The 56689-nt window shown below is 72.0% G+C and carries 52 protein-coding genes and 1 tRNA gene (2 of these 53 cut by a window edge); 25 read left to right on the top strand and 28 right to left on the bottom strand.

Features of this window, described 5'->3' with window-relative positions; genetic code table 11:
• From OHO83_RS28870 to OHO83_RS28855, 4 genes are all read right to left on the bottom strand, one after another.
• A protein-coding gene (locus OHO83_RS28870) for an LAETG motif-containing sortase-dependent surface protein (RefSeq protein WP_405636280.1) crosses the window boundary here: on the bottom strand, positions 1–1356 show its 5' portion. 60 nt of this gene lie to the left of the window's left edge; 1356 of the gene's 1416 nt are visible here — the first part of the coding sequence; its start codon is at positions 1354–1356; the stop codon falls past the left edge of the window.
• Between the two features lie 322 nt (positions 1357–1678).
• Positions 1679–2158 (bottom strand): single-stranded DNA-binding protein, encoded by a 480-nt coding sequence (locus OHO83_RS28865; protein ID WP_266670647.1) that lies wholly within the window; start codon positions 2156–2158, stop codon positions 1679–1681.
• A 195-nt stretch (positions 2159–2353) separates the two neighbouring features.
• On the bottom strand, positions 2354–4141 hold the full coding sequence (locus OHO83_RS28860; RefSeq protein ID WP_330279932.1) for a YfjP family GTPase: 1788 nt from the start codon (positions 4139–4141) through the stop codon (positions 2354–2356).
• 5 nt (positions 4142–4146) lie between these two features.
• Positions 4147–5760 carry a dynamin family protein gene (locus OHO83_RS28855; protein ID WP_266670649.1) on the bottom strand — a complete coding sequence of 538 codons (1614 nt, stop codon included), beginning with the start codon at positions 5758–5760 and terminating at the stop codon, positions 4147–4149.
• A 316-nt stretch (positions 5761–6076) separates the two neighbouring features.
• On the opposite strand from OHO83_RS28855, the gene OHO83_RS28850 reads away from it, so the two are divergent.
• From OHO83_RS28850 to OHO83_RS28820, 7 genes are all read left to right on the top strand, one after another.
• Positions 6077–6149: transfer RNA gene (locus OHO83_RS28850), tRNA-Arg, on the top strand.
• Positions 6150–6504: 355 nt separating this feature from the next.
• Complete coding sequence (locus tag OHO83_RS28845; RefSeq protein WP_329435166.1) at positions 6505–7221, top strand: MerR family transcriptional regulator; 717 nt, start codon at positions 6505–6507, stop codon at positions 7219–7221.
• A gap of 204 nt (positions 7222–7425) precedes the next feature.
• Entirely contained in the window at positions 7426–8562 is a 1137-nt protein-coding gene (locus tag OHO83_RS28840; protein ID WP_266670653.1) for a sensor histidine kinase, read from the top strand.
• Positions 8525–9229 carry a response regulator gene (locus OHO83_RS28835; RefSeq protein ID WP_266670655.1) on the top strand — a complete coding sequence of 235 codons (705 nt, stop codon included), beginning with the start codon at positions 8525–8527 and terminating at the stop codon, positions 9227–9229. Before OHO83_RS28840 ends, OHO83_RS28835 begins: the two co-directional genes overlap by 38 nt.
• Positions 9230–9445: 216 nt before the next feature.
• Positions 9446–10279 (top strand): UbiA family prenyltransferase, encoded by an 834-nt coding sequence (locus OHO83_RS28830; protein WP_329435161.1) that lies wholly within the window; start codon positions 9446–9448, stop codon positions 10277–10279.
• A 29-nt stretch (positions 10280–10308) separates the two neighbouring features.
• Positions 10309–11133: an AfsR/SARP family transcriptional regulator gene (locus OHO83_RS28825; protein WP_266670659.1), complete on the top strand. Its 825-nt coding sequence runs from the start codon at positions 10309–10311 to the stop codon at positions 11131–11133.
• Between the two features lie 239 nt (positions 11134–11372).
• Positions 11373–12017 (top strand): 4'-phosphopantetheinyl transferase family protein, encoded by a 645-nt coding sequence (locus OHO83_RS28820; RefSeq protein WP_266670661.1) that lies wholly within the window; start codon positions 11373–11375, stop codon positions 12015–12017.
• 154 nt (positions 12018–12171) lie between these two features.
• Here OHO83_RS28820 and OHO83_RS28815 read toward each other — a convergent pair whose 3' ends face one another.
• The 4 genes from OHO83_RS28815 to OHO83_RS28800 all read right to left on the bottom strand — a co-directional run bounded on the left by OHO83_RS28815 (position 12172) and on the right by OHO83_RS28800 (position 17954).
• Entirely contained in the window at positions 12172–13371 is a 1200-nt protein-coding gene (locus tag OHO83_RS28815) for a lactonase family protein (RefSeq protein ID WP_266670663.1), read from the bottom strand.
• A 583-nt stretch (positions 13372–13954) separates the two neighbouring features.
• Positions 13955–14974, bottom strand: a complete 1020-nt coding sequence (locus tag OHO83_RS28810; RefSeq protein ID WP_330279931.1) for a hypothetical protein — start codon at positions 14972–14974, stop codon at positions 13955–13957.
• Entirely contained in the window at positions 14971–17166 is a 2196-nt protein-coding gene (locus OHO83_RS28805; RefSeq protein ID WP_330279930.1) for an MMPL family transporter, read from the bottom strand. The genes OHO83_RS28810 and OHO83_RS28805 overlap by 4 nt, the downstream gene beginning before the upstream one ends.
• Before the next feature lie 155 nt (positions 17167–17321).
• On the bottom strand, positions 17322–17954 hold the full coding sequence (locus OHO83_RS28800; protein WP_227294738.1) for a DedA family protein: 633 nt from the start codon (positions 17952–17954) through the stop codon (positions 17322–17324).
• A gap of 164 nt (positions 17955–18118) precedes the next feature.
• On the opposite strand from OHO83_RS28800, the gene OHO83_RS28795 reads away from it, so the two are divergent.
• Entirely contained in the window at positions 18119–18766 is a 648-nt protein-coding gene (locus tag OHO83_RS28795) for a class I SAM-dependent methyltransferase (RefSeq protein WP_266670669.1), read from the top strand.
• Positions 18767–18777: 11 nt separating this feature from the next.
• On the opposite strand, the gene OHO83_RS28790 is transcribed toward OHO83_RS28795, so the two are convergent.
• Positions 18778–19422 (bottom strand): MerR family transcriptional regulator, encoded by a 645-nt coding sequence (locus OHO83_RS28790; protein WP_266670670.1) that lies wholly within the window; start codon positions 19420–19422, stop codon positions 18778–18780.
• A gap of 225 nt (positions 19423–19647) precedes the next feature.
• Between OHO83_RS28790 and OHO83_RS28785 the strand changes: the two genes are divergently transcribed.
• The 5 genes from OHO83_RS28785 to OHO83_RS28765 all read left to right on the top strand — a co-directional run bounded on the left by OHO83_RS28785 (position 19648) and on the right by OHO83_RS28765 (position 24026).
• Positions 19648–20640 carry an AfsA-related hotdog domain-containing protein gene (locus tag OHO83_RS28785; RefSeq protein ID WP_329435152.1) on the top strand — a complete coding sequence of 331 codons (993 nt, stop codon included), beginning with the start codon at positions 19648–19650 and terminating at the stop codon, positions 20638–20640.
• Positions 20637–21326 (top strand): HAD family hydrolase, encoded by a 690-nt coding sequence (locus tag OHO83_RS28780; RefSeq protein ID WP_266670672.1) that lies wholly within the window; start codon positions 20637–20639, stop codon positions 21324–21326. The genes OHO83_RS28785 and OHO83_RS28780 overlap by 4 nt, the downstream gene beginning before the upstream one ends.
• Positions 21327–21330: 4 nt before the next feature.
• Complete coding sequence (gene fabG, locus OHO83_RS28775) at positions 21331–22035, top strand: 3-oxoacyl-ACP reductase FabG (protein ID WP_266670673.1); 705 nt, start codon at positions 21331–21333, stop codon at positions 22033–22035.
• A gap of 51 nt (positions 22036–22086) precedes the next feature.
• A complete protein-coding gene (locus tag OHO83_RS28770; RefSeq protein WP_266670674.1) occupies positions 22087–22530 on the top strand; it encodes an ester cyclase in 444 nt (147 codons plus the stop codon).
• Positions 22531–22619: 89 nt separating this feature from the next.
• Positions 22620–24026: an MFS transporter gene (locus OHO83_RS28765; protein WP_329435151.1), complete on the top strand. Its 1407-nt coding sequence runs from the start codon at positions 22620–22622 to the stop codon at positions 24024–24026.
• Here the strand turns inward: OHO83_RS28765 and OHO83_RS28760 are convergent.
• The 5 genes from OHO83_RS28760 to OHO83_RS28740 all read right to left on the bottom strand — a co-directional run bounded on the left by OHO83_RS28760 (position 23929) and on the right by OHO83_RS28740 (position 27482).
• Positions 23929–24345, bottom strand: coding sequence for a MaoC/PaaZ C-terminal domain-containing protein (locus OHO83_RS28760; protein ID WP_329435149.1), 417 nt, complete (start codon positions 24343–24345; stop codon positions 23929–23931). The two genes, OHO83_RS28765 and OHO83_RS28760, sit on opposite strands and share 98 nt — an antisense overlap.
• Entirely contained in the window at positions 24342–24767 is a 426-nt protein-coding gene (locus OHO83_RS28755; protein ID WP_330279929.1) for an FAS1-like dehydratase domain-containing protein, read from the bottom strand. The genes OHO83_RS28760 and OHO83_RS28755 overlap by 4 nt, the downstream gene beginning before the upstream one ends.
• 87 nt (positions 24768–24854) lie before the next feature.
• Positions 24855–25964, bottom strand: a complete 1110-nt coding sequence (locus OHO83_RS28750) for a beta-ketoacyl synthase N-terminal-like domain-containing protein (RefSeq protein ID WP_266670678.1) — start codon at positions 25962–25964, stop codon at positions 24855–24857.
• The gene (locus OHO83_RS28745) at positions 25961–27199 is read right to left on the bottom strand and encodes a beta-ketoacyl-[acyl-carrier-protein] synthase family protein (protein ID WP_329435146.1); all 1239 of its coding nucleotides are present in this window, start codon (positions 27197–27199) and stop codon (positions 25961–25963) included. The genes OHO83_RS28750 and OHO83_RS28745 overlap by 4 nt, the downstream gene beginning before the upstream one ends.
• Positions 27192–27482: an acyl carrier protein gene (locus OHO83_RS28740; RefSeq protein WP_266670680.1), complete on the bottom strand. Its 291-nt coding sequence runs from the start codon at positions 27480–27482 to the stop codon at positions 27192–27194. Before OHO83_RS28740 ends, OHO83_RS28745 begins: the two co-directional genes overlap by 8 nt.
• A gap of 231 nt (positions 27483–27713) precedes the next feature.
• Between OHO83_RS28740 and OHO83_RS28735 the strand changes: the two genes are divergently transcribed.
• The 3 genes from OHO83_RS28735 to OHO83_RS28725 all read left to right on the top strand — a co-directional run bounded on the left by OHO83_RS28735 (position 27714) and on the right by OHO83_RS28725 (position 31004).
• Complete coding sequence (locus tag OHO83_RS28735) at positions 27714–28694, top strand: ACP S-malonyltransferase (RefSeq protein ID WP_329435144.1); 981 nt, start codon at positions 27714–27716, stop codon at positions 28692–28694.
• A complete protein-coding gene (locus OHO83_RS28730) occupies positions 28691–30349 on the top strand; it encodes a phytoene desaturase family protein (RefSeq protein ID WP_330279928.1) in 1659 nt (552 codons plus the stop codon). The genes OHO83_RS28735 and OHO83_RS28730 overlap by 4 nt, the downstream gene beginning before the upstream one ends.
• Before the next feature lie 127 nt (positions 30350–30476).
• Entirely contained in the window at positions 30477–31004 is a 528-nt protein-coding gene (locus OHO83_RS28725) for a TetR/AcrR family transcriptional regulator (protein ID WP_329435142.1), read from the top strand.
• On the opposite strand, the gene OHO83_RS28720 is transcribed toward OHO83_RS28725, so the two are convergent.
• Both OHO83_RS28720 and OHO83_RS28715 read right to left on the bottom strand, forming a co-directional pair.
• On the bottom strand, positions 30992–32932 hold the full coding sequence (locus tag OHO83_RS28720) for an AMP-dependent synthetase/ligase (RefSeq protein WP_330279927.1): 1941 nt from the start codon (positions 32930–32932) through the stop codon (positions 30992–30994). The genes OHO83_RS28725 and OHO83_RS28720 overlap by 13 nt on opposite strands.
• A 152-nt stretch (positions 32933–33084) precedes the next feature.
• A complete protein-coding gene (locus OHO83_RS28715) occupies positions 33085–33807 on the bottom strand; it encodes a TetR/AcrR family transcriptional regulator (protein ID WP_323186871.1) in 723 nt (240 codons plus the stop codon).
• A gap of 86 nt (positions 33808–33893) precedes the next feature.
• Between OHO83_RS28715 and OHO83_RS28710 the strand changes: the two genes are divergently transcribed.
• Complete coding sequence (locus OHO83_RS28710) at positions 33894–34373, top strand: SCP2 sterol-binding domain-containing protein (protein ID WP_266670685.1); 480 nt, start codon at positions 33894–33896, stop codon at positions 34371–34373.
• 22 nt (positions 34374–34395) lie between these two features.
• On the top strand, positions 34396–35370 hold the full coding sequence (locus tag OHO83_RS28705) for an aldo/keto reductase (RefSeq protein WP_329435140.1): 975 nt from the start codon (positions 34396–34398) through the stop codon (positions 35368–35370).
• On the opposite strand, the gene OHO83_RS28700 is transcribed toward OHO83_RS28705, so the two are convergent.
• From OHO83_RS28700 to OHO83_RS28680, 5 genes are all read right to left on the bottom strand, one after another.
• Positions 35367–37103 (bottom strand): ABC transporter ATP-binding protein, encoded by a 1737-nt coding sequence (locus tag OHO83_RS28700; RefSeq protein ID WP_329435138.1) that lies wholly within the window; start codon positions 37101–37103, stop codon positions 35367–35369. The two genes, OHO83_RS28705 and OHO83_RS28700, sit on opposite strands and share 4 nt — an antisense overlap.
• Positions 37104–37209: 106 nt before the next feature.
• Positions 37210–37350: a hypothetical protein gene (locus OHO83_RS28695; protein WP_266670688.1), complete on the bottom strand. Its 141-nt coding sequence runs from the start codon at positions 37348–37350 to the stop codon at positions 37210–37212.
• 278 nt (positions 37351–37628) lie between these two features.
• Positions 37629–39254, bottom strand: coding sequence for a vWA domain-containing protein (locus OHO83_RS28690; RefSeq protein ID WP_330279926.1), 1626 nt, complete (start codon positions 39252–39254; stop codon positions 37629–37631).
• Positions 39255–39404: 150 nt separating this feature from the next.
• Positions 39405–40268, bottom strand: coding sequence for an ABC transporter permease (locus tag OHO83_RS28685; protein WP_329435136.1), 864 nt, complete (start codon positions 40266–40268; stop codon positions 39405–39407).
• The gene (locus OHO83_RS28680) at positions 40265–43051 is read right to left on the bottom strand and encodes an alpha/beta fold hydrolase (protein WP_330279925.1); all 2787 of its coding nucleotides are present in this window, start codon (positions 43049–43051) and stop codon (positions 40265–40267) included. Before OHO83_RS28680 ends, OHO83_RS28685 begins: the two co-directional genes overlap by 4 nt.
• A gap of 115 nt (positions 43052–43166) precedes the next feature.
• Here OHO83_RS28680 and OHO83_RS28675 point away from each other — a divergent pair, with 115 nt between their 5' ends.
• The gene (locus OHO83_RS28675; RefSeq protein WP_330279924.1) at positions 43167–43586 is read left to right on the top strand and encodes a GNAT family N-acetyltransferase; all 420 of its coding nucleotides are present in this window, start codon (positions 43167–43169) and stop codon (positions 43584–43586) included.
• Positions 43587–43611: 25 nt separating this feature from the next.
• Here OHO83_RS28675 and OHO83_RS28670 read toward each other — a convergent pair whose 3' ends face one another.
• The 6 genes from OHO83_RS28670 to iolC all read right to left on the bottom strand — a co-directional run bounded on the left by OHO83_RS28670 (position 43612) and on the right by iolC (position 51674).
• Positions 43612–45021 carry an APC family permease gene (locus OHO83_RS28670; protein WP_330279923.1) on the bottom strand — a complete coding sequence of 470 codons (1410 nt, stop codon included), beginning with the start codon at positions 45019–45021 and terminating at the stop codon, positions 43612–43614.
• Between the two features lie 447 nt (positions 45022–45468).
• Positions 45469–46980 (bottom strand): CoA-acylating methylmalonate-semialdehyde dehydrogenase, encoded by a 1512-nt coding sequence (gene mmsA, locus OHO83_RS28665; RefSeq protein ID WP_266670694.1) that lies wholly within the window; start codon positions 46978–46980, stop codon positions 45469–45471.
• 52 nt (positions 46981–47032) lie between these two features.
• Complete coding sequence (gene iolD, locus OHO83_RS28660; protein WP_266670695.1) at positions 47033–48901, bottom strand: 3D-(3,5/4)-trihydroxycyclohexane-1,2-dione acylhydrolase (decyclizing); 1869 nt, start codon at positions 48899–48901, stop codon at positions 47033–47035.
• The gene (gene iolB, locus OHO83_RS28655; RefSeq protein WP_266676351.1) at positions 48898–49707 is read right to left on the bottom strand and encodes a 5-deoxy-glucuronate isomerase; all 810 of its coding nucleotides are present in this window, start codon (positions 49705–49707) and stop codon (positions 48898–48900) included. Before iolB ends, iolD begins: the two co-directional genes overlap by 4 nt.
• A 33-nt stretch (positions 49708–49740) precedes the next feature.
• Complete coding sequence (locus OHO83_RS28650; RefSeq protein ID WP_330279922.1) at positions 49741–50628, bottom strand: Cgl0159 family (beta/alpha)8-fold protein; 888 nt, start codon at positions 50626–50628, stop codon at positions 49741–49743.
• 62 nt (positions 50629–50690) lie between these two features.
• Positions 50691–51674 carry a 5-dehydro-2-deoxygluconokinase gene (iolC, locus tag OHO83_RS28645; protein WP_330279921.1) on the bottom strand — a complete coding sequence of 328 codons (984 nt, stop codon included), beginning with the start codon at positions 51672–51674 and terminating at the stop codon, positions 50691–50693.
• Positions 51675–51816: 142 nt separating this feature from the next.
• Here iolC and OHO83_RS28640 point away from each other — a divergent pair, with 142 nt between their 5' ends.
• The 3 genes from OHO83_RS28640 (at position 51817) to OHO83_RS28630 (ending at position 53890) form a co-directional block, all read left to right on the top strand.
• Positions 51817–52719, top strand: a complete 903-nt coding sequence (locus OHO83_RS28640) for a sugar phosphate isomerase/epimerase family protein (RefSeq protein ID WP_266670698.1) — start codon at positions 51817–51819, stop codon at positions 52717–52719.
• 277 nt (positions 52720–52996) lie between these two features.
• Positions 52997–53194, top strand: a complete 198-nt coding sequence (locus OHO83_RS28635) for a helix-turn-helix transcriptional regulator (protein WP_266670699.1) — start codon at positions 52997–52999, stop codon at positions 53192–53194.
• 105 nt (positions 53195–53299) lie between these two features.
• Positions 53300–53890, top strand: coding sequence for a GNAT family N-acetyltransferase (locus OHO83_RS28630; protein ID WP_330279920.1), 591 nt, complete (start codon positions 53300–53302; stop codon positions 53888–53890).
• Positions 53891–53964: 74 nt separating this feature from the next.
• On the opposite strand, the gene OHO83_RS28625 is transcribed toward OHO83_RS28630, so the two are convergent.
• Complete coding sequence (locus tag OHO83_RS28625) at positions 53965–54999, bottom strand: zinc-dependent alcohol dehydrogenase family protein (protein WP_330279919.1); 1035 nt, start codon at positions 54997–54999, stop codon at positions 53965–53967.
• A gap of 172 nt (positions 55000–55171) precedes the next feature.
• Here OHO83_RS28625 and OHO83_RS28620 point away from each other — a divergent pair, with 172 nt between their 5' ends.
• The 3 genes from OHO83_RS28620 to OHO83_RS28610 all read left to right on the top strand — a co-directional run.
• Positions 55172–56122 (top strand): PrsW family intramembrane metalloprotease, encoded by a 951-nt coding sequence (locus OHO83_RS28620; RefSeq protein ID WP_330279918.1) that lies wholly within the window; start codon positions 55172–55174, stop codon positions 56120–56122.
• Positions 56123–56239: 117 nt separating this feature from the next.
• Positions 56240–56557, top strand: coding sequence for a heavy-metal-associated domain-containing protein (locus tag OHO83_RS28615; protein WP_116513650.1), 318 nt, complete (start codon positions 56240–56242; stop codon positions 56555–56557).
• Positions 56558–56649: 92 nt separating this feature from the next.
• Positions 56650–56689, top strand: partial view of a heavy metal translocating P-type ATPase gene (locus OHO83_RS28610; protein WP_266670705.1) — the 5' portion only. Its footprint extends 2282 nt past the window's final position; the window shows 40 of its 2322 coding nt (coding positions 1–40); the start codon lies at positions 56650–56652; the stop codon falls past the right edge of the window.

Genomic DNA, 56689 nt, shown 5'->3' with positions numbered 1-56689 from the left:
CACGAGGGCGATGGCGATGCCCGCGATCATCGGGGTGGCGTTCGAGCTGCCGGTCTCGGCGAGGTCGCCGGCCTGGGTGCCGGTGCCGCCCACGGAGGCCGGGCTGGGCTGCGACGACGGCTGCTCACCGCCGCCCGTGGTGCTCTCGGTCTTGCAGTCGAGGACACCCTTGAAGCGCTTCTCGAAGCCGTTCGGACCCTTGATCGTGAAGTCGTACGCCTGGTCCTCCTGCAACGGGATCGTCACCGTCTGCGTGGCACCGGCAGCGATGGTGTGCTCGATGCCCATCAGCTTGAAGGTGAACGCCTCGTCGCCCTTGTTGGTCGCCGTGATGTCCACGCCGCCCTTGGCGCAGTTCTTCTGGGCCGACAGCGCGGGGGCCGCGCCCTTCTTCGCCCAGTTCGCCGTGGCGGTCGCGGAGACCGTGGACTCGCTGGAACCGGCGAGGATCTGCGTCTGGCTGCGGGTCTCGGAGGCGAAGGCCCGGCCGACCGGCACGGTCGTCGACGCCTGCACCGTCAGCGCGGCCGTGCCGTCGGCGGCGTCCGCGGGGACGTCGAAGAACAGCTGCCCGCCGTCGACGGCGGACGTCACGGGCTTGCCGTCCTTGTCGACGACCTTGACGCCGCTGGCGGCCGCGTCGGCGGGCGGCGTCACGCTCACGCTGTCGGCGTTCGTACGGACCGTGACGGGACCGAGCCGGTCACCGGCGCGGCCGGAGACGGCGGAGGGCTCCAGGTTCAGCGAGGCCTTCGGCTCGGCGAGGGGCTGGGCGCTCTTGTGCAGATAGTCGGCGAGCTTCTCGGCCGCGGGGCTGACCGCGTCCACGTCCGCGCCGTCCGAGTAGCGCCAGATGGCGACCTGGGTGCCGGCCGCGGCGTCCTTCTCGGTGAGGCTGCCGGCGCCGGCCTTGCGGGCCAGCTCGGCGAGGTCGTTGACCTGGGGGTAGGAGTTCTGCAGGATCCAGCGGATCTTGCCCGCGTCCGCGTTCCCGTTCAGCGACGTGCCGCTCCAGGGGGTCTCCTGGTACTTGGCGTCCCGCTGGGTCGGGTTGTGGATGTCGATGCAGTACGTCTGCAGCGTGCCGCCGTTGTCGACGGACATCTCGAAGAGTCCGGCGGAGACGGGCTGGTCCTGGCCGTGGTCGTGGATGACGGCCTGGCCGTAGGTCTTGAGCCCGCCGATCGTGGCGGTCGCGCCGCCCTGCTGCTGGGGGACCTCGTCCGCAGAGGCCGCACCAGCGCCGGATATCGCGGCCGTGGCCACGAGTCCGGACACCAGGGCCGCCGCGGCGAAGCGGGCGGCGCGCCGCCCGCTCGGGGTGACCGCCGACAACACAGATACCGCAGAGAACACAGAATTCCCCTTCAGGCGGGAGACATTGGCACGAGGGGGGTGACGTCCCGCCGACAGAACGATGTGTGAATCAGACGCTTGAGCAGACGTCCGAATCAATGGCCCCGTGGGCTACGCCCGGCATCCTAAGGAAGCCGCGCACCACAGTCCCCAGGTCAGAGGCGTACGAGAGCGATCCGACTCGGAATCGTTATCGCCGCTAAGGATTACGACCCTGGCTTATCGACAAATCAACGGCATGGAACCGGTGTTCATTCGCCGATAAGCCGCACTTCGGGCCGCATGCGTCACGCGCCCCGGCCCGAGGGCTCGGCGGCCTGTTTCAGCCGACGGCGGCCGGTTCTCGCTGTTCGCTCTGTTCACCCCGCTCCCTGGGTTCACCCTCCCCCTGCGGATCGATCTCGAACGATGGTTCGTCGCCGTCCGGTTGGCCTCCCGGCTGGCCCTGCCGGGCGCGCCGGAACGCGGTCGTCCCGCGCGACAGGTCGTGCCCGACGGCCGACGCCTGGATGTCCGCCGACGTCCAGTGCTGCCCGCCCCGCTCCTCGTCCCGCACCCTCAACCTCCCCTGGACGAGCACCGGTTCACCGATGGACAGCGAACCCTGCACATTCGTGCCGAGCGCGCCCCACGCCCACACCGTGAAGAAGTTCGTGTGCCCGTCCACCCACTCGTTGCGCACCCGGTCGAAGCGCCGGGCGGTCGCCGCGAGCCGGAACCGCGCCACCGGTCCCTTCGGCAGCTCCCGGTACACCGGCGTCGTCGCGACGTTCCCCACGATCGTCACCGTCGTCTCGCTCATGTCGGTCCACCCCTCCCCTGCGCACGGACGCGTGCGGGCCCGTCCCGCACGGCCTCGCCCGTACCGCGTTCCCGGTCGGTTCCGGGTTCGCGATCTCAGAGTGCCTGTGCCGGGACGAGCCCGCTGAAGCCTGTGTTCTACCGGCCGGTTGTGGAAAACCCCGTCACTCGGCCGGGGCCAGGTGGAAGCCGCCGCTCACCCCGTCACCTTCACGTACTGCTCCCTGACCTCCCGGTACCGCAGCAGCTCGGCGGCCACCGGATCGAGGACACGGGCCCGGCCGCACCCCGCCGCGGCCTCCCGCAGGCGCCGTTCCGCGTCGAGCCCGTAGCGCCGCGCCGGCCCCTTCGCCGCCATCCGGCACGACCACTCCACGCACGGTCCGCCGACGATGCCGCACAGCATCAACAGCACCGGCACCCCGAGGTTCGGGTCGAGTACGCCGACGATCTGCCCCAACAGCCATAGCCCGCCGATGACCTGAATGATCGTCATGGAGATCTGCGCGAGTACCGCGACCGGCCACCAGCCGGGCCTCGGCAGCCGAGGCGGCGGAGACCCCGCCGAGACCGCCAGGCCGTCGAGCGTCTCCGGAAGCCCCTCGGCTCCCCGCGTCGCCGCCTCGCGCACCGCCTGCCCCCAGGGCCCCGGCAGTCCCGCCGACGCCCGCTCGCCCACGATGCGCACCGCGTGCTCCACGCGCTGGCGCGCCGTCGCCTCCTCGTCGGAGGGCGCGGGCCTGACCGTCAGTGTGGCGCTCGGGGCGCGCCGGCCCTCGCACCAGCGCCAGAGCCGCAGCCACGGGGTGCCGCACGCCTTGTTGGCGTTGCGGCGCCAGGCACGCTCGGCCGCCTGCCCCGCGGCCTCGGCGCCCACGGCGTCGGCGAGGCGGTCGGCGAACTCCTCGCGGGCGTCCTCGCTGAGCCCGCTCTTGCGCCCGGTCGCGTACACGGGCCGCAGCCGCAGCGCCGCCGCGTCGATGTCGGCCGCGATCCGGCGGGCGGCGGCGCCCTGCTCCCGGGTGAACTGGTCCAGGGACTCGCGCAGTTCATCGACACCGTCACCGGTGAGCGCGGACAGGGAGAGCACGGTCGCGCCCGGTTCGCCGTGCTCGCCGAGCGCGATCCCGTCCTCGTCGAGGAGGCGCCGCAGATCGTCGAGTACGAGGTCGGCGGCCTCGCCGGGCAGCCGGTCCACCTGGTTGAGGACGACGAAGGTGACCTCGGCGTGGCCGGCCAGGGGCCGCAGATAGCGCTCGTGCAGCATCGCGTCGGCGTACTTCTCGGGGTCGACGACCCAGATGACGGCGTCGACGAGCTCAAGGATCCGGTCGACCTGCTCACGGTGCGCGACGGCCGCCGAGTCGTGGTCGGGCAGGTCCACCAGGACGAGCCCCTTGAGCGGCGCTTCCACGCCCTGGGTGCCCTGGCCCTGGAGCGGGCGGCGGCGCAGCCGGCCCGGGATGCCGAGCCGGTCGAGGAGCCCCGCGGCGCCGTCCGTCCAGCTGCACGCGATGGGCGCGGAGGTGGTGGGCCTGCGCAGTCCCGTCTCGGACAGGGGCACGCCCGCGAGGGCGTTGAAGAGGGTCGACTTGCCGCTGCCGGTGGCGCCCGCGATGGCGACGACGGTGTGCCGGTGGGAGAGCCGGCGCCGGGCGGCCGCCTGGTCGAGCACGTGGCCCGCCTCGGCGAGGGCCGCGCCGTCGACGCGGGCCCGGGAGAGACCGACGAGTTCGCGCAGCGCTTCGAGGCGGTCGACGAGTTCCGCGTCGGGGCCGTGCAGCTCGTCGCCGTGGGCGTACTGGTCGGGTGCGTCCTCCACGTCGAAGACGCCGGAGTCCGCGACGCGCCGGGCGATGAGCCCGTCGTCCCAGGCGCCGCCGCCGAAGCCGTCCGCGTCGTCCCCGGGCGGATCCACCCGCCCGGCCGGTTCCGTCCCATCGGCGTGCTCGGCGTGATCGGTGTGCTCCGTGACGGCGGTCACCGCGGTCACCTCTCCTTCTGCAGTACGGACAGCGCGGCGATCAGTTCGGCCTGGGACTCGGGGTGTACGTCGAGTGCGTCGAGCGGCGCGAGCCTGCGCTCACGCTCCACGGCGAGGACCTTGTCCAGGTAGTCGGTGAGCAGCCGCCCGCCCCGGTCACGCAGGCGCAGGGCTCCTTGGGCACCGACGCGTTCGGCGAGACTCTCGCCCGCGCTGCGGGCGCGGTTCCCGCCGAGGAGCGCGGTGGCGAGGAGGGCGGCGACGAGTTCGGTGTCGGGCGGCGGGGTGGTGTCCAGGGTGCGTACCTGTTCCTCCGCGTACTCCTCGAGCACGCGGCGCCAGCGGCGTACGGCCATGCCGATGCGGTGTTCCGCGGTCTCCAGGTCGGGGTCGCGGGCGGCGAGTCCGTCCGCCGCGCCCGCGGGGTCGCGGTGCCAGGCCTCGTCGATGCGTTCGTCGGCGGCGGTGACGGCGCACAGGAGGAGCGCGCCGAGGCTCTCGGTGAGCGCGTCGAGGAGTTCGGCGGGCGCGCAGTCGAGGGGGTAGCTGCGCCACCGCTTGAGGGCGTCCCCGGCGAGCACGCCGCCGCTCTGGAGCCGGGTGCGCACCCGCGCGTCCTCCCTCGCGTACGCCTCGTCGACGGTGGCGGTGAGGCGCAGGGCGGCGGCGTACTGGGCGGCGACGGCGCCGGCGAGTTCGGGGGTGCGGACCCGGAGCGAGTCGATGACGCCGTTGGCGGTGCGGGTGATGGCCGTGCAGCGGGCGGTGGGTTCCTGCACGCGGTGGGTGAGCCAGGCCCGCAGGGGGGCGACGGCGGACGCCGGCAGGAGGCCGCCGCCGCCGGTGGACTCGGGCAGTTCGGGGACGGTGAAGCGCGGTACGTCGCCGAGTCCGGCCTTGGCGAGCAGGGCCCCGTACTGGCGGGAGACCTCGGCGACCATCTGGTGGGGCACGCGGTCGAGGACGGTGACGAGGGTCGCGTTGTTCTCCTTGGCGCTGCGCAGCAGGTGCCAAGGCACGGCGTCGGCGTAACGGGAGGCGGTGGTGACCATGATCCACACGTCCGCGGCGCTGATGAGCCGGGCGGCGAGTACGCGGTTGTGGGCGACGAGGGAGTCGACGTCGGGCGCGTCGAGGAGAGCGAGCCCGCGGGGCAGGTTGCCGGACGTCTCGACGCGCAGGACGTCTTCGCCGTCGTCGGCGGGGGCGCAGGCACCGAGCTCGGTGTCGTCGGGCCGCCGTGGCGTCCACACGCGGGTGAGGTCGGGCAGGACGCGGGCCCCGGAGAACCAGCGGTGGTCCTCCGGGTGGCAGACGAGTACGGGGGTGCGGGTCGTGGGCCGCAGCACCCCGGCCTCGCTGACCTTCCGCCCGACGAGGGAATTGACGAGGGTCGACTTCCCGGCGCCGGTCGACCCGCCGATCACGGCGAGCAAGGGGGCTTCGGGGTCTCTCAGCCGGGGCACGACGTAGTCGTCGAGCTGCGCGAGGAGCTCCGCCCGGTTGGCACGCGCACGCGGCGCCCCCGGGAGAGGGAGGGGAAAGCGCGCGGCGGCGACACGGTCGCGCAGCGCGGAGAGTGCGTCGAGCAACTGAGGCCGTACGTCCAAGGTCACCACATGCGAAGAATGCCCAATTTTGGCGGCTTTCTGAAGCATATGGACGTCTCTGCGCGCCGATGCGGCCCATCCGGTCCATGGGACGGAAGGGACGACTGGGGCGCAGGCATAACGAGTGCACAACACCCGGGGCGCGAGACGCCAAAAGCGGTGCAGGATTCGTACCTGCCTGCGATTATCAGGACCGCTTCACCGAACCTCCACATCGTGCCACGGAGGCGAAGCAGCAGGGACAGGGATCCGGGAGCCCTATCCTTGGTCCCGGCAAGGTCACGGATCTCCCCCACATCCGTCCCGAGCCACTGGCCACACACCGGCCCCCGTAGCTCAGTGGATAGAGCAGGCGCCTTCTAAGCGCTTGGCCGCAGGTTCGAGTCCTGCCGGGGGCACCGCATCGTCACCGGGTCGCCGGCCCTCCCCAGGGAGGGCCTTTTTTCATGGGGTTCGCCGGACGCTAGCGAGCCGGCTGTAGCAGTGGCGTAAGCGATACCGCACCGACGGATCCGCGGCCACCCCCGCCCGTACCACCCCCGACACGCCCGAGCGGCGATCGGTCCGGTCTCAGGGGACAGCGCGGGTACTTCCTTGGTTGTACTGGTGATCGAGTTCACTCGGGCCGTCTTGTGCCCGGGTTCCGATGCTGCATATGGTCCCGCTGATTCCCCTCGCCGTTCCGCACGGATCCGCCCGTACGCCCCGAAGTGGACGGCTGTTCAGCCGAGTTGGCCCGAAGGTGAGTGAGACGTGCCGCAGCTCTCCGATCTGAGCCGCCGGACCGGCGTCCCCGACCGCATGCTCAGGTTCTATCTGCGCATGGAGCTCCTGCCGGCTCTTGACGAGTCCCAGGAGTACGACGAGTCCCATGTCCGGCGGGTGGCGCTCGTGCGGACGCTGCTCGATGTCGGCGGGCTCTCCCCCGCGGCGATCCGGCAGATCGTCGGGCGGATGGACACCTCGCCGCCGCTGCACGAGCTGCTCGGCGCGGTCCAGTACGCGCTGCCCTCGCGCGGGTCCGTGTCGCAGGACCAGGAGTGGGAGCGCGCCAAGAAGCGGACCACGGCGCTCGCCGAGCAGCGGTCGTGGCAGGTCAGCCCGGACAATCCGGCCTGGCAGACGCTCACTCAGGTACTGGTCACCTGCGAATGGCTGGAACAGCGCGATCTGCCGCGGCTCCTGGAGACGTATGCGGAGGCGCTCGAGCGGGTCGTCGACATCGAGGTGCAGTTGCTGCGCCGGCAGCCCGACCCGGAGAGTGCCGCGGCGAGCATGGTGTCCGGCACCGTGCTCGGCGACGTCGCGCTTTCTGCGCTGCGCCGGCTGATTCATGAACATTTCTCGTGCTCGGCACAGAAGTTGGCCGAAACAGACGATACGACCCGTGGCGGGCCCACGGACGTGAAGGGTCGGGAAACCACGCGTTCCGCTCGCGACGAAGTCCTGGATGCCGCCCGCGAGAGCTGACGACGGCGCCGTGGATTGCCTTGTCAGAAGGCCCGTAAATACAGGTAGTTGAAGGCCGCTCCTATACGGCGGAGTATCCCGGTTGTCGCTTGACACCCCGTCGCGGCACGAGGCATGCTCAATCCGATCTTCGAACCGTCTTCCCTCTTGACAACGTAGTCCGGACCTGGAAGCGGCGACGGGTATCGACGGGGGGAAGGAAACGTGCACGACGCATCGCCGCAGGAAATCCAGGGGGAGACTCCGGATCCTGAAGGCGCGACGCTCGCTGCGGAATTACAGGCACTGGAAGCGGAACTGCTCGACGTCTATCGGCGCGCTCTGCTCGAGCAGAAGAATCCGCTCGGCATGGATCAGGAAGCCTGGACCTCCTGCCGCGAGCAGGCCCAGCATATTCTCGGGGAATGCGCGCACGCCTTGCGGTACGGCACCGAAGCGCCGCTCAATCCCCAGCTCATGAAGAAGACCCGGCGCCTGGGCGGCGCCCGGATCTCCCAGGGAATTCCGCCGGTCCACTCGGTCCGCGCGGGATCCGCGTTCTTCCAGATCACCATGGAGTTCCTGGGACGGATCTTCGCGGACCGGCCCGGCTCCGAGCATTACCTGATGAAGGTGCCGCCCATTCTGCAGTCCGCGATCACGCGGCGCCTGGAGGAAGGATCCAGCGGATACGACCTCTTCCTGCTCGACATCGTGCGTGACGCCGCGCAGCAGGGCCGGCACGGCATGGCGCGCGAGATCCACGACCGGATCGGCAGCACCGCCGGCCTTGCCCTGCGCCAGCTCGAGCTCTACGAACTCACGCAGCACGCGGCCTCGTCGGACGCCCGGCTCGGCAGCCTCAAGCAGGCGATCCTGGAGACGCTCTACACCACCCGGGACATCGTCACCGAGCTGCGCACGAGGTCGGACACGTGCCGCTCGCTCCAGCTGGCCCTGTCCGCGTTCGTCAGCGCCATGGCGATCGACGAACCCGTGGTGGAGATCCATGTCGACGACCCGGACGACCTGCTGCCCCGCGGCGTCAGCGACGACCTGTTCATCATGCTCCGCGAGTGCCTGCGCAACGCGCTGGCCCACGCCTCGGCCTCCCGCGTCACCATCGACGTAAAGGTCGACGCGCGTCACGTCCAGGCGTCCGTGCACGACGACGGCATCGGCTTCGTACCGGGGCAGCGGAAGGGGAACGGGCTCGCGTCGCTGACCGAGCGGGCCCAGCTCCTGGCCGGACGGCTCACCATCGACAGTGCCCCCGGGCACGGCACGGCCATCGAGCTGTCCGTCCCCCTGGACGAGGAGGAACATGCAGACGACGGACGAGGGACGGCACGCCACGGCTGAGCCGATCGGCATCATCGCCGTCGACGACCACTCCCTGCTGCGCACCGCCCTGTGCCAGCTGCTCGACGCGGAGGACGACCTGCGGGTCGTGGCGGACGTCGACACCTCGCAGGGCCTGGGCGACCTGGTGGAGCGCACGGGCGCGCAGGTGGTGCTGCTCGACGTGGAGATGCCCGATCACCACGCGCCCAGCGTCGTGAGCGAGCTGACGGGGCGCTTCCCGGAACTGCACGTGCTGATGCTGACGATGTACAACGACGCGCAGCTGGTGCAGGAACTGCTCGCCCGCGGCGCGCGCGGCTATCTGCACAAGAGCGTGCCGCGCGAGTCGCTCCTGTCGGCGATCCGGAATACGGCGGCGCGCGATCCTCATGTGACGATCGCCGTGCCCCGCAGCGGAATTCCAGAATCCGGATTCAGTGAGCCCCAGCAGACCCTTTCCCCCAGGGAACGGGAAGTGCTCACGCAGGCGGCCGCCGCCCTGAGCAATCGCCAGATCGCCACCCGGCTGCGGATTACCGAAGGCACCGTGAAGCGACATCTGCGCAACATCTTCGAGAAACTCCACGCCGTATCGCGTATCGACGCCGTTAACAAAGCAGTGGACGCGCAGCTGATCAGAAGACCACAGGGTCCTGGACGTGACGCGAAATCGCCCAACCCATAGGAAGGTTGAGTCACGGGGATACATCTTAGGGAGTATCCCCGTGGCCCATGGAGAGTCTGTCACCTCTCCCCCACTCGGATTAGGTTCACAGGTATGTCGATAGCGACGCCTGCGAAAACCCTGATACCCACCTCGACTCCGCGATCCGGAAAATCGGCCGGTACCCTGGGGAAGTTCCACCTCCTGGCCCTGTGCGCACAGGAATCCAGGTATGCCGTGCAGGTCATCTTTCTGCTGCGCTTCCTGGTGGCCGGTACGGCCGGAACCGCTTCTTACGTGTCCCACCTGGCAATTCGGCCGTCACTCGTTCTCGGCGCGGCCGTCTGGTTCTGTTCCGTCGCATTCACCTATCTCTACAACGGTGTCACGGATATCCACGAGGACCGGGCCAACGGCTCCGTGCGGCCCATCGCACGCGGCGCCCTGCCCGTCCGCTTCGCCCGCAACACCGCCCGGGTGCTCGCCGCCCTCGCCCTCACCGGCGGCGCCGTGCTCGGCCCGCTGATGTTCCTGGTCACCGCCGGCATGCTGCTGCTCGGATACGCGTACTCCGCGCCCGGCCTCGCCCTCAAGAGCCGCACCCCCGGCACCATCGCCGTCGTCGTGGCCAGCGGCGCCCTCGCCTACACCGCGGGCGCCCTGAGCGGCGCCGCGCCCCTGTCCCCCGCGCTGCTCGCCTTCTCGGCCGCCATGTGTCTGTGGATGGGCATGGTCGGCGCGGTGGCCAAGGACTTCTCCGACGCCGAGGGCGACGCCAAGCACGGCCGCCGCAACTGGACCGTGGTCTGGGGCCGCGCCGTCACCGCGCTGATCGTGTCGCTGAGCGCCGTGGGGATCGGCGCCGCGCTCCTCGTGTGCGCCGTGGCCACTGCCTCGTACGGGCTGCTCGCGCCCGCCGGTGTGGTCCTGTGCGGGGCGCTCGCGCTGAGCGCCGCCGCGCTGACCGCCCGCCCCGACGACTCGCGGGCCCGGCGCCGGCTGCCGTACCGGATCTTCATGGTCACCCAGTACGCGGCGCATCTCGTCACCTTCGCCCAGCCCATCGCATGAGCAGTTCCGACAGAAACGGGGGACCCACGATGCGCGACACCCAGGCCCGCTTCCGAATACCCGGCGTCACGGCCTCAGAACCCGACGGGAGCGTCGGCTTCCGCATCCTCGGCCCACTGGAGGCCGTCGGCGGCGGCGTGACGCACCGGCCACGCGGGCCCAAGGTGCGCAAGCTGCTCGCGCTCCTCGCCGTGCGCGCCCACGACATCGTCGAGGTGGACACGCTCGTCGAGGAGCTCTGGGACGGGGCTCCGCCGCCCACCGCCGTCAGCACCGTGCGCACGCACATCTATCACCTGCGCCAGGAGCTGGAGCGCGAGCTCGGCGCCGGCGCCGTCCGCGACGTCATCTCCACCGAGGCCACCGGGTATTCGCTCCGCACCGCGCCGGGCCGCCTCGACCTGGAAAACTTCACCCGCCTGTACGGGCAGGGGCGCGCCGAGCTGCGCGCCGGGCGCCGCGAGAAGGCCCTGGAGCGCCTGGACACCGCGCTCGGGCTGTGGCGTGGGCGGACGCTGTCCGATGTCGGCCACGGCCGCGTACTCGCCGGGCACGCCGCCCGCATCGAGGAACTGCGCGTACGTGCCCAGGAGTTGCGCATCGAGGCGGCCATGGGGCTCGGCCGCCACCGCGAGCTCGTGCCCGAGCTGCGCCGTCTGGTCGCCGTCGACCCGCTCAACGAGTGGCTGCACGCGCGCCTCATCGACGCGCTGCACCGGTGCGGGCGCCGGGGGGACGCGCTGCGCGCCTTCCACGACGTACGGGCCGTGCTCGCCGAGGAGCTGGGACTGGAGCCCTCCGAGGACCTGCGTCAGCTCCAGCATCACATCCTGGCGGGTGGGTCTGCGGCGTGAGCAGCATCTTTGTCCGTACGGGGGGTGGGCCGGCCCGTGGTTCGGTGGGCGGTTCTGTGAGTGGCTCGGTGGGCGGTTCTGTGAGTGGCTCGGTAGGCGGTTCTGTGAGTGGCTCGGTAGGCGGTTCTGTAAGTGGTTCGGTGGGCGGTTCTGTAAGTGGTTCGGTGCGTCGTTCGGCGAGCGGCTCGGTGGGCCATTCGGCGAGCGGTTCGGTGGGCGGGGGCATTCGGCTCTGGACTGTGTCCGTCGCCTCGGCTGCCTCCGCCGTTCCCCATGAAGAGGCCTACGGCGTTCTCGACCCGGCCGAGCGTGAGCGCTTCGCCCGGTTCCGGCGAGGCGGTGACCGGATGCGGTATCTGGCCGTCCATCACGTCTACCGGACCGTGCTCGGCCATGCCCTCGGGGTCGACCCGGCCGACGTGGGATTCCGCCGGTTCTGTGCGCGCTGCGGTGACGACGGGCACGGCAAGCCCGTGCCGTTCGCGCCCGACGGGACCACCCTGTCGGCGAGCCTGTCGCACTCGGCGGCGTACGCGCTCATCGCCGTCGGTGACTCGGCCGAGGTACCCGTCGGCGTCGACATCGAGCGGGTCAGGGCCGACATGGACTGGAACCGGATCCCCTGCGTCCAGGGCGGCCGCAACACCCACGGCTTCGAGCAGTGGACGCGCGCCGAGGCGCTGGTGAAGGCCGCGGGTACAGGCCTGAGCCGGACGCCGCCTCGCTACACCGGGCACGTCTTCGGCACCTGGCGGGCGGCGCGTGTGCCGGGCTCTGGTCACGAGTGGTTCGTGCGCAGCGTGCGCTCGCCTGACGGCTATGCGGCCTCTGTGGCCAGCGGGCGGGCCGACGTCGGGGTGACTGTGGTGCCTTGGCGGCCCTAGGTGGGGCGCGCGTGTGCGTGAGGGGCGGTTCTCGGATCTGTGGATCTGGGGGTCGCCCCTCGCTCGTGTTGTGTTGTGTCGTGTCGTGTGTGTCCTGTCGGCTCGTCTCGTCTCGTCTCGTCTGGTGTCGTGTCGTGTCGTGTCGCGGTGCGTTCTACGCCAGCAGTACGCAGCTGGGGCTCGCCACTTGGAGCGGCGGTGCCGTCGGGGCGAGGCGGCCCGTGGCCGGGTCCAGGCGGAACGCGCTGACCGACTGGCCCGCCTGGTTCGCCGTGTAGACGAACCGGTCCGACGCGTCGAGTGCCACGTCCCTGGGCCAGCGGGTCCCCGGAGCCTTCGCCGTGACCGGCTGCGACGCGAGCAGCGTGAGGGTGCGGCCCGCGTTCTCCACGCGGAACGACTCGACCGTGTCGAGGCCCCGGTCAGCCGTCACCAGGGTGTCGCCGTCTCGCGTGAGGTGGACGGCGGAGGGGGCGTTACGCGGGTTGATGCCGGGCGGGGCCACGGAGGCGTGCGAGACCGGAGTGAGCCGGCCCGTGGCCGCGTCGTACGCGTGGACGGTCACGGAGTGGCCCAGTTCGTTGGTGACGTAGGCCAGCTTGCCGGCGGGATGGAAGACGAGGTGGCGTGGGCCGATGCCTCGGCCGACATGGGTCCGGTCGGCGAGCTCCAGGCGGCCGGTGCGCGTGTCGAAGTCGTAGATGTAGATGTGGTCGTTGCCCTTGTCGGGGACGAGGACGCGGCGGCCCGCGGGGTCGAAGGCGATCATGTGCGGGTGAGGGCCGCGCTGTTCCTGCGGGTGCGGGCCGTGGCCGTGGTGGCGAAGCACCTGGACGGCCTCGCCGAGGGAGCCGTCGGGGTGCACCGGCAGGACCGCGAGGTGACCCGAGTCGTAGTTCACGGTGAGCAGGAAGCGGCCCTTGGGGTGCACGGCCAGGTGGACGGGGGCGGCGCCGTGGCTGGAGCGCGGTAGGCCCTGGGGGTGCAGTCGGTCGCCGTCGATGCGGTACGCGTGGAGCGAGCCGGTGGCGCCGCCGGGGCGTTGGCTCACGGCGTACAGGTGGCGGTGGTTCGGGGCGAGGGTGAGGTAGGAGGGGTTCACGATGTCCCGCTGCCAGCCCGCGAGTTCGAGCTGTCCGGCCGCTCCGACCCGGGCGATGCCGATGCCGGGGAGGCCCGGCAGACCGTACTCGCCGAGCGTGAACCCGCCGATGTACGCACGCCTGGCTCGGGGGCGCGGGGCGTCACCCGCGACGGCGGTGGCCCCGGTCCACGCCAGTGCGGCGACGACTCCGGCCGCGGATGCTGCGAGCAGCCTTCGGCGGTTTGGGTGGTGCGTCGCGTTCGCGTTCATGGTTCGGCTCTCCGTTGTCGTGGAGGGGGGATGGTCGGGGCAGCGTCATGGGCGACGAGTGGTGGGGTTTGGGCCTTGGCCTCGTCTGCTGTGCCGGCTGTCCTCGGCCGTTGCGTTGTCGGGTGCGGGGCCGCGGGGGCATGTACGTGCTCGCTGTTCTACGGGTGTACGTCGGCGAGCTGATTGCCTGTACGTGGTGCTGGTGGCTCCGCGCGCACATGCCCCCACGTCCCCTCCCGTCTCGTCGGTGTCTCACCGCCGGTGGGACTCGCTGCCCGCGAGACTCGCGCCCATGGGACTCGCTGCCAGTGGGGCTCGCTGCCGGTAGGACTCGCTGCCGCGCGTCTCGTACGCGGTTGGCCTTTCGGCGGGGCTGCCTTCCCGTCGCCGGGCCTTGTCTCGTGTGCGGCCGTCGTTCGGTGCGGCTGTGCCCTCCCCGTCGCCGGGCCCTGCCTCGTACGCGGCGCCGTCGTTCGGTAGGGCTGCCACTGCCCCGTTGCCCGGCCTTGTCTCGTACGTGGCTCATCGGCCGGTGGGCTCCGTGGTCCCTCTCGTCCGCGGGGCCAGACGGTGGGCCTGCGCGTCAGATCTTCGCTCCGAGTATCAGCCCGGGTGCCAGCAGGATCGCCAGGCCCGCCGCCGCGAGGGCCAGGAGGATCTGCCAGGTCGCGCGCAGCTCGCGGAACCGCGGTGTCCGGCGGGCCGCCGCCAGCACGGCGATCGCCGCCGCCCAGGCGGGTAGGGCCAGGCGCAGTGTGACTTCGCCGGTGAAGAGGAGGCCGGCGCGCGGGCTGATGCACTCCGACGCCGTGCACAGGGCCGCGTGGGCCGGGCTGCTCCACGCCGTTCCGGCGGCCAGGACAAGCAGAGGGGCCATGGCCGCCAGAGCCGTTACCCAGACGTATGGGGTGAGTCCCGTACGACCTGCCGCGCGCCGTCGGGTGACGGCCAGCGCCGCCAGTGCCGGGGCCCAGCCCGCGAGCACGCCGAACAGGCCCGCGTGCGAGGCCTCGGCCAGCGCCGCCCAGGTGGTGTCGGGGCCTACGGGCAGCCGTAACAAGGCCAGGAGTCCGGTGGCCGCCGCCAGTGCGGCAGCGGTGTGCGCCCACGTACGCGCGAAGGAGGGCGCGCCCGCCCAGGCCACGAACACGCCTGCCAGGGCTATGAGTACGACCGGCGGTCCCGCCGTCACTCCCCATGCGAGCGGGAAGCCGGGCAGGCCGTCGCCCAGAGGCGCGGACCAGGTTCCCCAGTCCCCGAAGAGCGCGGCGAGTACCGCGGTGACGCCGGCCGCGATGATTCCGGCGAGCGCGAGCCGGTCGTCCCGGTTGTCCCTGGCCAGTGCCGCCCGGTCGTCCTCCGCGAGTGCGGCCCGGTCGTCCGAGGAGGCGGGGTCTTTCTGGTCATCGGGTGCCTGTTCATCGGTGCGGGGGGACGCCGCGCCCCGGGTTGCCGTCGACGGGGGAGTGACGGGGCCGGGGCGCGGCGTGTCTGAGGGGACGGCCGGACCGGGGTTGCCGGCCGTCCCGGTTCGAGGGGCGGGCGGGGTGGGCGCCTCCGTGCTGGGCGCCTCACCCGCCCGCCCTGCGGAGGGCAACGTCACCGCAGCGCCTCGGTGCGCGGCGCCGGGGCGGGCGCGGGCGGGGGCGGCGGGGCCGAGGACTCGCGGAAGCCGTACTTGGACCACCAGCGCGCCAGCGGGGCCGGTGCCCACCAGGCCCACTTGCCGAGCAGCGCCATCGTCGCGGGCACCAGCAGGCCTCGTACGATCGTCGCGTCGACGAGGACGGCGATGACCAGGCCGACCCCGATCATCTTCATGAAGAGGATCGAGGAGGCCATGAAGCCGCCCACGACCACGACGAGGAGCAGTGCCGCACTCGTAATGATCTTGGCTGTACGCTGGACGCCCAGTGCCACCGACTCGACCGGGTCGCCGCTCAGTTCCCACTCCTCACGCACGCGGGAGAGCAGGAACACCTCGTAGTCCATCGCGAGTCCGAAGGCGATGGCCACGACCAGGACCGGGAAGTTGGCGTCCACCGCTCCGATCGGTTCGAAGCCCAGGAGGCCCGAGAGGTGGCCGTCCTGGAAGATCCACTTGATCGCTCCGAACGCGGCCAGGAGCGAGAGGAGGTTGAGGATCACCGACTTGAGCGGGAGCAGCAGGGAGCCGAAGGCCAGGAAGAGGACGAAGAAGGAGACGACCGCCACGAACAGGGCCATCCACGGGAGGCGCTCGCCGATCATGCCGACGATGTCGACCCGCGACGCGGGCATGCCCGTCAGGAGCGTGTCCGCTCCGGCCGGGGGCGCCGTGGCGCGCAGGTCGTGGACCATGCTCTGCGCGGCGTCGGACATGGCGTCCGGCGTGTAGCGGAGCGTGATGCGCGCGTCGTTGCCCTCGAAGGCTGTCGGGGTCGCGGAGGCCACGCCGTCCACCTCGGCCAACTTGGCCGCGTAGGCGCTCACTTCGGCGCGGTCCACGGGGCCGGTGGCGCCCTGGACGACCGAGGTCATGATCTGTGCGGGGTTCGTCCCGAAGTCCGATGCGAGCGTCTTGCTGACCACCTTCGCGTCGGCGTCCGAGGGCAGCACCCACTCGCCGGGGCGTGCCCAGTTGACGCCCAGGAGCGGGGCTCCGAGTCCCACGAGGACGGCGACGATCGCCAGCGAGGAGATCAGCGGCTTGCGCATGACCGCGTGGGCCGTGCGGTACCAGCGGCCCTCCTTCTCCGGCTTGGGGGCACGGTTCCTGCCGCCCAGCGGGATACGCCACTTGTCGATGCTGTGCCCGGTGTAGCGCAGGAGGGCAGGCAGGAGGGTGAGGGAGCCGACCACCGCGAACGCGACCACGGCGACCGCCGCGTACCCCATCGAGGAGAGGAAGCGGGAGGGGAAGAAAGCCAGTCCCGCGAAGGAGATCGCCACGGCGATGCCGGAGAAGGCGACCGTGCGGCCCGCCGTCGCGGTGGCGCGCTCCACGGCCGTGTCGACGTCGGCTCCCGCGTGGAGTTCTTCGCGGAAGCGGTTGACGAGGAAGAGCGCGTAGTCGATCGCGAGGCCGAGGCCGAGGATCGTGATGACGTTGATGACGGTGCTGGAGATCTCCGTGAACATCGTCAGGACGCGGAGCACGACGAAGGAGCCCAGGGCCACGAACGAGCCGACGGCCAGCGGCAGGAGCGCCGCGATCGCGCTGCGGAAGATCAGGACCAGGAGGATCAGGAGGATCGGGACCGACAGCATCTCGGCGCGCGCGATGTCCGAGCCGGTGAGGGTGTTGACCTGGTCGGTCATCGCGGCGACGCCGCCGTAGCGGACCGTGACGCCGTCGGCCGCGAAGTCGTCCTTGATCTTCTCCAGCGCCTCGACCTGCTTCTGGTCGTCGTCGCTGGTGAACTGGACGGTCGCGTACGTCTGTCGGTTGTTCTTCGACACGTACGCGCTCGGGCTCTGGGTGCCGGGGTGCCAGAACGAGTCCAGGCGGGCGATGCCGGCGCGTGGGACGTCGTCCAGCGCGGCGCGGACGGCTCTGCCGAAGGTGTCGACCGTGGCGTTTTCGTTCTTCGACTCGTACAGGACGATGAGGTCGTTTGACTCTCGGCCCAGCGGGCCGTCGAGGACCTTGTCGGCCTGGACGGACTCGCTGGCCGGGTCGTCGAAGCCGGCGCCGCCGGTGAACGAGCCGAAGACCCCGGTGCCCCACACGCCGGCGAACAGCGTGAAGACGACTGCCGCGATGACGACCCATTTCCGGCGCCGCGCGGTGAACTTTCCGATAGCGGCAAACACTTCTGTCTCCCTGAATCAATCAAATGGCGTGTGGCGAACGTCTATGTCATGCGACGTCGGCGGCGGGCGGCTGCGGTGAATTCTGGTCCGCAGCACACGAATTCCGAGGCTTCCAGGAAAGGTGCGCTTCCGATATCCGCGTTTCGGGGAACGCGCTATGCCCCCTTCGAGACATCCGCGGCCGTGGCGGTCGCCCTGCGCTGGGCGAGTGCCGCGACCGCGCCGACGGCGACGGAAAGGCCGAGGCCTATCGCGACGGAGTACACGGGGTCGTCGCTGACCGCTCCGCCGAAGTAGCCCACGCCCACCGAGTAGGCGGCCCAGACGACTTCGGCGAGTGCGGCACCGATCGCGAACTTGCCGGCCGGGTAGCGCGCCGCACCGGCCGCGAGCCCGCCGAGGAGGCGCCCGCTGGGCAGGAAGCGGACGCCGACGACGAACGGGATCCCGCCGCGCTGCACCCGCCCAGCGGCCCAGTCGAACAGCTCGCCCCTGCGCCCGCGCCCCGCGGCGCCGCCGCGCACCCTGCGTCCGGCGAACCAGCCGAAGCGGTGGATGAGGACGTCGCCGGCGAGCGCGCTGCCGGCCACCGAGAGCAGGACCAGGACGAGGGACATCTCGCCGCGCGCGGCGAGCATCCCGCCGGTGACCAGGAGCACCGCGTTGGGCAGCAGGGGCGGCAGCGTGGTGACCGCGAGGATCGCGTACGCCCAGCAGGCGGCGCCCGACATCCGGGTGGACAGGCCGGACGTGAAGTCGACCCACGACATGAGTGAGGCGAAGTCCATCGGTCTCCCTTTCCCTGGGCCCGATGCCTCTTTGGAGGCATTCGCTGGGTCTTTGGTGAGGCGTGTTCCCAGGTCAGAGGCCCACTAGCGTCGCTGTGGGCAGCGGCTGGGCGTGTCCCGAGCTTCAACAGTAACCTACGCTATCGATAGTTTCACTATCACTAATGACGCAGGTGGCCATGACCGATGTGACGCTGTTCCTCCGAGAGTTCGCCCGCACCCGCCGGGACACCGGGGCCATCGCGCCCAGCAGTCCCCTGCTGGCGCGGGCCCTGACCCGCTACGTGATCCCCAGTCCCGGCCGCGCCCGCGCGGTGCTCGAGGTCGGCCCCGGCACGGGTGCCGTGACCCGGCACATCAGGGCCTCGCTCGGCGCCCTGGACACCCTCGACCTGGTCGAGGCGAACCCCCGCTTCGCCGAGCTCCTGCACCGCGACTACGGCGGCGACGAGCGGGTGCGGCTGCTCACCGGACTCGTGCAGGAGCACGAGCTGGGGAGCTACGACACCGTCGTGTGCGGGCTGCCGTTCGCCAACTTCGACGCGGGCACCGTCGACGACATCTTCGGCCGGCTCCTTGCGGCGCTGCGCCCCGGCGGCACGCTGTCGTTCTTCGCGTACGCGGGGATGCCCCCGCTGCGCCGGGTGTTCACGACGGGCGGGGCGCGCGAACGGACCCTCGCGGTGCAGGCCGTCGTCGGGCGGACCCTGGACCGGCACCGGTTCCGTACGGAGACGGTGTTCGGGAATCTGCCGCCCGCCCATGTGCACCATCTGGCGCCAGTGGCGCCGCTGCCGGCGTACGCCGGGTGAGCCGGCGAGGGCTACGCGCTGTGCCTGTGCCCGCTGCGGATCCGGCCGGAGGCGTCCTCCTGGGCGATCCGGCGCAGGGCCGCCATGGCCGCGTCGCCGAGGACCGTGCCGAGGACGACGCCCTCGACCTTGCCGTCGGCGCTGGGCACATCGGCGAGCGCCCCGAGCTCGGCGACCGCCAACTCCCCCGCCGCGGCGGCGTACTTGTCGAGCAGGGTGAGCAGGTCGCCCCGGTCGAGGTCGCGGTAGGTCAGCACGATCTGGACGAGCGCCTGCCAGCCGGGGTTCTCCGGCTTGGCCGCCCAGCCGTGCCGGAGCACGAGCTCACGGACCTCGCCCTCGGCCCGCTCCCGGTCCTCGTCGGTGCCCCGCTCGACGGCGGCCCTGGTCACCGCGGACTGGGCGACGCCGAGCATGCCGTGGACCGTGCGGGTCGGGGAGTCGACCTCGGACAGGACATCGCGTGCGGCCGCGATGGACAGGCCGCCGACCTCCAGCATCGCCCGGATCAGCTTGAGCCTGCGGACATGGGAATCGTCGTACGCGACCTGGTTCGGGCTGGTGCGCTCACCCGGGGGCAACAGGCCCTCGCGCGAGTAGTACTTGATGGTGGGGACCGGAACTCCGGTACGCCGCGCCAGCTCTCCGATACGCATTCCACGAGGATACTGCGCTTTCCCCGCGGCGTGCTCCCCACCCGGTGCACGTGAATGCGAAGACGCTTTTATCACCGTTGAATTCCCGCACCATCGCGCTTCCATGCGCCCCTGCGACGCTCATTCCGCAGCGAACCCCTCCGCTCAGACGGAAACCTCACCGGATGCCTTCACGAGATGTCCGCGCGAGAAGTCTTCGAGGGACCCCAGCCAAAGGAAACAGGTATGACCACACACGTGGCTCCGGAGATTCCTTCGGCGCCCGCCGAACTCAGTTACGGGCGCACCGTCGACCGCTCCCTGGTCCACCGGGCCGCGGTCTCCGAGGTCTTCGTCACGGACATCAGAGCGCTGGCCGCCAAGAAGGTCCGCTCCGCGGTCCAACTCCCGCTCACCCACGGCTACTACAGCGACCATGTGCAGCGGCCGGCGGTCTACGACGCGCTGTTGCTCCTGGAGTCGGGCCGGCAGGCGGCCATCGCGGGGTCGCACGCGCACATCGGGCTGTCCAAGGGCACCACGATGATCGTCGACACGTTCCGGCTCGACCTGTACGGGCTCAAGGAACTGGTCGTCGGCCCGGAGCCCGGCCGGCTGCGCATCGACACCGAGTACATCGGGCAGCCGACGCGGCGCGGCCGCTACCGCAAGGGCAAGGTCGCCCAGCGCTACTTCGTCGACGACACCGAGGTCGGCGAGCACGAGATGGACGTGCTGTTCCTCAACCAGCACGAGAACGAGGTCCTGCGGCACGCCCAGCGCGGCACACCCGCCCCGCTCACCTCGGACTTCTGCGACCACGGGGCCGCGGCGGACGACACCTGGCAGGCCGAGCCCGCCCGGGTGGGCCGCGGCAACCCGCTGAACGTCGTCCTGTCCCGCCCCGAGACGTCCCCCGCCGCGGTCTCGGCCGAGGTCACCCCGCGCTTCGACAACCGCGCGCTGTTCGACCACGTCTACGACCACCTGCCCGCGATGACGCTCGTCGAGGCGGCGCGGCAGCTGGCCCTGCTGTCCACGGGCGAGCCGCGGACGACGTACGCCGTCGGGTTCGAGGCGCGCTTCTCACGGTTCGCGGAGCTCGACGAGCCGGTGCACGCCGAGGCGCCGCGGACGCGCGCGGACGGCGGCCGGACGCAGACCCCCGTGCGCTTCCTCCAGGGCGACGCCGAGATCGCGCACGTCACCGTCACCGTCGCACCCGGGAGTGAGCTGTGAGCAGCACGCAGGACGCGCGGGCGCCCCGGCGCCTCGCCGTCTGGACCGACTTCGGCGGGGTCCTCACCCCGCCGATCGCCCACACGATGGGCACGTTCTGCACCTCGCAGGGCATCGACCCGCAGGCCCTCCAGCAGGCGCTCGGCAAGGTGACCGCCCGCTACGGCACGAGCGACATCATGGAGCCGATCGACACCCCTCTCGTCTCCGAGGAGGAGTGGCTCGCGCAGGTCTCCGAGGTGCTAGCAGCCGACCACGGTGTGACCGGCGTGCGCCTGACGACGCTGGCCGACGCCTGGTTCGACGGGCGGGAGACCAACCACGCGTGGGTGGCGGCGCTGCGCACGGCGCGCGAGCGCGGCGCGTTCGTCGGGATGCTCTCCAACATGGTGCCGACCTGGGACGCGCACTGGCGCCGCATGGTCGATCCGGCGGAGCTCTTCGACGACGTCCTGCTGTCCTTCGAGGTCGGCCGGCGCAAGCCGTCGCCCGGCATGTTCGCCCTCGCCGCCGAGCGGGCCGGGGTACCGGCCGAGAACTGTGTGCTCGTCGACGACCTTGCGCACAACTGCGCGGGTGCGGAGGCGGCCGGATGGCAGGCGATCCACTTCACCGGCACGGCCGAGGCGGCGGAGCGGCTCGACGCCCTCCTGCCGGCGGCCCTGTCCCCCACCCCTAGGAGCTGACTCCGTGAGCCGTTCCGTGCTCGTCACCGGCGGGAACCGGGGCATCGGCCTCGCCACCGCCCGCGCCCTGGCCGGACAGGGCGACAAGGTCGCCGTCACGTACCGCACCGGTGAGCCGCCCGAGGGCCTGTTCGGGGTGCGCTGCGACGTGACGGACCCCGAGTCCGTCCGGCGCGCGGTCGACGAGGCCCGCATCCAGCACGGGCCGATCCAGGTGCTCGTCTCCAACGCCGGGATCACCCGCGACGAGCTGCTCGTCGGTATGGAGGACGACGACTTCCGCGCGGTCATCGAGACGAACCTGATGTCGGCGGTGACCGTCGCCAAGGAGGTCGTGCCGGACATGCTCAAGGCCCGCTGGGGCCGGGTCGTCCTCATGTCCTCGATGAGCGCGATGGCGGGTGCCCCCGGCCAGACCAACTACGCCGCGTCCAAGGCCGGGTTGATCGGTTTCGGCCGCTCGCTCGCCCGCGAGGTGGGCCGCCGCAACATCACGGTCAACATCGTCTCGCCCGGCCTGATCGAGACCGACATGGTCAAGGACGTCACCGACGCCCGGCGTCAGCACGTCCTCGGCCAGACGTCCCTGTTCCGGGCCGGCACCCCGGACGAGGTCGCCGCCGCCGTCCGCTTCCTGGCGAGCGAGGAGGCCTCGTACGTCACGGCGGCGATCCTCCCGGTCACGGGCGGCCTCGGCGTCGGCCACTGATTCCCCCCACACCGCAGAACCCCCCAAGTCCCTTTACAGGAAAGGAACTCCATGTCCGACGCCACCGTTCTGGAGATCGCCCAGCAGATGGGCAAGATCTTCAACGACCTCGACGAGAAGGTCGCCCATGAGCTGGTCGCCCCCGGCTTCGTCGACTACGAGGCCCCGCCCGGCACCCCCGGCGGCCCCTCCGGCTACCTCGGCACCGCCCGCTGGATGAACTCCGTGTTCTCCGAGGCGAGCTGGGACCACATCGACTCGTTCGCCGACGGCGACAAGGCCGTCATCCGGGTGCGCTTCACCGGCATCCACACCGGCGACTTCCTCGGCTTCGAGGGCACCGGCAACAAGGTCGACGTCGAGCACATCCACATCTACCGCGTCGGTGACGACGGTCTGGTGCACGAGCACTGGGCCTGCCGCCAGGACCTGTTCCTGCTGGCCCAGATCGGCGCCGTCGAGCTGAAGCTGCCGCCGGCGGGCACGCAGGCGTAACGCCGTTCGTACGCGCGGGTCAGGCCGCCGGACCTCCAGAGGGCCGGCGGCCTCCTCGCGTCCCCAAGCCGTATGGAAGGAAAGACATCGTGCGAGCCAAGGGGGCGGCGTGGGCGCTGATCGCGACCTCGCTGCCCATGTTCATGGTGGCCGTCGACAACCTCGTCGTGACCAACGCGCTGACCGTCATCTCCCGGGACCTGGGGGTGCGCCAGTCCGGCCTCCAGTGGGTCGTCAACGGATACATCCTGGCGTTCGCGGGGCTGCTGCTCGCGGGCGCCGCTCTCGGCGACCGGATCGGCCGGCGGCGCGTCTTCGTGTGGGGCATCGGGCTCTTCACCGTCGCGTCCGCGGCGTGCGCGCTCTCCGACTCGGCGGGCCTGCTCGTCGCCGCCCGCGTCGTGCAGGGGGCGGGGGCCGCCGCCGTCCTGCCGGTCTCGCTGACGCTGGCCGTCGCGGCCGTCGCCCCGGAGCGCAGGCCGCTCGCGGTCGGCGTGTGGGGCGGCGTCAACGGCCTGGGCATCGCGCTCGGCCCGATGGCCGGCGGCCTGGTCACACAGGGCCTCGACTGGCACTGGATCTTCTGGATCAACGTGCCGGTGGGGGCGGTCGCCCTCCCCCTCGCCCTGTGGGCGATCCGGGAGTCCAAGGGCGCGCCGCGCCGTCTCGACGTGCCGGGCATCGCGTTCGTCACGGGTGCGGTGGTGGCGGCCGTGTGGGGCATCGTGCAGGCGGCCGACAGCGGCTGGACCGCGGTGCGTCCGCTGGCCGGACTCGCCGTGTCCGCCGCGCTGTTCGCCGGCTTCACCTGGTGGCAGCGGCGCACCCCGACGCCTCTCGCGCCGCTGCACCTCTACCGCGTGCGCCCGTTCATGCTGAGCAACGCGCTGGCCCTGACGATGTACTTCGGGGTGTTCGGCGCGATCTTCTTCCTGGCGCAGTTCATGCAGGGGCCGATGGGCTACTCGCCGTTCGAGGCGGGTCTGCGTACGCTGCCGTGGACCGCGGCGCCGATGGTGATCGTTCCGCTGGCCAGCGCGCTGGTCGGGCGGGTGGGCGGCGGGCCGCTCCAGGCGGCGGGGTGTCTGCTCCAGGCGGTCGCGCTGGTGTGGCTGGCGCTGATCTCGAAGCCCGGTCTGGCGTATGGGCAGATGGTCGGCGCGATGGTTCTCGCGGGCGTCGGCATGGGTCTCGTCTTCGCCGCGAACCCGGCGACGGTCATCGGCTCGGTCGCGGAGCACGAGCACAATCTCGCGTCCGGCGTGAACAACACGATCCGCGAGTTCGGCGGCGCCCTCGGCATCGCCGTCCTGACCGCCGTGTACACGCACGGCGGCCTCCGCAGCGCGGTGCTGACGGGGGCCGCCGTGGTGTTCGCCGGGGCGTTCGCGGGGCTCGCTATCGGTCGTACGCCAGCACCGCGCGCGTCCGCGCCAGCACCTTCTGCTCCGCACAGCGCACCGTCAGATCGACCCGAACCGTCCCGTCTTCCCTGACGTCGCCCACGGTGCCGTCGACGGTGAGGTCCACACCGTCGGCGGTGTCGGGGACGAGGACCGGACGGGTGAAGCGGGTGCCGTACTCGATGAGGGTGGCCCGCTCGCCCGCCCACCGGGTGACGGCGGTCGCGGCGACGCCCATGCCGAGCATGCCGTGCGCGATGACGCCGGGCAGGCCCACCGCGGCGGCGCGGGAGTCGGACCAGTGGATGGGGTTGTGGTCGCCGGACGCGGCGGCGTAGGCCACGAGCCGCTCGCGGGTGTAGCGGAAGGTGCGGGTGGGCAGCCGGTCGCCGGGCCGCGGTACCTGGCTCATACGGCTTTCTCCATACGGGAGACGAGGGTCGAGGTCGTCGTGCACACGGGCGCGCCGCCGTCCGCCTCGCGCAGGTGTCCGCGCAGGGTGACGACGTCGTTCCCGTCGACCGTCCCGGCGGTGACGATCTCGACGGTGACGGTGAGCCGGTCCCCGGCGCGCACCGGGCGGACCGACTCGAAGCGCTGGTCGCGGTGGACGGCCCGCGCGAAGTCGAAGCCGAGGTCCGGGTCGTCGAGGATCTGCTTCATGACGTGCAGGGACAGCACGATGGGGAAGGTGGGCGGCGCGACGGCGCCGTCACCGGCCGGCGCCCCGAGGACGGCGGCGAACTCCCTGATCTTCTCGCGGCCCACTTCGTACGGCTCGGTGGGCGGGTAGGTGCGGCCTGCGCAGGCCGGGTCGAAGGTGGCGGCGGGCATACGGGCTCCTTCAGGGGCAGTCGGCGGAAAAGGCAGCGGCGCCCGCGGGGAGACTCGCGGGCGCCGCTGCCGTCATCGGGGCAGGTCTCAGCGGGGGCTGCGCACCACCAGGGCCGCGGCGTTGCCGTCCCGGCCCACGGAGGTGACGAGCGCCGTCACCGGTGAGGCCGGCGGCTCGGCCTGCCACAGGGCGAGGAGGGCGGCGAGCTGCAGCGCGCCACTGGCGCTGTACGTCTCGCCGAGCACATCGGCGACCCGTACGGCACGCGGCAGTTCGCCCCCCAGCGCGGCCCGCACGCCGCGCTCCTCGATCCGCTCCAGGCCGCGGTGGTGGGCGGCGCCGAGGGAGACGGCCGTCACCTCCTCGGGGCGGACCCCGCTGCGGTCGAGGGCCCGCGAGACGACGTTCGCGAGACCTTCGGCGTACTGCCGCGGGTCCGGCGTGAACCGCACCTCGCACGCGAGGAGTTCGGCCAGGGCCCCCTCCGCAGGGTCCTGCTGAACGGTGAAGACGGCCGCGCCCTCACCGAGCGCCGCGTCGTCGCGGAGCACCCCGGTGCGGTGCCACGCCCAGGCCGCCGGGGCGCTCAGTTCCTCCACGCCGCCGACGAGGAGCCGTTCGGCGCGGCCGAGGCCGAGCGCGAGGCGTGCGTGCCGGAACGCGAGCAGCGAGGCGGTCTGACCGCCGGCGACGGTCGCGTTCAGGCCGCGCAGGCCGTTGCGGATGGCGATCTGCCCGGAGGTGCTGTTCATGACGGTGTTCGGGAACTGGCCCGGGTTCACCAGGTACGGCTTCTCCAGGGTCAGCGTGTCGTACAGGAGGGAGCTGTGTGTCGACACGGAGCCGGTGTTGGTGGCGAGCACCACGCCGGTACGGCCGCCGCTCACCTCCGCCCCTTCGAGCACCTCTTTGCAGGCCACCAGGCCGAAGGAGGTGAGCCGGTCGAGGTACTTGGTGCCCTTGCGGCCCAGGTGCGTCTTGACGTCGAAGCCGTGGACGGCGCGGACGGGGCGCGGCGGGTACGCGTCGGCGTCCGCGCCGACCGGGCTCCTTTCCGGCTCACCCTGACCGAGCAGGAGTTCACCGAGCGGGGCGAGTCCGTACCCGGCCGCGGAGACGACCCCGGCGCCGGTGACGTAGAGCGGTGCGGCGGTCGCGACGGCGGTGGTGCCCGCGGTCGCAGTCGCGGTCGTCACGAGACCCTCCCCAGGATGGTGATGACGTTGTTCCCGCCGAAGGCGAACCCGTGGTTCTGCACGATGTCCAGGCGGGCCTCGCGGCCGACGCCGGGCACGCAGTCCACGCCCTCGCCGAGCGCCGGGTCGGGCTCGGTGACGTTGGCCGTGGGCGGCAGGAAGTCCTGCTCGAACGCCTTGCAGCAGGCGATCGCGCCGAAGCCGGACGCGGCGCCCATGGTGTGGCCGAGCATCGACTTGATGGAGCTGATCGGCGGGATGCGGTCGCCGAACACCTCGCGGGCGGCGGCCACCTCGGTGGAGTCGTTCGTCGGTGTGCCGGTGCCGTGCGCGCAGATGTAGTCGATCTGCTCGGGCTCGACGCCGGCCGCCTCGTGCGCGGCCCTGATGCCCGCGGCGATGCTGGTCGCGTCGGGGTGCACCATGTGGGCGGCGTCGCAGTTGGCCGCGTAGCCGAGGATCTCCGCGTACATCCGGGCGCCGCGCGCCACGGCGTGCTCGTACGTCTCCAGGACGAGGACGGCGCCGCCCTCGCCGGTGACGATGCCGGAGCGGTCGGCGGCGAAGGGCCGCGGCACGTCCTCGGCCATCGCGCCGAGCGCGTAGAACCCGGCGTGGGTGAGGCGGTTGACGGCGTCGGCGCCGCCCGCGAGCATCACCTCGGCCTCGCCGCTGCGCACCAGGTCGTAGGCGTAGCCGAGCGCGTAGTTGGAGGCGGAGCAGGCCGTCGGGATGGTCTGCGTCTCGCCGGTGAGGCGCAGCTCGGCGCTGACCGCGTTGGCGATCCTGGACGCCGGTGTCTGGCCCGCGAGTTCGCCGTCGATCGAGGCGAGACCGCCCTCGATCCACTGCTCGGCGAGGGCCTGGACGACCGCGGACTCGCCGCTGGTGGTGCCCATGACGGCGCCCGCGCGGGCCGTGTCGAGCTGCTCCTCGTCGATGCCCGCGTCGGCGACGGCGAGCCGGGCGGCGGCCGCCGCGAGCAGGCCGCTGCGACCCCAGCGCGGCGGGTCGAGCCGCTTGAGGTGGTCGGCGGGCTCGAAGTCGAGGACTTCGCCGGCCTTGCGGCGCGGGAAGGCGCTCGCGTCGAAGGACTCGATGGGGGCGGTGCCGTCGACGCCCGCCCGGACGGCCGCGGCGAAGACGTCGGCGCCGATGCCGACGGGCGACACCGCGCCGAGTCCGGTGATGACGACGCGGCGCGAGGGGCGCGCCGCACCGGCGGTGTCAGCCATTCGCGCTCTCCCCCGCCTGCTGGTCCGCGGCGTGCTGCACAACGGCGTCGACGAGGAGGCGCACATTCACCAGATCACCGAGGGTGTCCTTCGGAATGGCAACTCCCAATTCCTTCTCTATTCGGGAGACCACGGTGATGAGGGAGAGCGAGTCGCTGTCGTAGTCGTCGATGAAATGACCGCTGTCCGTCAGCTCTCCCTCTTCCAGTTCGAGTTCCTCGATGACGATCCGGCTCACCTGCTCGTGGTAGCCGGCCGCCGACGCCACGGTCTGCTGAGTCATGTGTGTTCCTCTCATCGCCTGCTGCCTTGACGAAGGGAACGTAAGCGGGCCGGAGCGGGCCGGACAAGGGGCGCCCAACGAAAGAGACAGCGCATTCCCCGAAAGTGACAGCAAAGGCTTCTCCCCCGCCCCGCGCGAGTATTCGGAGACCTTTTATCTGCCCTCTACGACGGTTCCAAATCCCTCTGGAATCATCGCCGTAGCCGTAATTCCGGGAGACAGAAGAAGGCGATGGACGAGATGACAGGTCCGCGATTGGCTCTGGTGTTTCCGGGGCAGGGCGCGCAGCAGGCGGGAATGGGCCGGCCATGGGCGTCGAGCCCCGGCTGGTTCCTGGCCGAGCGGGCGAGCGAGGTGTCCGGGCGTGACGTGGTGGAACTGCTGCTCCGCGCCGACGACGCGTATCTGCGGCGCACCGACAACGCGCAGCTCGCCACGTTCGTCCTGGAGATGGTGATCCTGAGCGAGCTGCGGCAGGTCCTGCCCGCCGCGGGCCGCCCCCTGGTGTGCGCGGGCCACAGCCTCGGCGAGTACGCGGCGCTCGTCGCGGCCGGTGTCATCGGTTTCGAGGACGGCGTACGGCTCGTCGCGGCGCGCGGCGAGGCGATGCGCAAGGCGTGCGCGGACGCGCCCGGCACGATGGCCGTGGTCCTCGGGCTGTCCGCCGGTGAACTGGAGAAGGCCGCCGCGTATGTGCGCGAGGACGGCGGCCGGGTCTGGGTCGCAAATCTCAACTCGCCGCAGCAGACGGTCCTTTCGGGCGAGGCCGAGGCTGTGGAGCGGTGCTCGGCGGTGGCCGTGGAGCTGGGGGCGGCGCGGGTCGTGTCGATCCCGGTGGGCGGCGCCTTCCATACGCCGCTGATGGCCCCGGCGGCCGTGTCGTTCGAGCGGGCGCTCGCGAGGACCGAGTTCCTGCACGGCTTCGCGCCGGTCGTGGCGAACGTCGATGCCCGCCCCTACCGCGGTTCCGACGGCTGGCCCGAGCTCCTGAGGCGGCAGCTGACGTCCCCGGTGCGCTGGACGGACTCGGTGCGCACGATGGCCGACGAGCTGCACTGCGACATGTTCGTCGAGATCGGTCCCGGCCGTACGCTCACGGGCCTGGCCCGCAAGACCGCGCCGCGCGTCTCCCGGCTCACGGTCGGCGAACCGGGGCAGCTGCCCGCGGTGCCGGCTCCGCTTCCGTCGACGCCGACCCGGAGCGTGGCATGAACTTCACGCAGGCTCCGGACAGCTGGGACGCGGTCGTCGTCGGCTCCGGCATCGGCGGTCTTGTCTGCGCCGCGTATCTCGCGGTCTCCGGGAAGCGGGTCCTGGTCGCCGAGCAGGGCGGCGTCGCGGGCGGCAACAGCCATGTGTTCCGCAGGCGCCGCGCCTACGAGTTCGACGTCGGCGTGCACTATCTCGGCGACTGCGGACCGGACGGGCTGCTGCCCGCGGTCCTGGGCGGGCTCGGCCTGCGCGAGCGGCTCACGTACCGCGAGATGAACCCGGACGGCTTCGACCGCATCGTGATCCCCGGAGCCACGCTCGACATGCCGGCGGACTGGGCGACGTACCGCAAGCGGCTCCAGGAGGCGTGTCCGGCCGACGCGGCGGGGATCGACGCGTTCCTCGACGTCGTGGCGGGGCTCGGCACCGAGCGGCGGGACGCGATCGTCGCCGCCGAGGACCTCCCGATGTCCGAACTCCCGCAGCAGGCACCGCAGTCGGTGGCCTGGGGGCGCCGCACCCTGACCGAGCTGTTCGACCACTGCGGCCTGTCGCCACGGGCCCGTACGCTGCTCGCCGCCCAGTCGCCGAACTACGGCATGGCGCCCGACGAGGCGACCGTCGCCCTGCACGCCACGGTCACCGACCACTACATCCGGGGCGCCTACTACCCGCAGGGCGGCGGCCAGATGCTCGCGGCCGGCCTCCTCGAGGTGATCCGCGCGCACGGCGGCGCGCTGCGCACGTACAGCAGGGTGACGCGGATCGCCGTCGAGGAGGGCCGTACGCGCGGTGTCGAGTTCGCCGACGGCAGCCGCGCGCCCGCCCCGGTCGTCGTCTCGAACGCCGACTACCGGCGCACCATGCTGGACCTCGTCGGCGCGCGGAACCTGCCGCGCCGCCTCGCCGCCAAGACGCGCGACGCGCGGATGGCGCTCCCCTGGGCGGCGGTCTACGTGGCTCTCGACCGGGACGTCGGACAGCACGCCAACCTGTGGTGGTACCGCGGCGACGACATCGAGCGGTTCTACGCGGGGCTGCGCGCCGGGACCGTGGAGGGCGGCTCGGACTTCCTCTTCGCGTCGTTCGCCTCCGGCAAGGACGACGTCACCCCTCGCATCTGCCCTCCGGGCCACTCCAACTTCCAGCTGATGACGCTGTGCCCGCCCGGCTTCGAGCAGTGGGGCGTGAGTACGGGCCCTGCGGACGGCGAGAAGTACCGCCGCAACCCCGCGTACCAGAAAGAGAAGGCCCGCCTCACGGACGCGGTCCTGGACGCGGCGGAGGAGCTGCTCGGCCCGCTGCGCGGTCACATCACGCACCTGGAGACCGCGACTCCCCTCACCCACGAGCGCTACACGCTCTCCAGCGGCGGTACGCCCTTCGGCATGGCTCACTGGGGCGCGGCCGGGGCCCGCCCGGACTCGGCGACCTTCGTCGAGGGCCTCTACATCGCCGGCGCGGACACCCGCTACGGCAACGGCATCACGGGCTCGGCGGTCAGCGGCATCGCCTGCGCGGGCCGGATCCTGGACCGCCGCCTGATGCACGAGGTGCACACCGGATCCGTCCTGTCGGCTCCGTCCCTGCTCCCGGAGCGAGGCGAGGGCTGGGATCCGCTGGATGTGTCCAAGGGAGACGACGTCCCGCTCTGAACCGACCCACAAGAAGACCTCTGATGTGGAGACCCCCGATGAGGAGACCCCAGATGCCCACCCTGATCGTGGCCCGTATCGGCCGCTGCCGAGCCGGCGTGTGCGGGCGACGCGGGGTGAGCACGCGATGCGGCTGAGCGCCGGCGCGCGGCGGGAGGCCGTCGTGCGGGCCGCGTTCGCCGAGTTCGCCCGGCGCGGGTTCCACGGCACGTCGACGGAGGCGATCGCGCGGCGGGCCGGGGTGTCGCAGCCGTACCTGTTCCGCTTCTTCCCGACCAAGCACGCCCTGTTCGAGGCGGCCACCGATAGCTGTTTCCGACGCCTCGCCCAGGCCCTGGGCGAGGCGCCCGCGACTCTGGAGGGGATGTCCCGGGCGTACGCGGAGCTGCGCGCCGACCGGGACGTCACCCTCATGCTGCTCCAGGCCGCCGCCACGGCCGCGTCGCCGGGCCAGGACGCCTTCGCCGCGCGGGTCCGGCGCGGCTGGCTGGACCTGTGGGACCTGGCCGGCGAGCGCACGGGCGCCACACCCGCCGAACTCGCCGCGCTCTTCGCCCACGGCCTGCCGCCCGCAGCGCCCCCGCTCCGGACTCCGATCGCGGCACCGGCTCCGATCCCGGTTCCGGTTCCGGCGGCGGGCGGTCAGCGCCGGTAGAGGTCCTCGATCTCCCGCTCGTACGCGGCCGCGACCGCATGCCGCTTGATCTTCAACGAGGGGGTGAGCAGCCCGTTGTCCTCGGTGAACTCGCCGTCCACCAGGGCGAATCGGCGGATGGACTCGGCCCGCGAGACCGCCTCGTTCGCATAGTCGACGGCCTGCTGCACCGCCGCGATCATCCGCGGGTCGCGGACGACGTCGGCCATCGGGGTGTGGGCGGGCATCTTCCGTACGGACAGCCAGTGCGCGACCGCCTCCGGCTCCAGTGTGATCAGCGCGGCGACGTGGGAACGGTTGTCGCCCACGACGATGCACTGGCCGACCGGCGGGCGGCTGCGCAGCCGGTCCTCCAGGACGGCCGGCGAGACGTTCTTTCCGCCGGAGGTGACGATGATGTCCTTCTTGCGGCCGGTGATGGTGAGATAGCCGTCCTCGTCGAGGGCCCCCAGGTCACCGGTGGCGAACCAGCCGCCGTCGAGCACCTCCGCCGTCGCCTCGGGGTTGTTCCGGTATCCGCCGAACACGATGCCGCCCTTGACGAGCACCTCCCCGTCGTCGGCGATCCGGACGGCCGTGCCCGGCACCGGGAGGCCGACCGTCCCGGGGCGCGGGGCGAGCGGCGGAGTGATCGTGGCGGCGGCGCTGGTCTCCGTCAGGCCGTACCCCTCGTAGACGAGGATCCCGGCGGCGTAGAAGAAGAGGTTGAGGCGCCGGTCGAGGGGGGAGCCGCCGCTGATCGCGTAGCGCAGGCGCCCGCCGAGCTCCTTGCGCACGCGGCGGAACACCAGCAGGTCGTAGAGGCCGCGGGCCGCCCTGAGACCGAGGGAAGGGCCCTTGCCGCGGGGCTCCCTGCCGCGGGCGAGAAAGCGGGCCATGTGCGCCTCGCCGTAGTTCACCGCGATCCGGTCGGCCCGGTCGAAGGACGCACCGCGGCCGAGCTTCTCCGCGGTGGCCCGGCCCGTGTCGTGGATCTTCTCGAAGAGGTACGGCACCCCGACGACGAACGTCGGCCGGAACGAGCGCAGTTGGGGCCGCAGCTCGTCGGGCTTGATGCCGGGGCAGTGGCCCAGCTCGATACGGGCGAGCATGCAGGAGATCTGGATGGTGCGGCCGAGGATGTGCGCCAGGGGCAGGAACAGCAGCGTCGAGGCGACCTGTCCGGTCACCTCCTTGAAGATGGGGTGCAGCAGCTCCACCGTGTTCGCGGCCTCGGCGTGCAGATTGGCGTGGGTGAGGACGCAGCCCTTCGGCTTCCCGGTGGTCCCGGAGGTGTAGCAGACGGTCGCGACGGTGTCGGGGGTGAGGGCGGCACGCCGCTTCGTCACCTCGTCGTCGTCCATCTCCCTTCCCAGGGTGGCGAGTTCGAGTACGGCGCCCGCGTCCAGTTCCCAGCAGCGCGGACGCTCCTCCTCGGGCAGCGCGGCGAGCGCGGCCCGTGCGGTGGCCGTGTTCCCGGGTGTCTCGGTGATCAGATGGCGCGCGCCCGAGTCCCGGACGATCCACTCGATCTGTTCGGCCGACGAGGTGGCGTAGACGGGTACGGTCTGCCCGCCGGCCGCCCAGATGGCGAAGTCGAGGACGGTCCACTCGTAGCGCGTACGGGACATGAGGGCGACGCGCCCGCCGGGTTCGAGGCCGCCCGCGATCAGCCCCTTGGCCGCTGCGGTCACCTCACGCACGAAGGCCGCCGCCGTGACGGGACGCCAGTGCTCGCCCTCCTTGCGCCGCAGGACCACGGCGTCGGGCGCCTCGGCGGCGTTCGTGAAGGGGATGTCGGCGGGCGTGCTCCCGCCGGGGTCCGCGGCGAGGGAGGCCGTGCGCACCTCGCGCACGGTTCCGTGCTCGTCCTTGACGGTCTCGACGGCGGCCCGGTCCGTCAAGTCGGTGCGCTGCTGTGCCCGTTGAAGATCCTTGCGTACGCCCATGACGGCTCCAGGTCGCGGCTGACGTGATCCCTGCGTCTCGCTCGTCCCACGCAGACTTACAGACTTACTCGGCCGTCAACTTACTCACGCGTAAAGGAAATTCAATGGGGCCGACGCGACCGGACTGCGCGGGGTGAGGGGATCCTGTGCGGTCAGGCGTCGCGCGGGGTCCAGACCTCGCCGTCGAGGACGTGCCGCATCCCCACCCACACCATGTTCATCAGCCGCAGCGCGACCCCGTTCGGCGACTGGCCCGGGTGGCGCTCCATCCAGTCGGTGAGCGCGTCCGCGGCGCCGACGAGCGCGTGCGCCACGAAGTCGGCGTCCTCGGCGTCGAGCAGGGCTCCCCGCCCGCTGTCCGCGATGCCGTCCCCGACCAGGCCCGCGACCTCGGCCATGACGGCCCGGCGCGCCTCCGCGACCGCGGCGGCGATGGCGGCGCTGAGCTCGGAGGCCTGGCGGTGCAGGACGACCCAGGAGTCACGGTGTCCGGCGACGAACGCGAAGAACGCGGCGAGCCCCGCGTAGAGCCGCTCCTCGGGCTCGCCGCCCGCCCGCGCCGCCCCCTGGAACGCGGCGACGAGCCGGTCCGACTCCCGGCGCAGGCATGCCAGGAACAGCCCTTCCTTGGAGTCGAGGTAGAGATAGACCATCGGCTTGGAGACCCCGGCGAGTTCGGCGATCTCGTCGACGGACGCGGCGTGGTACCCGCGCCTGGCGAAGACCCGCACGGCGACGTCGATCATCTGCTGCTCACGTTCGCGGCGTGGGACGCGGCGCCGTCGGCCGGCGGCGCCCGGTCCGCCACCGCGCACCCCGGAAGGCACACCGAGCCCCCCGTGGCCTTCTGCCGGATCGCCCGTTGTACCCGTCACGCTTGTCAGCCCATCTGTCCCGGCCGTAACCTTACCGATTGGTAAGTTTACTGAATGGTAAGCAGTTTCGGTACACGGAGGGTTCCATGAGCGAGGGCGCAGGCACGCGTGACGGAATTGCCGGCCTCGACTTCTCGGCGGTCACGCCCGAGCAGTTCGCGAAGATCGTGAAGGGCCTGTCCGCCAAGGAGATCGACCGGATGGCGCGGGACGGCGAGCTGCGGGCCCGCATCCTCAAAGAGGTCTTCGCGCGCATGGAGCGGCAGTTCAAGCCGGACGCCGCGGGCTCGCTCCAGGCCCTGATCCGCTGGAAGGTCACGAGCGCCGCGGACCAGGCGGAGGCCGTGTACGAGACGGCGATCGCGGACGGGACCTGCACGGTCACCGAGGGACGCTCGGACGCCACGCCGCGCGTCACGCTCGCCATGGGCGACGCGGACTTCCTGAAACTGGTCTCGGGCAATCAGAGCCCCGTCATGATGTTCATGACGCGCAAGGTCAGGATCACCGGCGATGTCGCCCTCGCCGCGGGCCTCAACCGCTACTTCGACATCCCCAAGCCGTGACGGCGGGGCCTACTCTGCCGGGGTGACCACGACACCGCACGCGCACCCGCACGCGCACACCGACCAGGACCGGCTGATCTACGGATGCATGGGGCTGGGCGGGAGTTGGGACTCCGCGCCCTACAAGGCCGCCGACATCGACGCCGCCGAGGCCGCCGTGCAGGCGGCCCTCGACAGCGGCATCACCGCGTTCGACCACGCCGACATCTACCGCGACGGCAAGGCCGAGGCCGTGTTCGGCGAGGTGCTCGCCCGGACGCCCGGGCTGCGCGAGCGCATCACCGTACAGACCAAGTGCGGGATCCGCCTCGCCGACGGCGACCGCCCCGGGGTGTACGACCTGAGCGGCGCCCGCATCGTGCGGTGCGTCGAGGAGAGCCTGACCCGGCTGCGGACCGACCACGTCGACGTCCTGCTGCTGCACCGCCCCGACCCGCTGGCGGACCCGGGCGAAGTGGCCAAGGCCCTCACCTCGCTCCAGGAGCAGGGCCTCGTCAGGAGTTTCGGCGTCTCCAACATGAACGCCCACCAGATCGCCCACCTCCAGGCCCACCTGGACTTCCCGCTCGTCGCCAACCAGCTGGAGATGAGCCTGAAGAGCCGGGACTGGGTGGAGGCCGGGGTGCTGGTGAACACGCCCGAGGCCGCAGCGAACGGCTTCCCGCTCGGCACCCTGGAACACTGCGCCACCCACGGGATCCGCCTCCAGGCGTGGGGCCCGCTCGCCCAGGGCAGCTACACGGGCCGCGAGGCGACCCCCGCCGAATACGCCACGGCGCAGCTGGTCACGGCCCTGGCCGAGAAGAAGCACACCACCCCGGAGACGATCATCCTGTGGTGGCTCCAGCGCCACCCGGCCCGCATCGCCCCGGTCATCGGCACGGCGAACCCCACCCGCATCCGCGCCTGCCGCGACGCCGCCGTCCGTGACCCCGAACTCACCCACGAGGAGTGGTACGAGCTGTGGGTGTCGGCTCGGGGGGCGGCGCTGCCCTAGGCACTGCGCAGCCGCGCGTACGCCCCGCCCCGGGCGAGGAGTTCCCTGTGCGTACCGCACTCCACGAGACGGCCGCGGTCGACGACGAGAATGCGGTCCGCGTCCGGCGCCAGCGCCAGATCGTGGGTGATCACGATGGTCGTACGGCCCGCCATCAGCCGGCGCAGCGGCTGCACCACGCGTCGTGCGGCCAGCGCGTCGAGTCCGGCGGTCGGCTCGTCGAGAACGAGGACGGGGGCGCCGCGCAGCATGGCGCGGGCGATGGCGATGCGCTGCAGCTGGCCGCCGGAGAGGGCGGCGGTGCCCGGGGCGATCCGGGTGTCGTAGCCCTCGGGCAGGCCGGTGATGAACTCGTGGGCGGCCGCGTCCACCGCGGCCCGACGGATCTCCCGCTCGCCGGCGCCCGGGAGGCCGCAGGCGATGTTCTCGCGGATGGTGCCGTGCAGGACGAGGGTCTCCTGGGGCAGCAGGGCCACGTTCTCGCGGAGGAACTCCAGCGGTACGTCGGTGAGCGGCACCCCGTCGAGGCGTACGGTCCCCGCCGTCGGGTCGTAGAAGCGCAGCAGCAGCTTGGAGAGGGTCGACTTGCCCGCTCCGCTTTCCCCTGTGATCAGGACGAGTTCGCCGGGCTCGGCGGTCAGTGACACCTCTGCCAGCGAGTCCGCGGGAGCGTCCGGGTAGCGGAAGGAGACGCTCTCCAGGCTGATGCGGCCGTGCACGGGCCAGGCCGGCCGGGGTGAGACGGGGTCGGTCACGGCGGGCTCGGCGTCCAGGACCTCCTGGATCCGTTCCGCTCCGGCCGTGGCGGCGGTGAGCGTGAGGCCCAGCTGCCCGAGGCTGCGGATCGGCGGGTAGAGGTAGCCGATGAAGGCCGCGAAGGCGAGCAGATCGCCGAGTGTCATACGGCCCGCGGCGATCTCCCAGGCGCCGCATCCGATGACGGCCAGCACGCACAGCGTCTCGACGACCTCGACGAACTGCTCGTACAGCTCGCTCGCGCGGGCGCCGCGCACGGAGGCGCGCAGCCACGCACGGGCCTCCCGGTCGAGCCGGCGCTCCTCGTCCCGGCGCAGGTTGTAGGCCTGGGTGAGGACGACGTTGCCGAGGGACTCCTCCACGACCGAGGTGATGGCGCCGTCGGCGGCGCGCTCGTCACGGGCCGCGGACCTGATGCGGCCGGCGAAGCGGCGGGCGGCGACGAGGAAGAGAGGGGCGAGCAGGAAGGTGACGAGGGCGAGGTCCCAGCGGAGCCAGAGGGCAGCGGCCATGTAGAAGACGGCGGAGAACAACGCGGAAACGGTGCCGACCACGCCGGACACCACCATCTGTTCGATGGCCTCGACATCACCGGTGAGCCGCTCGACGAGATCGCCCTGCCGGTGCTTCTGGAAGAAGTGCGGGGGCAGCCCCTGCACATGACGGAACACACCGGCGCGCAGCCGCAGGACGAACCGCTCCGCGGTCCATACGGCGAGCGAGTTCCCGGCATACCCGACCGCGGCGCCGATCACGGCGACACCGAGCCACTGTGCGGCGGGCACCCAGAATGCGGAGAGCGATCCCGCGGTCAGCGCATGGTCGGTGAGATTCGCGAAAATCAGGATCGCGGCTGTCTCGGCGAGCGCGGCGACCACGACGCAGAAAATGATCAGGAACAGCCATCTGCGGTCACCACGCGTCAACGGCCAGAAACGCCGGAACGCCTGACGGGCACCTGTGCTTTTGCGCTCCATCAACTCCCCCAACCCATCCGACTTCCTCAACTCTGTTCGTCCGCACTGTGAACACGGCCGAGGCGGGCCCCCGGCACACGCCCGGGGCCCGCCTCGACGGCACGGTTCAGCAGTCCTTGCCGGCCTTGTTGCCGACCGGACGGCGGCGGGGCCGCTGCTTCGGCTTGGGCGCCGCCTGGTGTGCGGCGGCCGGCTTCGCGCCGGGCTTGCGGGTCTTCTTGACGGGGGCGATCTTGTGGAAGCTCATGAGGGTTGTCCCTTTCTCGGTGACGCTTTTCCGTTTGCCGTAAGCCCTGTTCGGCTTCGACACGGAAAACATTACGCGGGCTCCCGCCCCGGAATGACCAAATGGGATGAGAACTCGATCAGTTACGTCTGAGTTCAATTCTCATCACCCTTCAGGAACTGAACAGCCATTCACACAGAATTTACGGCGCCCCATTCCGCGGCCGATGACTCCGCCGCGATATTCACCCAGAACTTACAGGGCGAAATGACAGCTTCGGCCTTCGATATTCCCGGCTCTCAGTTCTGCAGGCCGTCGGCCCGGCGTATCGCTTCCGCGAGCTGCCGCACGCCCTTGTCCTCCGTCGCGCGGGCCAACTTGTCCGCGCGCGACGCCAGTTGGGGCAGCGTGGGGGCTCCTGGCAGCGCGCCCTGCCTCAGGGCGTCCGCGAAGTAGGCCGCCGTGGCCGTCAGTTGGAGGCCGTGGTTCGAGCGCCATACGTCCGTGTCCAGCGCGGACGCCTCGATCTGGGCCGTCTCCTCGTGCGGGGCCCGCGTGTCGGGGTCCAGCCAGCGCACGCCCGCCGTCGCGACGTGGCCGCTCGCGCCCGGGCGCAGCCGTACCGCGTACAGCGCCGTCACGGTGTGGCCGGGGCCGACCTCGCCGCCGTCCACGCGGTCGTCGCGGTAGTCGTCGTCGGCGACCTGCCGGTCGTCGTAGCCGATGAGCCGGAACCGCTGCACGGTCTGCGGGTCGAAGGCGACCTGCGCCTTGGCCTCACGGGCGCGCAGTTCGATGTTCTGCGGCAGCTCGTCGCAGAAGACCTTCCGGGCCTCCTCGGGCGTGGAGACGTACGTCGTGTGGCCGTCGCCCTTGTCGGCGAGGCGCTCCATCAGGGCGTCGCCGTACTCGCTGCCGACCCCTACGCCGAACAGCGTGATGCCGTGCTCGCGGCGGGCGTCGGAGATCCGGTCGAGGATCGCGTCTGCGTCGGTCTCACCGGTGTTGGCGAGGGCGTCGGAGAGAAGGACGACGCGGTTGGTGGCGCCGGGGCGCGCTCCCTCGACCGCGGTGTCGTAGCCGGTGCGGACGCCCGCGTCGAGGTTCGTGGAGGACCTGGGCTCCAGGCTGTCGATCGCGTCGTGGACCCGCTCCCGGCTGCCGCCGACGCGGGTCATCGGCAGCACCGTCTCGGCCGTGTCGCTGAAGGTGACGAGGGCGAGTGAGTCGTCGGAGCGCAGTTGGTCGGTCATGACACCGAGAGACTGCTTGACCAGGTCGAGCCTGCCGGGTTCGGCCATGGAGCCGGAGACATCGATGACGAAGGTGAGCGCGGCGGGCGGGCGCTCGGACGCCGGGGCCGCCGGGCCGGTGGCGAGACCGATGCGAAGGAAGGACCAGCCCTCCTCGCCGGCGCGGGCCCCGTCGGCCGTCACGGAGAAGCCGTCGCCCTCGGGACGCGGGTAGTCCTGGCGGAAGCTGTTGATGAACTCCTCGGGCCGCACGGTCTTCGGGTCGGGCAGGCGCCCGTCGGCGAGGGTGCGGCGGGCGTAGCCGTAGGACGCGGTGTCGACGTCCAGGGCGAACGTGGAGAGGTAGTCCGCGGGCGTCGGCGACGGGGTGTCGGTCGGCGCGATGTCGCGCTGCTCGCCGTCGGCCTCGGTGCCCGGCGCGGTCGGCGCGGGTGCGGACGGGCGGGCCGGGGCGGGCGCGGGCAGCGGGCCCGTGCGCCGCGCCTTGCTGCCGTCCGACGAGGAGCCGCCGCCCCCGCCGGCGCACCCGGTGACGAGGAGCCCGCCCACGAGCGCCGCCGCGAGCAGGCCGGCCGCCCGTGCCCGTGTCCGCGCGCGCGGCCGCCTTCGCGCCCGCGCCGGTGCCCGCGTACGGTCGCGGTCCCCTGCCCGGTGCTCGCTGTCAGGCCTCATCCGTGCCCCCTCGGTTCGCCGATCGCTGCGTCAGCACTTGTGAATGTGACGTCCGAGACGACCGGAACGAGCAGTCGGTGGCGTTGCGGATGAATCTCGATGCGGCTACGGAGGGGGCCCGCCGAGGCCGGAGGGTGATCCTCCGGAGACCTACGAGACGATGTCCTTGCGGCGAAATCCCCGGAAGGCCAGGGCGAACAGGACGACGGCGTACGTTACCGAGACGGCCGTCCCCTGGATCATGCCGCCCCACTCCAGGCGCGGCTGGATGGCGTCCGCCCACGCGAACTGCCAGTGCGCGGGCAGGAAGTCGCGCCAGTCGCCGAGCGCCGTCACCGCGTCGAGCACATTGCCCACGATGGTGAGCCCGACCGCGCCGCCGACCGCGCCGAGCGGCGCGTCCGTCTTCGTCGACAGCCAGAACGCGAGCCCCGCGGTGACCAGTTGGGACACGAAGATGTACGCGATCACGACGAGCAGCCGCTGCGTAGCCGTGCCCGCGGGGAGCGCGCCGCCGGTCGGGATCTCCAGCGGACCCCAGCCGTACGCTGCCGTGCCGACCGCGAGGGCGACGACGGGCAGCAGGACCATCGCGGCGAGGCTGAGGGTGAGCGCGACGGTGAGCTTGCTCCACAGGAGGCGGGCGCGGGGCACGGGCGCCGCGAGGAGGTAGCGCAGGCTGGACCAGCCGGCCTCGGAGGCGACCGTGTCCCCGCAGAACAGGGCCACCGGGATCACGAGCAGGAACCCGGCCGAGACGAACAGGCATGTCGCCGCGAAGTTGGCGCCGGACGCGGTGGCCGTGTCCATCAGCGTCACCCGGCCGTTGCGCGCGCCCGGGTCGCCGCCGATGGCGAACGCGACGACCAGGACGAACGGCAGCAGGGCGAGGACGGCGCCCATGACGAGCGTGCGCCGCCGCTTCAGCTGGCGTACGGCCTCGACCCGCAGGGGCAGGGTGCGGCGCGCGCGGTATCCGGGCGCCACCTCGGGGGACTCGACGAGCGCGGTCATCCGGCTTCGCCTCCGATCAGGGTCAGGAACGCGTCTTCGAGGCGGCGGTGCGGGCCGAGCGATGCGACCGGCACGTCGAGCCGGACCAGCTCGGCGAGGAGCCTGGCGGCGGCCGTCTCCCGGTCGCCGGCGGGAGGCATGAGGACCGCGGACCGAGCCGGGTCCTCGGGCGCCGCCGGGGCGCTCTCCGTGGCGACCGCCGCGGGAACCGCCGGAAGCGTCGCCGGGACACCCGCGTGCGCCGGGGCGGCGAGACGGACCAGGAGTCCGCCCTCCGCCCTGGCCGCCGACTCCACGCCGGGCAGCGCCGCCACCTTCTCCACCAGCGCGTCGGAGATGTCCGCCGCGAGCCCGGCCAGGAGGGTGTCGCCGGAGCCGATGATGTCGGCGACCGGTCCCGCCTGCACCAGGCGGCCGCGGTCCATGACCACCAGGTGCGTGCAGGTCTGCTCGACCTCGGCGAGGAGATGGCTGGAGACGATGACCGTGCGGCCCGCGGCCGCGTACCGGATCATCACCTCGCGCATCTCGCGGATCTGGGGCGGGTCGAGGCCGTTCGTCGGCTCGTCGAGGATGAGGAGATCGGGCAGGCCCAGCATGGCCTGCGCGAGGGCGAGCCGCTGGCGCATGCCCTGCGAGTAGGTGCGCACGGCGCGGGCCAGGGCGTCGCCGAGCCCGGCGATCTCCAGGGCCTCTTCCAGGTGCGCGTCCTCGGCGGGGCGGCCGGTGGCCGCCCAGTACAGCTCCAGGTTCTCCCGGCCGGACAGGTGCGGCAGGAAGCCCGCGCCCTCGACGAACGCGCCGACCCGCGACAGAACGGGTGCCCCCGGCCTGATGGCGTGCCCGAAGACACGGATCTCGCCGCCGTCGGGCCTGATGAGGCCCATCAGCATGCGCAGGGTCGTGGTCTTGCCCGCGCCGTTCGGCCCGAGGAGGCCGAGGACCTGGCCCTTCTCCACGTGGAAGGACAGGTCACGGACCGCGTACCGGTCGGCGGACTTCGCGTACTTCTTGCTCAGGTCGGTGATCTGGAGCGGGACCTCGGCGAGGTCCGGGTCGGGGGCTCCCGCGCTCGCGCGGCGGCGGCCGGTGAGCAGCAGGGCGAGCGCCGCCAGGACGCCGGCGAGAGGCAGCCACCACACCCAGGCGGGCAGCGGCGCGGCGGCCGTGCGCACGGCGGGTGCGGTGGGCACGGACAGGTCGCTCTTGAGGGAGACGGTGTACGTGGCGGGGTGAGTCGGGGACGCGTAGCCGAGGTCCGTGGAGGACAGGACGAGGCGCAGGCGGTGCCCCTTCTGCACTTCGTGGTCGATGGCGGGGAGCGTGAGCGTGACGTCCTTGCCACCACCGGTTCCGGATCCCACCACCCGTACGGGTGAGGTGAGTTGGGAGGGCAGCACCGGCTGGGACCCGCCGCCGGGCGCGACGTCGTACACCTTGCCGAACAGGACGGCGTCGTCGCTGTCGGACGCGACGTGCACCGTCACCGTCGGGGATCCCGTGACGTGCAGGTCGTCGCGCAGGGGCGCCGACTCGAAGTGGGCGAACTGGCCGGGGAAGTCGAGGGAGAGGCCGACGCCCAGGGAGGAGAGCTGGCCGAGCCCGCCACCGCCGCCGCCTCCGAGCCCCGGCAGGTTCGAGATGGCGGGCGGGCTGGCCCCTGCGGGGTTGCCGACGTGCTGCTCGCGCCCGGCCAGCGGCACGCGCCGCGGGTCGTTCGCGAGGCCCGGGTACGCGTCGCTGCTCGCACCGCGCAGCTGAGCGGCGCCGTCGGTGGAGTCGATGCCTCCGGTGCGGGTGACGCGGAAGGCGGGGCCGGTGTCGGCCGCCTTGTCGTCCTTCAGATAGCGGTCGAACCAGGAGTCGACGCGGGCCTCGACGCGCCCCGTCTCGCGGTCTCCGCCGTCGTGACCGCCCGCGATCCAGTCGACGTCGACGGGCGCGCCGTTGGCCCGGATCGCCTTGGCGGCCGCGTCGGCCTGGCCGAGGGGGAACAGGGAGTCCGTCTGGCCCTGCATCAGGAGCGTGGGCACCTTGATGTGCTTGCCGACGGCGATCGGCGAGCGCTCCTCGAGGAGAGCGCGGGCCGCGGCGTCCGGCTTCCCGGCCTCGGCGACGCGTTCGTACATGCGGCACAGCTGCGGCTCGAACCGGTCGCAGCCGCCGCCGGTGTTGATGAAGAGCCCCGCCCAGAGCTTCTTGAAGACGCCCTGGGGGAACAGCGCGTCGGCGAGGTTCCAGTACGTGATCTGCGGGGCGATGGCGTCGACCCGGTCGTCGTACCCGGCGGCTAGCAGCGAGACCGCTCCGCCGTACGAGGCGCCGGTGACGCCGACGCGCGGGTCGCCCTTCTTGTCGAGCTGCACCTCGGGCCGCTTCGCCAGCCAGTCGATGAGCCGGGACGCGTCGGCGACCTCGCCCTTCGGGTCGTTGAGCCCGATCTTGCCCGTGGAGCGGCCGAAGCCGCGCGCCGACCAGGTCAGCACGGCGTATCCGTCGCGGGCGAGGCCCTCGGCCTGGGCGCGCAGCTCGTCCTTGCTGGCGCCGAAGCCGTGGGCGAGCAGGACGGCGGGGCGGCGCTCGGATCCGGGCGTCGTGAAGTACGACGTGTCGATCCTGGCTCCGCCCGTGTCCATCACCTTGTCGCGGCGCTGCACGGGGGGCGCGTCGTCCGAGGCGGCCGCGGCCGTCCACGTGCCTGCGCCCGCGAGCACCACGACGGCAGCGGCGGCGGCCGCCCACCGCCGTGGCCTGGCCCGCGGTCCGGTCAGTCGTAGATCCATGCGTCAACGGTACGGGCGACCGCGGACAACGGGGGCAGCCCCCGGGCTGAACCGCCGGACCTCCCCGGGGAGTAGGGTCCCGCCTTCGCGTACACCGCTCGTGGTACGAAGCGTCATGCAGAATTCCGGCATCCGCCGTGCGCGCACCGTCGACGAACTGACCGCCGCCGGGCCCCTGTTCGACGGGCCCGCCGTTCCTGAGTGGTCGGCCCGCTTTCTTCTGACCCCGGGCCACCATCTCTTCCTGGCTTACGAGGACGACGAGGCCGTGGGCTTCGTCAGCGGGGTCGAGACGATTCACCCGGACAAGGGGGTGGAGATGTTCCTGTACGAGCTGTCGGTGGCCGAGGCGTACCGGCGCCGTGGCATCGGCCGCTCCCTGGTCGAGGCGCTGGCGGCGCTGGCCAGGGAGCGGGGCTGTTACGGGATGTGGGTCGGCGTGGACACGGACAACGCGCCCGCGCTCGCGACGTATCGCGGCGCGGGCGGCCGGGACGGCGGTGGGTGCTCCGTCGTCGAGTGGTCGTTCGTCTGAGCGCCGCCCGGGGCGGGGCTGAGGCTCAGGCCTGCTCGTCCTCGGGGATCGACACCAGCCAGCGGGTGTCCTTGCGCGGCCGCAGGTAGAGCGCCCAGTAGAGGGTGGCCGCGGCGGTGATGCCGCCGGTCCACAGCAGGTAGGAGACCTCCTGCTGGCTGAGGATGTAGGCGAGCACGGCGATCAGGACCAGCGGCACCGCGGGCCACAGTGGCATGCGCCAGGCCGGCTGGTCGCGGTGGGAGCCGCGGCGGGCGAGCAGCGCGGCCACGGCGACCAGGAGGTACATGCCGGTGACGGAGACGCCGGTCACGCCGTACAGGGTGTCGAGGTTGACGAAGCAGAGGGCCGCGCCGGGCACGCCCACGACGAGGGTCGCGACCCACGGGGAGCCGAAGCGGCCGAGCTTGGAGAGCGCGTTGTTGACCGGCTCGGGCCAGGACTTGTCGCGGGCGGAGGCGAACAGGACGCGGGAGTTCTGGATGACCATGACGATGCCCGCGTTGATGATCGCGAGGGCGACGCAGAGGCTGACGAACGTGCCGACGGCGGAGTTGGACCAGGCCTCGACCATGCCGCTGATGTCGCCGCTGGTGAGGGCGGCGAGGTCGGGGGCGCCCATGGTGATGGCGACGACCGGCACCAGGATGACCACGGTGGAGATGGCGAGGGTCGCGAGCACCGTGCGGGCCACGTTGCGGCGCGGGTTCTCCAGCTCCTCGGAGAGGTAGACCGCGGTCGAGAAGCCCTGCGTGATGAAGAGGGCGATGGCGAGCCCGGAGATGATCAGCATCGCGGTGACGGTGTCGGTGTGGCCGCCCGCCCCGGAGACGTGCAGGTCGACGAGGGAGCCGGCGCCGCGCTCGGAGTGGGCGAAGCCGAGGACGGCGACGACTCCGGCGGCGATGACCTCGAGGACGAGGAAGATGCCGGTGATCCAGGCGTTGGCGCGCAGGTCGAGCAGGCCCGCGAGAGTGGCGAGGAGCATGACGCCCGCGCCGGCGCCGGCGGCGGGCAGGTGCACGAGCGGGGCGAGGTAGTCCGCGGTGCCCATCGCGATGACGGGCGGCACGATCATGACGACGAGCAGCGAGAGCACGAAGACGAGCCAGCCGGCGAGGCGGCCCGCGAGCGTCGACACCATGGCGTACTCGCCGCCCGCGCTGGGGATCAGGGTGCCCAGCTCCGAGTAGCAGAACGCGACGGCTATGCAGAGCAGCGAGCCGATCGCGATGGTGAGCGCGGTGGCGGTGCCGAGCGAGGAGAACAGGTCGGGGACGACCACGAAGAGCGTGGAGGCGGGCGTCACGCACGAGAGCGTGAGCAGGGTGCCGCCGACGACGCCGATGGAACGCTTGAGCTTCTGGGGACTGGCCGTGTTGCCGAGGGGCTCCTCGGTGACGGTCGTGGGGCTGGTGCGAAGCGTGTCGGACATGGAGGAGCGGTTCCGATCGACTCGTGCGGCAGATGTTTCCGATACTCGGGCCGGGAGCGCTATCGCCTCCGAAGGGCTGTCGCGATGGGGGGTTGTTCGTCCGCTCCCGGCGCGTCATTGCACCGTGCGAAATCCGGAACGTCAACGGCCGTTTAGCTGCGGATTCCGCACCGGACACGTGATCCAACTGTGGTCACTTCCAAGCCGGTTCGCCGCAGCAAGTGCATTCCATCAGGAGTTCCGGATTAATGACCTTGCTTTCCCAGGCGAACAGGCCGTGCCGTCTGGGACACCCGATACATCCCCTACGTACGGGAACCGCAGCCCACACTCCGAAGTCCGTCTGAATTCGTCCGCACTCCGGACACTCCCCCGGCGCCCCCGGCCCACGCAGAGGTGCCCCGGCCGCGCTGCGCGGCGGCCGGGGCACCTGGTACTGCCGGGACCTCAGTGGTTGCGCGGGAAGCCCAGGTCGACGCCCGCGGGGGCGTCGGACGGGTCGGGCCAGCGCGTCGTGACGACCTTGCCTCGGGTGTAGAAGTGCGTGCCGTCGTTGCCGTAGATGTGGTGGTCGCCGAAGAGCGAGTCCTTCCAGCCACCGAAGGAGTGATAGCCCACCGGCACCGGGATCGGCACGTTCACGCCGACCATGCCCGCCTCGATCTCCAGCTGGAAGCGGCGGGCGGCCCCGCCGTCCCGGGTGAAGATCGCGGTGCCGTTGCCGAACGGCGAGGCGTTCATGAGCGCCACGCCCTCCTCGTACGTGTCGACGCGCAGCACGCAGAGCACCGGGCCGAAGATCTCGTCCTGGTAGGCCTTGGCGGTCGTGGGGACGCGGTCGAGCAGGGAGAGGCCGATCCAGTGGCCGTCCTCGTGGCCCTCGACCGTGTAGCCGGTGCCGTCGAGGACGACCTCGCAGCCGTCGGCCGCGGCGCCGGTGACGTAGGACGCCACCTTGTCGCGGTGCGCGGCGGTGATGAGCGGGCCCATCTCCGAGGTCGGGTCGTTGCCGGGGCCGATCTTGATCTTCTCGGCGCGGTCCTTGATCTTCGCGACGAGCTCGTCGGCGACGGAGCCCACGGCCACGACGGCCGAGATGGCCATGCAGCGCTCGCCCGCGGAGCCGTACGCGGCGGAGACCGCGGCGTCGGCGGCGGCGTCCAGGTCGGCGTCGGGCAGGACCAGCATGTGGTTCTTGGCGCCGCCGAGCGCCTGCACGCGCTTGCCGTTGGCGGAGGCCGTGGTGTGGATGTGGCGGGCGATCGGGGTCGAGCCCACGAAGGAGACGGCCGCGACGTCCGGGTGCTCCAGGAGGCGGTCCACGGCGACCTTGTCACCGTGCAGGACGTTGAAGACACCGTCGGGCAGGCCGGCCTCGGAGAGCAGCTCGGCGATCTTCATGGACGCCGACGGGTCCTTCTCCGACGGCTTCAGCACGAAGGTGTTGCCGCACGCGATGGCGAGCGGGAACATCCACATCGGCACCATGGCCGGGAAGTTGAACGGCGTGATGCCGGCGACGACGCCGAGCGGCTGGCGGATCGACGACACGTCGACGCGCGAGGCGACCTCGGTGGACAGCTCGCCCTTCAGCTGCACGGTGATGCCGCAGGCCAGGTCCACGATCTCCAGGCCGCGGGCGACCTCGCCGAGCGCGTCCGAGTGGACCTTGCCGTGCTCGGCGGTGATCAGCTCGGCGATCGCGTCGCGGTTGGCGTCGAGCAGCGCGCGGAACTTGAAGAGGATCGCGGTGCGCTTGGCAAGGGACGAGGTGCCCCACGTCGCGTACGCGGCCTTGGCCGAGGCGACCGCGGCGTCGACCTCGTCGACATCGGCGAAGGCGACCTGCGTCGTGACAGCGCCGGTCGCGGGGTCGGTGACCGGGCCGAAATTGCCCGAGACACCCTCGACGGTCTTCCCGCCGATCCAGTGGTTGACGGTCTTGACGTCGGTCGTCATGAGGGCAAGCTCCTTTGGGGTCCTACGGGTGTTTCGGGTGTCTCGCGTTCATTCACAGCCGGCGGCGCCGGGCGGTGACGTGCCGGTCGTACTCCTCGCGGGCCTTGACCGCCGACGGTCGGGTCGCTGTCTCGGCCACGGGCACATCCCACCACGCCTGCGCGGGGGGCGCGCCCGACACTGTGTCTGCCGTTTCGGTCTCCACGTAGACACATGTGGGACCGTCCGCCGCACGCGCCGCCGCGAGGGCTTCCCGCAGATCACGAACGGTTTTCGCGCGCAGCACCGTCATGCCGAGGCTGGCCGCGTTCGCCGCGAGGTCGACGGGCAGCGGGGCGCCCGTGTACGTGCCGTCGGCGGCCGGGAAGCGGTAGCCCGTACCGAACCCCTCGCCGCCCACGGAGACCGAGAGGCCGCCGATGGACGCGTACCCGTGGTTCTGCAGGAGTACCACTTTGACCGGGATGTTCTCCTGGACGGCGGTGACGATCTCGGTCGGCATCATCAGATACGTGCCGTCGCCGACGAGCGCCCACACCGGCCGGCCCGGAGCGGCGAGCGAGACGCCGATCGCGGCGGGGATCTCGTAGCCCATGCAGGAGTAGCCGTACTCGACGTGGTACTGGTCGCGGGACCGGGCCCGCCACAGTTTGTGCAGGTCGCCGGGGAGCGAACCGGCCGCGTTGATCAGGATGTCGTCCTCGGTGACGAGTTCGTCGAGGGCGCCGAGCACCTGGGGCTGGGTGGGGTGCACCAGGTCGTCGTCGGCCGTGAAGCAGGCGTCGACGCGGTACTCCCAGCGCTCCTTGTCGTCGGAGTACTCCATGACGTACGAGGGCTCCGCGCGGTGGCCGCGGAGTCCGGCCGTGAGCCCCTCCAGGCCGGTGCGGGCGTCCGCGACCAGCGGCAGGGCTGCCATCTTGTGGCTGTCGAAGGCCGCGATGTTGAGGTTGAGGAAGCGCACGCCGCCGGAGCCGAAGAGGGTGCCGGACGCGGTCGTGAAGTCGGTGTAGCGGGTGCCGACGCCGATGACGAGGTCGGCGGTGCGGGCGAGTTCGTTCGCGGTCGCGGTGCCGGTGTGGCCGACGCCGCCGACGTCCGAGGGGTGGTCCCAGCGCAGGGAGCCCTTGCCGGCCTGGGTGGACGCGACGGGGATCCCGGTCGCGTCAGCGAACTCCTTCAGCGCCTCCTCGGCGCGGCTGTGGTGCACGCCGCCGCCCGCGACGAGCAGCGGCCTGCGCGCGGCGCGCACCGCGCGGACGGCCTCGTCCAGCTCGCGCGGGTCGGGCGCGGGCCTGCGCACACCCCACACCCGCTCGTCGAAGAAGGCGTCGGGCCAGTCGTACGCCTCGGCCTGCACGTCCTGCGGCAGCGCGAGGGTGACCGCGCCCGTGTCGACCGGGTCGGCGAGGACGCGCATCGCGGCGAGGGCCGCCGGAACGAGGGCCTCGGGCCGGGTGATCCGGTCGAAGTACCTGGAGACGGGACGCAGACAGTCGTTGACCGACACGTCGCCCGCGTACGGGACTTCGAGCTGCTGCAGCACGGGGTCGGCGGGCCGGGTCGCGAAGGTGTCGCCGGGCAGCAGCAGGACGGGCAGGTGGTTGACGGTGGCGAGGGCGGCGCCGGTGACGAGGTTGGTGGCGCCGGGCCCGATGGACGTGGTAACGGCCTGCGCGGCGAGCCGGCCGCTCTGCCGGGCGAAGCCGACGGCCGCGTGCACCATGGCCTGTTCGTTGCGGCCCTGGTGGTACGGCATGTCGTCGGCGTACTCCAGGAGGGCCTGGCCGATCCCGGCGACGTTCCCGTGCCCGAAGATGCCCCAGGTGGCGTCGATCAGGCGGCGCCGCTCGCCGTCGCGCTCGGTGTACTGCCGGGACAGGAACCGCACGAGGGCCTGTGCTGTGGTGAGCCGCGTCATCGGTATCCCTCCGTCAGGTGATCGGGGTGGAAGCAGATCCGCCACTCCCGCTCCTCGCCCGGTCCCGCCATCACGTTCAGGTAGTACATGGTGTGCCCCGGCTGCGCGATCGACGGGCCGTGCCACCCGTCGGGGACGAGGACTGCGTCGCCCGTACGGACCTCGGCGAGCAGGTCGGTGCCGCCGGGCCTGGACGGCGAGACGCGCTGGTACCCGTACCCGCCGGGCCCCTCGATCTCGAAGTAGTAGATCTCCTCCAGCTCGGTCTCGACGCCCGGCCGGTGCTCGTCGTGCTTGTGGGGCGGGTACGAGGACCAGTTCCCGCCGGGCGTGATCACTTCGACGGCGATGAGCTGGTCGCACTCGAAGGCGTCGGCGGACGCGAAGTTGCGCACCTGGCGGGCGCTGGTGCCGGAGCCTCGGTGCTCGACGGGAACCTCCGGCGCGGGGCCGTAGCGGGCGGGGAGCTGACGCTCGCACTTCGCTCCTGCCAGGGCGAAGCGGCCTCCCGCGCCGGAGGCGATCTGCGCATGGGCGTCGCGGGGCACGTACGCGAAGTCGCTGACCCCGCCGAACACGCTCTCCCGGCCCAGCAGTTCGATGATCCGGCCTCCCGTGCGCACCGTGCAACCACCCGTCAAGGGCAGCACGATCCATTCACTCGCACCGGTGGCCAGATCGTGGGTCTGTCCGGGCCTCAGTTCGATCACTCGCAGCCCCGCGCGGGACCAGCCGGCCCGCTCCGGGCCGACGGCCAGGGCGTAGGGCCCGTCGGCGGCGCTCCCCCGGGGCAGGTACGGGTTCATGAGGTCCCTGTCGTTCGTCGTCACCGTCCCCTCCTACAGCAGTGACGCGGCGCTGTCGACCGCGCCCGCCACGTCGCCGTCGGCCGGGTAGAGCAGCGAGCGCCCCACCACCAGGCCCTGCACGGTGGGCAGTTGGAGCGCGTGCCGCCACTTCTCGTACGCCGCGCCCTGGTCGTCACCCACATCGCCGCCGAGCAGCACCGCGGGCAGCGTCGACGTCTCCATGACGCGCGCCATGTCGTCGGGGTTGTCGGTGACGGGCACCTTGAGCCAGGTGTACGCGGAGCTGCCGCCGAGGCCGGAGGCGATGGCGATGGACGTGGTGACGGCCTCGGCGCCCAGGTCGCTGCGCAGGGTCCCGCTCGCGGGGTCGCGGCGGCACAGGAACGGCTCGACGAACACGGGCAGGCACAGCGCGGCCATCTCGTCGACGGCGCGGGCCGCGGACTCCATGGTGCGCAGCGATCCCGGGTCGTCGTAGTCGATACGAAGGAGCAGCTTGCCGGCGTCGAACCGCAGCCGGTGCAGGTCCGCGGGCCGGTGTCCGGTGAACCGGTCGTCGAGTTCGAAGGAGGCCCCGGCGAGCCCGCCGCGGTTCATCGAGCCGAGGACGACCTTGCCGTCGAGCGCGCCGAGCAGAAGCAGGTCGTCGAGGATGTCGGCGGTGGCGAGGACCCCGTCGACGCCGGGCCGCGACAGGGCGAGGCAGAGCCGTCCGAGGAGGTCGGCGCGGTCGGCCATGGCGAAGGGCCGCTCCCCCACGGCGAGGGCGCCGCGGGCGGGGTGGTCGGCGGCGACGATCAGGAGGCGCCCGGCCTCGTGCGCGATCAGCGGCCTGCGCGGCCGTCGCGCCGCCGCCTCGGCGACGGCCTCGGGGTGGTGGGCCCTCAGCCGCACCAGCTTCAGGGGGTCGACGCTCATGTCCCGGCCGCCCCGCGCGGGAACGTGTCCCGGGCTGCTCCCGCCGACCCGGCCCGCCCGGCTCATCGGACCTCTCCCGCCGCGAGTGCGGCCTCTACCTCGTCGCGGGTCGGCATCGCCGACGAGCACTCCAGGCGGGACGCGACGATCGCGCCCGCCGCGTTCGCGAACCGCATGACGTCCTCCAGCTCCCGGTCGGCGAGCAGTCCGTGGCACAGGGCGCCGCCGAACGCGTCGCCCGCGCCGAGCCCGTTCAGGACGTCGACGGGCAGCGGCGGCACCTCGGCACAACTGCCGTCGGCGGCCATGGCGAGTACTCCCTTGGGGCCCTGTTTGACGACGGCGAGGCGCACCCCGGCGGCGAGCAACGCCCGCGCCGCCGCGGCCGGTTCGCGCTCGCCGGTGGCGATCTCGACCTCGTCGACGTTGCCGACGGCGACGGTCGTGTGGCGCAGGGCCTCGGCGTAGAAGGGACGGGCCGCGCCCGGGTCCGGCCAGGCCGTATCCCCCCAGAGCACCGGCCGCCAGTCGAGGTCGAAGACGGTGATGCCCGCCTTCGCCCGGTGCGCCAGCGCGGCCAGGGTCGCCGAGCGGCTCGGCTCCTCGCTCAGCCCGGTCCCCGTCATCCAGAAGACCCGGGCCGCCCTGATGGCGTCCAGGTCGAGTTCGGCGGTGTGGATCTCCAGGTCGGGCGCCTTGGGCCGGCGGTAGAAGTAGAGGGGGAAGTCGTCCGGCGGGAAGACCTCGCAGAACGTGACGGGCGTCGGCAGGCCCGGCACGGGGGTGACCCAGCGGTCGTCGACGCCGAACTCCCGCAGGCGGCGGTGCAGATACTCCCCGAAGGGGTCCGCCCCGGTGCGGGTGACCGTCGCCGTGCGGCGCCCGAGCCGGGCCGCCGCCACCGCGACGTTCGACGACGATCCGCCCAGGAACTTGCCGAACGTGTCCACCTCCGACAGCGGCACGCCCGTCTGCAACGGATAGAGGTCCACGCCGATCCGGCCCATGGTGATCAGGTCGTACGGCTCGCCGGGACTGGGCTGCATACGGATTCCCTTCGGCGGGGCGCGCGCCCCTTCGGCGGTCTCAGGCTCAGGTCTAGCCCTGCCTCAAGACCCTGTCAACATTTTGTCCGGACATTCGGACCACGTCTTGACACCCGTCTCCGGCGCCCTGAAGGCTGGCTCCATGACGACGATGTCACCCCGTATCCGCATCGGCTCGGCACCCGACTCCTGGGGCGTGTGGTTCCCCGACGACCCCCGTCAGGTCCCCTGGCGGCGCTTTCTCGACGAGGTCGCCGAAGCCGGCTACGAGTGGATCGAGCTCGGCCCGTACGGCTACCTGCCCACGGACCCGGACGTGCTCGCACAGGAGACGGGACGGCGCGGCCTGAAGGTCTCCGCCGGCACGGTCTTCACGGGCCTGCACCGCGGCCCCGGCGTCTGGGACGCGACGTGGGAGCACGTCTCGGCCATCGCCGAACTCACGCGCGCGACCGGCGCCGGGCATCTCGTCGTCATCCCCGCGTTCTGGCGGGACGACAAGACGGGCGAGGTCATCGAGGACTCCTCGCTCACGGCGGCGCAGTGGCGCGACCTGACCACCCAGACCGAGCGGCTCGCCCACGAGGTCCGCGAGCGGTACGGCCTGCGGACCGTCGTCCACCCGCACGCCGACACGCACATCGACACCGAGGAGAACGTGGCCCGCTTCCTCGACTCCACGGACCAGGACCTCGTCTCCCTCTGCCTCGACACGGGCCACTACGCGTACTGCGGCGGCGACAGCGTCAAGCTGATCGAGACGTACGGCGAGCGCATCGGCTACCTCCACCTCAAGCAGGTCGACCCCGCCGTGCTCGCCGGCGTCCGCGCGGGCGGGGTCCCGTTCGGGCCCGCCGTGGCGCGGGGCGTGATGTGCGAACCCCCGGCCGGAGAGCCCGCGCTGGAGCCCGTCATCGCGGCCGCGCAGCGCCTCGACGTCGATCTCTTCGCGATCGTCGAGCAGGACATGTACCCGTGCGAACCGGACCGTCCGCTGCCCATCGCCCGCCGCACCAGGGGCTATCTGAGGTCGTGCGGGGTGTAGGAGGACGGCGGCGACGGCGCCACCGGACGAACGGTCACGCCCGCGTACGCGCTTTCCCTGCGCCGCCAATGCGTCACTCGTGTCACAAACACCCCTTTCCTGTCACACATGTCCCGGATACGCGGGTCTTGCGTCACACCCCCTCGACAGCCCCACGCCTCCGCTCTGGGCGGGTCGTTGTCCGGGCACAGGCTGACTGATCGCCAGCGTTCGCGCCGCAGCTCCCCCGACGGCCACCCCGAGCCGCCGCTGCGGCACCCGCAGCAAGGAGCCACAGATGACCGACCGCAGGCTCTGGTCGTACAAGGACATCGCCGCGCACATCCGGGTCCAGCCGGACACCGTGCGCTCGTACCGCAAACACGGTCTCCTGCCCCCGCCCGACCATGTGGAGTCGGGAAGGCCCTACTGGTACGCGGACACCATCCACGCCTGGGTCGCCTCCCGCCCCCGTAACCGCGGCCTCAAGCAGTGACCGCCCTCGGTCGCACGGGCGCCGCCCCACACACATGCCACCGTGCGGGGCGGCGCCCCCGTTATTCGATTGCCCCGCGCGGCCGCCCCTTCGGACAATCCCGGGATGACCCGAGAACCCCTGGCGGCCGGCTTCTCCGCCAAGCCGGTACTGACCGGCGACAAGACCGTCCTGCGGCCGTTCACCGCCGCCGACGCCGACACGATGGCCGAGATCATCGACGACCCGGAGGTCCGCCACTTCACCGGCGACCCGTCGAACGAGCTCACCGTGGACTTCCTGCGCTCCTGGTACGGCTCACGCGGCGCCCAGGACGACCGCCTCGACCTCGCGGTGACCGACCGCGCCACCGGCCGACTCGTCGGTGAGGTCGTCCTGTACGACTGGGACCCGGAGCACCGCAGTTGCACGTTCCGCACGCTCGTCGGCCCCGAGGGCCGCGGCCGGGGCCTCGGTACGGAGGCGGCCCGCCTCATCGTCGGCCACGGCTTCGAGCGCCTGGGCCTGCACCGCATCGCCCTGGACCTCTTCAGCCACAACCACCGGGCCCGCCGCGTCTACGAGAAGGTGGGCTTCGTCGAGGAGGGCGTGGCCCGGCAGTCGGTACTGCGCGACGGCCAGTGGTACGACTCGACGCTGATGTCGGTCCTCGCCCCGGAATGGGCGGAGCACCAGGGGCGGCCCCGGCTCCCCTAGGGGCATCAACTGCGCTTTCCGGAGCAGCAGTCGGGCACGCGGCGCGGGGGCCCGCCCGGCACCCGGGGCTTCCTTCAGGCCCACGGCTCGATGATCGTCACGCCCGCGCCGGGCGTCGTCCCCATCGCCTCGAGCGCCGCGGGCGCCGCGTCCAGCGTGATCGTGGAGGTGACCAGGAGGTCCGGCCGCAGAACTCCGGCGCGGACCATCTCCAGCATCCCGGGATAGGCGTGCGCGGCCATCCCGTGGCTGCCGAGGAGTTCGAGTTCGAGGCCGATCACCCGGCCCATGGGCACGACCGGGTCCTGCGGCAGCAGGCCGACCTGCACATGGCGGCCCCGTCGCCGCAGTCCGCCCACCGAGGCGGCACACGTGGCCGGTGAGCCGAGCGCGTCGAGCGAGAGGTGCGCCCCGCCGCCGGTCAACTCCCGTACGGCGGCGGCCACATCGGGCACCTCGGAGGCGTTCAGACAGTGGGCGGCGCCGAAGGCGCGGGCGAGGTCCAGCGCGGCGGGCGAGACGTCGACCGCGACGACCCGCGCGCCACTCGCCGCCGCGATCATCACGGCGGACAGTCCGACGCCGCCGCACCCGTGCACGGCGACCCACTCCCCGGCGGCGACCCGGCCCTGCGCGACCACGGCGCGGAACGCGGTCGCGAAACGGCAGCCGAGACCCGCCGCCGTCGCGAACGACAGCTCGTCCGGCACGTCCACCAGGTTCACGGCGGCGTGGTCCAGGGCTACGTACTCGGCGAAGGAGCCCCAGTGCGTGAAGCCGGGCTGCGTCTGGCGCTCGCACACCTGGTGGTCGCCGGCCGCGCAGGACGCGCAGGTGCCGCAGGCGCACACGAACGGGACCGTGACCCGGTCGCCCGGCCGCCGGTCCAGGACATCGGCGCCCACCGCCTCGACCACTCCGGCGAGTTCATGCCCGGGTACGTGCGGCAGGCGGACGTCCGGGTCGTGGCCCATCCAGCCGTGCCAGTCGCTGCGGCACAGGCCCGTCGCCTCGACCCGTACGACCACGCCGTGCGGCGCCGGCACCGGATCGGGCACCTCCCGCACCTCGGCCCGCTCCCCGAACTTCTCGAACACCACAGCCCGCATCGCCCTCGCGCCTCACTTCCACCGAACGAAAGACCCTGACGGTCACCCGACCGGACGAACGTAGCCCCCGGCCCGGACACCGGGACCCTGCCCCCGCACCGACTCACGGTGCGACAAAACACGTATCTACGTAAACTCCGTCACAAATCTTCCCCACCCAGAGGGAATTGCCGTGACCCAAGCCCAGCCGCCCGGCGCGCCCCGAGCCCGCATCCCCGGCCCCAAGCGACCCCCGTCTTCCGTGCCGCGGATCCGGGCGGGACTGTGGAAGCACTGGCTGTGGGGCGGACTCGCCCTCTGGACCCTGACCGCCGTCGTCACCTACGCCACCGGGGACACCACGCTCCTGCCGACGCTGATCCTGCTCGGCAGCTTCCTCGCCCCGGGCACCTTCGTGCTGTGGGCGTATGAGCGTCACGCGCGCGACCTGGGCGTGAGCCTGATGCTCGGCTGCTTCGCCGTCGGCGGCGTCCTCGGGGTGGTCGGCGCCTCGGTCATGGAGTACCACCTGCTGCACCCCTCGCTGTGGATGTTCGTCGGGGTCGGCCTGATCGAGGAGGCGGTCAAGCTCGCCGCCCTGATGTACCTGCTGCGCACACAGCCGCGGGTGCGCGGGCTGCGGGCGGGACTCGTCCTCGGCGCGTCCGTCGGCTTCGGCTTCGCGGCCTTCGAGAGCGCGGGCCACGCGTTCGGCGCGGCCGTCGGCATGCAGGGCATCGACCTGCGCTCGCTCCTGTCGACGGAGCTGCCGCGCGGGCTGCTCGCACCGTTCGGGCACGGGCTGTGGACAGCGATCTCCGGGGCCGCCCTGCTGGCGTTCCGCAGGCCGAACGGGCGCTATCGCTTCGCGGCGCCGGTGGTGCTCACGTGTCTGGGCGTCTCTCTGCTGCACGCTCTGTGGGACTCCACGCACGGCATCGCGGTCTGGATCGTCGCCCGGCTCACCGCCACGGACCTGCCCCTCTCGCTCTTCGCCGAGGGGTACATCCCGCAGCCGACCGACACCCAGAAGTACCTCTTCACCCTCTTCTCGGTGGGCGGCCTCGTGATCATCTCGCTCGTGGGGATCGCCTGGGTACGTTCGCTCGCCCGCAGCGATCCCCCTTGGAGAAATACCCCCTAGGGGTATACAGTCGCGAGTGTCAGGAGGTCCCGGGGACGCCCCCGGCCCCTCACTCGCACGGTACGCCGCACGCCTGACCAGACCGGGACGCACGCGGCCTTCGACAAGGAGAACGACATGAGCGCCCAGACCGAGCTCCCCCAGATCGGCACCGAGTCGACCGGTTCCTGCTGCTCGCCCAGCGGTTCGTGCCACTCGGACGCCGCCGGGAGCGCCGAGGGAGCCGTCACCACCGTGTACCAGGTGACCGGCATGACCTGTGGCCACTGCGAGGGCGCGGTGTCCGACGAGATCTCGGGGCTCGCGGGCGTCATGTCGGTGAAGGCCGTGGCCTCCACGGGACAGGTGACCGTGGTCTCCGCGGCACCCCTCGACGAGGAGGAAGTCCGGGCCGCCGTCGACGAGGCGGGCTACGAGCTGGCCGGCAGGGCCTGAGCCCCTCGGAGAGCGCCGGGCCGCCCACCACGGCCCGGCGCCCGTGGTCGTACGCTCGGCGGTAGTCCCGTACGCCCCTGGAAAGAACCGCGATGACCACGCCCACGGACACCACGGCCGGGCCGCTCTCCG

The sequence above is a fragment of the Streptomyces sp. NBC_00569 genome (assembly GCF_036345255.1).
Classification (GTDB): Bacteria; Actinomycetota; Actinomycetes; order Streptomycetales; family Streptomycetaceae; genus Streptomyces.
The sequence above is the reverse complement of the archived record's forward strand: the minus strand, read 5'-3'. Positions and strand labels throughout refer to the sequence as shown.

Bases quoted from the DNA above. Each gene is read 5' to 3' on its own strand.
- OHO83_RS28865 (WP_266670647.1), bottom strand. From the start codon at position 2,158: ATGAGCGAGACGACGGTGACGATCGTGGGGAACGTCGCGACGACGCCG.
- OHO83_RS28835 (WP_266670655.1), top strand. From the start codon at position 8,525: ATGCAGACGACGGACGAGGGACGGCACGCCACGGCTGAGCCGATCGGC.
- OHO83_RS28825 (WP_266670659.1), top strand. From the start codon at position 10,309: ATGCGCGACACCCAGGCCCGCTTCCGAATACCCGGCGTCACGGCCTCA.
- OHO83_RS28815 (WP_266670663.1), bottom strand. From the start codon at position 13,371: ATGAACGCGAACGCGACGCACCACCCAAACCGCCGAAGGCTGCTCGCA.
- OHO83_RS28800 (WP_227294738.1), bottom strand. From the start codon at position 17,954: ATGGACTTCGCCTCACTCATGTCGTGGGTCGACTTCACGTCCGGCCTG.
- OHO83_RS28795 (WP_266670669.1), top strand. From the start codon at position 18,119: ATGACGCAGGTGGCCATGACCGATGTGACGCTGTTCCTCCGAGAGTTC.
- OHO83_RS28790 (WP_266670670.1), bottom strand. From the start codon at position 19,422: ATGCGTATCGGAGAGCTGGCGCGGCGTACCGGAGTTCCGGTCCCCACC.
- OHO83_RS28785 (WP_329435152.1), top strand. From the start codon at position 19,648: ATGACCACACACGTGGCTCCGGAGATTCCTTCGGCGCCCGCCGAACTC.
- OHO83_RS28770 (WP_266670674.1), top strand. From the start codon at position 22,087: ATGTCCGACGCCACCGTTCTGGAGATCGCCCAGCAGATGGGCAAGATC.
- OHO83_RS28760 (WP_329435149.1), bottom strand. From the start codon at position 24,345: ATGAGCCAGGTACCGCGGCCCGGCGACCGGCTGCCCACCCGCACCTTC.
- OHO83_RS28755 (WP_330279929.1), bottom strand. From the start codon at position 24,767: ATGCCCGCCGCCACCTTCGACCCGGCCTGCGCAGGCCGCACCTACCCG.
- OHO83_RS28745 (WP_329435146.1), bottom strand. From the start codon at position 27,199: ATGGCTGACACCGCCGGTGCGGCGCGCCCCTCGCGCCGCGTCGTCATC.
- OHO83_RS28740 (WP_266670680.1), bottom strand. From the start codon at position 27,482: ATGACTCAGCAGACCGTGGCGTCGGCGGCCGGCTACCACGAGCAGGTG.
- OHO83_RS28735 (WP_329435144.1), top strand. From the start codon at position 27,714: ATGGACGAGATGACAGGTCCGCGATTGGCTCTGGTGTTTCCGGGGCAG.
- OHO83_RS28730 (WP_330279928.1), top strand. From the start codon at position 28,691: ATGAACTTCACGCAGGCTCCGGACAGCTGGGACGCGGTCGTCGTCGGC.
- OHO83_RS28725 (WP_329435142.1), top strand. From the start codon at position 30,477: ATGCGGCTGAGCGCCGGCGCGCGGCGGGAGGCCGTCGTGCGGGCCGCG.
- OHO83_RS28720 (WP_330279927.1), bottom strand. From the start codon at position 32,932: ATGGGCGTACGCAAGGATCTTCAACGGGCACAGCAGCGCACCGACTTG.
- OHO83_RS28710 (WP_266670685.1), top strand. From the start codon at position 33,894: ATGAGCGAGGGCGCAGGCACGCGTGACGGAATTGCCGGCCTCGACTTC.
- OHO83_RS28700 (WP_329435138.1), bottom strand. From the start codon at position 37,103: ATGGAGCGCAAAAGCACAGGTGCCCGTCAGGCGTTCCGGCGTTTCTGG.
- OHO83_RS28695 (WP_266670688.1), bottom strand. From the start codon at position 37,350: ATGAGCTTCCACAAGATCGCCCCCGTCAAGAAGACCCGCAAGCCCGGC.
- OHO83_RS28690 (WP_330279926.1), bottom strand. From the start codon at position 39,254: ATGAGGCCTGACAGCGAGCACCGGGCAGGGGACCGCGACCGTACGCGG.
- OHO83_RS28685 (WP_329435136.1), bottom strand. From the start codon at position 40,268: ATGACCGCGCTCGTCGAGTCCCCCGAGGTGGCGCCCGGATACCGCGCG.
- OHO83_RS28680 (WP_330279925.1), bottom strand. From the start codon at position 43,051: ATGGATCTACGACTGACCGGACCGCGGGCCAGGCCACGGCGGTGGGCG.
- OHO83_RS28675 (WP_330279924.1), top strand. From the start codon at position 43,167: ATGCAGAATTCCGGCATCCGCCGTGCGCGCACCGTCGACGAACTGACC.
- OHO83_RS28670 (WP_330279923.1), bottom strand. From the start codon at position 45,021: ATGTCCGACACGCTTCGCACCAGCCCCACGACCGTCACCGAGGAGCCC.
- mmsA (WP_266670694.1), bottom strand. From the start codon at position 46,980: ATGACGACCGACGTCAAGACCGTCAACCACTGGATCGGCGGGAAGACC.
- iolD (WP_266670695.1), bottom strand. From the start codon at position 48,901: ATGACGCGGCTCACCACAGCACAGGCCCTCGTGCGGTTCCTGTCCCGG.
- iolB (WP_266676351.1), bottom strand. From the start codon at position 49,707: ATGAACCCGTACCTGCCCCGGGGGAGCGCCGCCGACGGGCCCTACGCC.
- OHO83_RS28650 (WP_330279922.1), bottom strand. From the start codon at position 50,628: ATGAGCGTCGACCCCCTGAAGCTGGTGCGGCTGAGGGCCCACCACCCC.
- iolC (WP_330279921.1), bottom strand. From the start codon at position 51,674: ATGCAGCCCAGTCCCGGCGAGCCGTACGACCTGATCACCATGGGCCGG.
- OHO83_RS28640 (WP_266670698.1), top strand. From the start codon at position 51,817: ATGACGACGATGTCACCCCGTATCCGCATCGGCTCGGCACCCGACTCC.
- OHO83_RS28635 (WP_266670699.1), top strand. From the start codon at position 52,997: ATGACCGACCGCAGGCTCTGGTCGTACAAGGACATCGCCGCGCACATC.
- OHO83_RS28630 (WP_330279920.1), top strand. From the start codon at position 53,300: ATGACCCGAGAACCCCTGGCGGCCGGCTTCTCCGCCAAGCCGGTACTG.
- OHO83_RS28625 (WP_330279919.1), bottom strand. From the start codon at position 54,999: ATGCGGGCTGTGGTGTTCGAGAAGTTCGGGGAGCGGGCCGAGGTGCGG.
- OHO83_RS28615 (WP_116513650.1), top strand. From the start codon at position 56,240: ATGAGCGCCCAGACCGAGCTCCCCCAGATCGGCACCGAGTCGACCGGT.